Annotated in this window: 62 protein-coding genes and 2 riboswitches (1 of these 64 running past the window's edge); of the genes, 29 read left to right on the plus strand and 33 right to left on the minus strand. The window is 40.5% G+C overall.

The window, feature by feature from the left end; all coding sequences use genetic code 11:
- Positions 1-40: the end of an FtsX-like permease family protein gene (locus ACIQXN_RS01505; RefSeq protein WP_402961032.1), read on the plus strand. The gene continues 1,907 nt to the left of window position 1, outside the view; 40 of the gene's 1,947 nt are visible here — the last part of the coding sequence; its start codon lies beyond the left edge, outside the window; it ends in the stop codon at positions 38-40.
- A 52-nt stretch (positions 41-92) separates the two neighbouring features.
- Here ACIQXN_RS01505 and ACIQXN_RS01510 read toward each other — a convergent pair whose 3' ends face one another.
- A complete protein-coding gene (locus ACIQXN_RS01510) occupies positions 93-1,145 on the minus strand; it encodes an NAD(P)/FAD-dependent oxidoreductase (RefSeq protein ID WP_402961034.1) in 1,053 nt (350 codons plus the stop codon).
- Between the two features lie 320 nt (positions 1,146-1,465).
- Between ACIQXN_RS01510 and guaC the strand changes: the two genes are divergently transcribed.
- Positions 1,466-2,449 (plus strand): GMP reductase, encoded by a 984-nt coding sequence (guaC, locus tag ACIQXN_RS01515; protein ID WP_402961036.1) that lies wholly within the window; start codon positions 1,466-1,468, stop codon positions 2,447-2,449.
- 62 nt (positions 2,450-2,511) lie between these two features.
- On the opposite strand, the gene ACIQXN_RS01520 is transcribed toward guaC, so the two are convergent.
- Complete coding sequence (locus tag ACIQXN_RS01520) at positions 2,512-4,170, minus strand: FAD-dependent oxidoreductase (protein ID WP_402961038.1); 1,659 nt, start codon at positions 4,168-4,170, stop codon at positions 2,512-2,514.
- A 435-nt stretch (positions 4,171-4,605) separates the two neighbouring features.
- Positions 4,606-4,956 (minus strand): hypothetical protein, encoded by a 351-nt coding sequence (locus tag ACIQXN_RS01525; RefSeq protein ID WP_402961040.1) that lies wholly within the window; start codon positions 4,954-4,956, stop codon positions 4,606-4,608.
- Positions 4,957-5,518: 562 nt separating this feature from the next.
- Here ACIQXN_RS01525 and ACIQXN_RS01530 point away from each other — a divergent pair.
- Positions 5,519-5,740, plus strand: coding sequence for a DeoR family transcriptional regulator (locus ACIQXN_RS01530; protein ID WP_402874705.1), 222 nt, complete (start codon positions 5,519-5,521; stop codon positions 5,738-5,740).
- A gap of 84 nt (positions 5,741-5,824) precedes the next feature.
- Here the strand turns inward: ACIQXN_RS01530 and ACIQXN_RS01535 are convergent, their stop codons facing one another.
- Together ACIQXN_RS01535 and ACIQXN_RS01540 are read right to left on the minus strand one after the other, a co-directional pair.
- Entirely contained in the window at positions 5,825-6,547 is a 723-nt protein-coding gene (locus ACIQXN_RS01535) for a pseudouridine synthase (RefSeq protein WP_402961042.1), read from the minus strand.
- 122 nt (positions 6,548-6,669) lie between these two features.
- The gene (locus ACIQXN_RS01540) at positions 6,670-8,271 is read right to left on the minus strand and encodes a putative polysaccharide biosynthesis protein (protein ID WP_402961044.1); all 1,602 of its coding nucleotides are present in this window, start codon (positions 8,269-8,271) and stop codon (positions 6,670-6,672) included.
- 205 nt (positions 8,272-8,476) lie between these two features.
- Here ACIQXN_RS01540 and ACIQXN_RS01545 point away from each other — a divergent pair, with 205 nt between their 5' ends.
- Positions 8,477-9,742, plus strand: a complete 1,266-nt coding sequence (locus ACIQXN_RS01545; RefSeq protein WP_402961046.1) for a BaiN/RdsA family NAD(P)/FAD-dependent oxidoreductase — start codon at positions 8,477-8,479, stop codon at positions 9,740-9,742.
- 66 nt (positions 9,743-9,808) lie between these two features.
- Here the strand turns inward: ACIQXN_RS01545 and ACIQXN_RS01550 are convergent, their stop codons facing one another.
- The 7 genes from ACIQXN_RS01550 to ACIQXN_RS01580 form a co-directional block, all read right to left on the minus strand.
- Complete coding sequence (locus ACIQXN_RS01550) at positions 9,809-10,057, minus strand: MGMT family protein (protein WP_402961714.1); 249 nt, start codon at positions 10,055-10,057, stop codon at positions 9,809-9,811.
- Between the two features lie 80 nt (positions 10,058-10,137).
- A complete protein-coding gene (locus tag ACIQXN_RS01555) occupies positions 10,138-10,698 on the minus strand; it encodes an MEDS domain-containing protein (protein ID WP_402961048.1) in 561 nt (186 codons plus the stop codon).
- 141 nt (positions 10,699-10,839) lie between these two features.
- Entirely contained in the window at positions 10,840-11,025 is a 186-nt protein-coding gene (locus ACIQXN_RS01560) for a sporulation protein Cse60 (RefSeq protein WP_402874688.1), read from the minus strand.
- Positions 11,026-11,087: 62 nt separating this feature from the next.
- The gene (locus tag ACIQXN_RS01565; RefSeq protein WP_402961050.1) at positions 11,088-12,167 is read right to left on the minus strand and encodes a tartrate dehydrogenase; all 1,080 of its coding nucleotides are present in this window, start codon (positions 12,165-12,167) and stop codon (positions 11,088-11,090) included.
- A gap of 239 nt (positions 12,168-12,406) precedes the next feature.
- The gene (locus ACIQXN_RS01570) at positions 12,407-12,718 is read right to left on the minus strand and encodes a rhodanese-like domain-containing protein (RefSeq protein ID WP_402961052.1); all 312 of its coding nucleotides are present in this window, start codon (positions 12,716-12,718) and stop codon (positions 12,407-12,409) included.
- 141 nt (positions 12,719-12,859) lie between these two features.
- Positions 12,860-13,546, minus strand: coding sequence for a CPBP family intramembrane glutamic endopeptidase (locus ACIQXN_RS01575; protein ID WP_402961716.1), 687 nt, complete (start codon positions 13,544-13,546; stop codon positions 12,860-12,862).
- A gap of 139 nt (positions 13,547-13,685) precedes the next feature.
- Positions 13,686-14,714 carry an NADH:flavin oxidoreductase/NADH oxidase gene (locus tag ACIQXN_RS01580; RefSeq protein WP_402961054.1) on the minus strand — a complete coding sequence of 343 codons (1,029 nt, stop codon included), beginning with the start codon at positions 14,712-14,714 and terminating at the stop codon, positions 13,686-13,688.
- A gap of 182 nt (positions 14,715-14,896) precedes the next feature.
- Here ACIQXN_RS01580 and ACIQXN_RS01585 point away from each other — a divergent pair, with 182 nt between their 5' ends.
- Positions 14,897-15,337 (plus strand): MarR family winged helix-turn-helix transcriptional regulator, encoded by a 441-nt coding sequence (locus ACIQXN_RS01585; RefSeq protein WP_402961056.1) that lies wholly within the window; start codon positions 14,897-14,899, stop codon positions 15,335-15,337.
- A gap of 43 nt (positions 15,338-15,380) precedes the next feature.
- On the opposite strand, the gene ACIQXN_RS01590 is transcribed toward ACIQXN_RS01585, so the two are convergent.
- Positions 15,381-16,223: an aldo/keto reductase gene (locus tag ACIQXN_RS01590; protein ID WP_402961058.1), complete on the minus strand. Its 843-nt coding sequence runs from the start codon at positions 16,221-16,223 to the stop codon at positions 15,381-15,383.
- Between the two features lie 166 nt (positions 16,224-16,389).
- Here ACIQXN_RS01590 and ACIQXN_RS01595 point away from each other — a divergent pair, with 166 nt between their 5' ends.
- The 5 genes from ACIQXN_RS01595 (at position 16,390) to ACIQXN_RS01615 (ending at position 19,629) form a co-directional block, all read left to right on the plus strand.
- Positions 16,390-16,761 carry a winged helix-turn-helix transcriptional regulator gene (locus ACIQXN_RS01595; protein ID WP_402961718.1) on the plus strand — a complete coding sequence of 124 codons (372 nt, stop codon included), beginning with the start codon at positions 16,390-16,392 and terminating at the stop codon, positions 16,759-16,761.
- An 82-nt stretch (positions 16,762-16,843) separates the two neighbouring features.
- The gene (locus ACIQXN_RS01600) at positions 16,844-17,140 is read left to right on the plus strand and encodes a hypothetical protein (RefSeq protein WP_402961060.1); all 297 of its coding nucleotides are present in this window, start codon (positions 16,844-16,846) and stop codon (positions 17,138-17,140) included.
- A gap of 41 nt (positions 17,141-17,181) precedes the next feature.
- Positions 17,182-18,321, plus strand: coding sequence for a CAP domain-containing protein (locus ACIQXN_RS01605; RefSeq protein WP_402961062.1), 1,140 nt, complete (start codon positions 17,182-17,184; stop codon positions 18,319-18,321).
- Between the two features lie 347 nt (positions 18,322-18,668).
- The gene (locus ACIQXN_RS01610) at positions 18,669-18,821 is read left to right on the plus strand and encodes an anti-repressor SinI family protein (RefSeq protein ID WP_402961064.1); all 153 of its coding nucleotides are present in this window, start codon (positions 18,669-18,671) and stop codon (positions 18,819-18,821) included.
- A 106-nt stretch (positions 18,822-18,927) separates the two neighbouring features.
- The gene (locus ACIQXN_RS01615; protein ID WP_402961066.1) at positions 18,928-19,629 is read left to right on the plus strand and encodes a DUF421 domain-containing protein; all 702 of its coding nucleotides are present in this window, start codon (positions 18,928-18,930) and stop codon (positions 19,627-19,629) included.
- 75 nt (positions 19,630-19,704) lie between these two features.
- On the opposite strand, the gene ACIQXN_RS01620 is transcribed toward ACIQXN_RS01615, so the two are convergent.
- Complete coding sequence (locus tag ACIQXN_RS01620; RefSeq protein ID WP_402961068.1) at positions 19,705-20,445, minus strand: alpha/beta hydrolase; 741 nt, start codon at positions 20,443-20,445, stop codon at positions 19,705-19,707.
- A 253-nt stretch (positions 20,446-20,698) separates the two neighbouring features.
- On the opposite strand from ACIQXN_RS01620, the gene ACIQXN_RS01625 reads away from it, so the two are divergent.
- Genes ACIQXN_RS01625 through ACIQXN_RS01635 form a run of 3 tightly spaced genes read left to right on the plus strand, consistent with a single transcriptional unit; the run spans position 20,699 to position 22,929 of the window.
- Positions 20,699-21,019: a PadR family transcriptional regulator gene (locus tag ACIQXN_RS01625; protein ID WP_402961071.1), complete on the plus strand. Its 321-nt coding sequence runs from the start codon at positions 20,699-20,701 to the stop codon at positions 21,017-21,019.
- Positions 21,019-21,882: a permease prefix domain 1-containing protein gene (locus ACIQXN_RS01630; RefSeq protein WP_402961073.1), complete on the plus strand. Its 864-nt coding sequence runs from the start codon at positions 21,019-21,021 to the stop codon at positions 21,880-21,882. Before ACIQXN_RS01625 ends, ACIQXN_RS01630 begins: the two co-directional genes overlap by 1 nt.
- Positions 21,883-21,894: 12 nt before the next feature.
- Entirely contained in the window at positions 21,895-22,929 is a 1,035-nt protein-coding gene (locus ACIQXN_RS01635) for a TolB family protein (RefSeq protein ID WP_402961075.1), read from the plus strand.
- Between the two features lie 368 nt (positions 22,930-23,297).
- Here the strand turns inward: ACIQXN_RS01635 and ACIQXN_RS01640 are convergent, their stop codons facing one another.
- Together ACIQXN_RS01640 and ACIQXN_RS01645 are read right to left on the minus strand one after the other, a co-directional pair.
- Positions 23,298-23,441 carry a hypothetical protein gene (locus tag ACIQXN_RS01640; protein WP_402961077.1) on the minus strand — a complete coding sequence of 48 codons (144 nt, stop codon included), beginning with the start codon at positions 23,439-23,441 and terminating at the stop codon, positions 23,298-23,300.
- Positions 23,434-23,991, minus strand: a complete 558-nt coding sequence (locus ACIQXN_RS01645; protein WP_402961720.1) for a VUT family protein — start codon at positions 23,989-23,991, stop codon at positions 23,434-23,436. Before ACIQXN_RS01645 ends, ACIQXN_RS01640 begins: the two co-directional genes overlap by 8 nt.
- A gap of 54 nt (positions 23,992-24,045) precedes the next feature.
- Positions 24,046-24,088, minus strand: a riboswitch (PreQ1 riboswitch).
- Between the two features lie 157 nt (positions 24,089-24,245).
- On the opposite strand from ACIQXN_RS01645, the gene ACIQXN_RS01650 reads away from it, so the two are divergent.
- A complete protein-coding gene (locus tag ACIQXN_RS01650) occupies positions 24,246-24,926 on the plus strand; it encodes a class I SAM-dependent methyltransferase (RefSeq protein WP_402961079.1) in 681 nt (226 codons plus the stop codon).
- Between the two features lie 159 nt (positions 24,927-25,085).
- Here the strand turns inward: ACIQXN_RS01650 and ACIQXN_RS01655 are convergent, their stop codons facing one another.
- From ACIQXN_RS01655 to queC, 4 genes are all read right to left on the minus strand, one after another.
- The gene (locus ACIQXN_RS01655; RefSeq protein WP_402961081.1) at positions 25,086-25,835 is read right to left on the minus strand and encodes a creatininase family protein; all 750 of its coding nucleotides are present in this window, start codon (positions 25,833-25,835) and stop codon (positions 25,086-25,088) included.
- Between the two features lie 179 nt (positions 25,836-26,014).
- Positions 26,015-26,743, minus strand: a complete 729-nt coding sequence (queE, locus tag ACIQXN_RS01660) for a 7-carboxy-7-deazaguanine synthase QueE (protein ID WP_402961084.1) — start codon at positions 26,741-26,743, stop codon at positions 26,015-26,017.
- Entirely contained in the window at positions 26,736-27,206 is a 471-nt protein-coding gene (gene queD, locus ACIQXN_RS01665; RefSeq protein WP_402961087.1) for a 6-carboxytetrahydropterin synthase QueD, read from the minus strand. Before queD ends, queE begins: the two co-directional genes overlap by 8 nt.
- The gene (gene queC, locus ACIQXN_RS01670; protein WP_402961722.1) at positions 27,206-27,868 is read right to left on the minus strand and encodes a 7-cyano-7-deazaguanine synthase QueC; all 663 of its coding nucleotides are present in this window, start codon (positions 27,866-27,868) and stop codon (positions 27,206-27,208) included. Before queC ends, queD begins: the two co-directional genes overlap by 1 nt.
- Positions 27,869-27,925: 57 nt before the next feature.
- A riboswitch (PreQ1 riboswitch) is annotated at positions 27,926-27,968 on the minus strand.
- 184 nt (positions 27,969-28,152) lie between these two features.
- On the opposite strand from queC, the gene ACIQXN_RS01675 reads away from it, so the two are divergent.
- The 8 genes from ACIQXN_RS01675 (at position 28,153) to ACIQXN_RS01710 (ending at position 36,901) form a co-directional block, all read left to right on the plus strand.
- The gene (locus tag ACIQXN_RS01675; protein WP_402961089.1) at positions 28,153-29,832 is read left to right on the plus strand and encodes a methyl-accepting chemotaxis protein; all 1,680 of its coding nucleotides are present in this window, start codon (positions 28,153-28,155) and stop codon (positions 29,830-29,832) included.
- A gap of 546 nt (positions 29,833-30,378) precedes the next feature.
- Entirely contained in the window at positions 30,379-30,579 is a 201-nt protein-coding gene (locus ACIQXN_RS01680) for a hypothetical protein (protein WP_402961091.1), read from the plus strand.
- A 733-nt stretch (positions 30,580-31,312) separates the two neighbouring features.
- Positions 31,313-32,494, plus strand: coding sequence for a poly-gamma-glutamate synthase PgsB (gene pgsB / locus ACIQXN_RS01685; protein ID WP_402961093.1), 1,182 nt, complete (start codon positions 31,313-31,315; stop codon positions 32,492-32,494).
- 15 nt (positions 32,495-32,509) lie between these two features.
- On the plus strand, positions 32,510-32,959 hold the full coding sequence (pgsC, locus tag ACIQXN_RS01690; RefSeq protein ID WP_402961095.1) for a poly-gamma-glutamate biosynthesis protein PgsC: 450 nt from the start codon (positions 32,510-32,512) through the stop codon (positions 32,957-32,959).
- Positions 32,960-32,969: 10 nt separating this feature from the next.
- Complete coding sequence (locus ACIQXN_RS01695; protein ID WP_402961097.1) at positions 32,970-34,232, plus strand: CapA family protein; 1,263 nt, start codon at positions 32,970-32,972, stop codon at positions 34,230-34,232.
- A gap of 113 nt (positions 34,233-34,345) precedes the next feature.
- Positions 34,346-35,926, plus strand: a complete 1,581-nt coding sequence (locus ACIQXN_RS01700) for a gamma-glutamyltransferase family protein (RefSeq protein WP_402961099.1) — start codon at positions 34,346-34,348, stop codon at positions 35,924-35,926.
- 62 nt (positions 35,927-35,988) lie between these two features.
- Positions 35,989-36,138 carry a CapE family protein gene (locus ACIQXN_RS01705; RefSeq protein ID WP_402961101.1) on the plus strand — a complete coding sequence of 50 codons (150 nt, stop codon included), beginning with the start codon at positions 35,989-35,991 and terminating at the stop codon, positions 36,136-36,138.
- A 133-nt stretch (positions 36,139-36,271) separates the two neighbouring features.
- The gene (locus ACIQXN_RS01710; RefSeq protein ID WP_402961103.1) at positions 36,272-36,901 is read left to right on the plus strand and encodes a poly-gamma-glutamate hydrolase family protein; all 630 of its coding nucleotides are present in this window, start codon (positions 36,272-36,274) and stop codon (positions 36,899-36,901) included.
- A gap of 345 nt (positions 36,902-37,246) precedes the next feature.
- On the opposite strand, the gene ACIQXN_RS01715 is transcribed toward ACIQXN_RS01710, so the two are convergent.
- The 3 genes from ACIQXN_RS01715 to ACIQXN_RS01725 all read right to left on the minus strand — a co-directional run bounded on the left by ACIQXN_RS01715 (position 37,247) and on the right by ACIQXN_RS01725 (position 40,896).
- On the minus strand, positions 37,247-38,449 hold the full coding sequence (locus ACIQXN_RS01715) for a C40 family peptidase (protein WP_402961105.1): 1,203 nt from the start codon (positions 38,447-38,449) through the stop codon (positions 37,247-37,249).
- A 384-nt stretch (positions 38,450-38,833) separates the two neighbouring features.
- Positions 38,834-39,499, minus strand: coding sequence for a DUF2642 domain-containing protein (locus ACIQXN_RS01720; protein ID WP_402961107.1), 666 nt, complete (start codon positions 39,497-39,499; stop codon positions 38,834-38,836).
- A gap of 41 nt (positions 39,500-39,540) precedes the next feature.
- A complete protein-coding gene (locus ACIQXN_RS01725) occupies positions 39,541-40,896 on the minus strand; it encodes an arsenic transporter (protein ID WP_402961109.1) in 1,356 nt (451 codons plus the stop codon).
- A gap of 270 nt (positions 40,897-41,166) precedes the next feature.
- Here ACIQXN_RS01725 and ACIQXN_RS01730 point away from each other — a divergent pair, with 270 nt between their 5' ends.
- Both ACIQXN_RS01730 and ACIQXN_RS01735 read left to right on the plus strand, forming a co-directional pair.
- Complete coding sequence (locus ACIQXN_RS01730; RefSeq protein ID WP_402961724.1) at positions 41,167-41,682, plus strand: GNAT family N-acetyltransferase; 516 nt, start codon at positions 41,167-41,169, stop codon at positions 41,680-41,682.
- 130 nt (positions 41,683-41,812) lie between these two features.
- Positions 41,813-42,103 carry a HesB/IscA family protein gene (locus ACIQXN_RS01735; RefSeq protein WP_402961111.1) on the plus strand — a complete coding sequence of 97 codons (291 nt, stop codon included), beginning with the start codon at positions 41,813-41,815 and terminating at the stop codon, positions 42,101-42,103.
- A gap of 75 nt (positions 42,104-42,178) precedes the next feature.
- Here the strand turns inward: ACIQXN_RS01735 and ltrA are convergent, their stop codons facing one another.
- Together ltrA and ACIQXN_RS01745 are read right to left on the minus strand one after the other, a co-directional pair.
- A complete protein-coding gene (ltrA, locus tag ACIQXN_RS01740; RefSeq protein ID WP_402961113.1) occupies positions 42,179-43,441 on the minus strand; it encodes a group II intron reverse transcriptase/maturase in 1,263 nt (420 codons plus the stop codon).
- Positions 43,442-44,032: 591 nt separating this feature from the next.
- Entirely contained in the window at positions 44,033-46,105 is a 2,073-nt protein-coding gene (locus tag ACIQXN_RS01745) for a methyl-accepting chemotaxis protein (RefSeq protein ID WP_402961115.1), read from the minus strand.
- 619 nt (positions 46,106-46,724) lie between these two features.
- Here ACIQXN_RS01745 and ACIQXN_RS01750 point away from each other — a divergent pair.
- Positions 46,725-47,480, plus strand: coding sequence for an SDR family NAD(P)-dependent oxidoreductase (locus ACIQXN_RS01750; protein ID WP_402961117.1), 756 nt, complete (start codon positions 46,725-46,727; stop codon positions 47,478-47,480).
- 65 nt (positions 47,481-47,545) lie between these two features.
- On the opposite strand, the gene ACIQXN_RS01755 is transcribed toward ACIQXN_RS01750, so the two are convergent.
- The 3 genes from ACIQXN_RS01755 to ACIQXN_RS01765 form a co-directional block, all read right to left on the minus strand.
- Entirely contained in the window at positions 47,546-48,637 is a 1,092-nt protein-coding gene (locus ACIQXN_RS01755; RefSeq protein WP_402961119.1) for a DUF4030 domain-containing protein, read from the minus strand.
- On the minus strand, positions 48,627-49,208 hold the full coding sequence (locus ACIQXN_RS01760; protein WP_402961121.1) for an RNA polymerase sigma factor: 582 nt from the start codon (positions 49,206-49,208) through the stop codon (positions 48,627-48,629). The genes ACIQXN_RS01755 and ACIQXN_RS01760 overlap by 11 nt, the downstream gene beginning before the upstream one ends.
- Positions 49,209-49,371: 163 nt before the next feature.
- Positions 49,372-49,872, minus strand: a complete 501-nt coding sequence (locus tag ACIQXN_RS01765) for a hypothetical protein (protein WP_402961123.1) — start codon at positions 49,870-49,872, stop codon at positions 49,372-49,374.
- A 218-nt stretch (positions 49,873-50,090) separates the two neighbouring features.
- Here ACIQXN_RS01765 and ACIQXN_RS01770 point away from each other — a divergent pair, with 218 nt between their 5' ends.
- Together ACIQXN_RS01770 and ACIQXN_RS01775 are read left to right on the plus strand one after the other, a co-directional pair.
- On the plus strand, positions 50,091-51,209 hold the full coding sequence (locus ACIQXN_RS01770; RefSeq protein WP_402961125.1) for a serine hydrolase: 1,119 nt from the start codon (positions 50,091-50,093) through the stop codon (positions 51,207-51,209).
- A gap of 115 nt (positions 51,210-51,324) precedes the next feature.
- Entirely contained in the window at positions 51,325-51,762 is a 438-nt protein-coding gene (locus ACIQXN_RS01775) for a GNAT family N-acetyltransferase (RefSeq protein ID WP_402961127.1), read from the plus strand.
- Positions 51,763-51,841: 79 nt separating this feature from the next.
- Here the strand turns inward: ACIQXN_RS01775 and ACIQXN_RS01780 are convergent, their stop codons facing one another.
- The 4 genes from ACIQXN_RS01780 to ACIQXN_RS01795 all read right to left on the minus strand — a co-directional run bounded on the left by ACIQXN_RS01780 (position 51,842) and on the right by ACIQXN_RS01795 (position 55,148).
- Positions 51,842-52,840 carry a formamidase gene (locus tag ACIQXN_RS01780; RefSeq protein ID WP_402961726.1) on the minus strand — a complete coding sequence of 333 codons (999 nt, stop codon included), beginning with the start codon at positions 52,838-52,840 and terminating at the stop codon, positions 51,842-51,844.
- 119 nt (positions 52,841-52,959) lie between these two features.
- The gene (locus tag ACIQXN_RS01785; protein ID WP_402961129.1) at positions 52,960-53,529 is read right to left on the minus strand and encodes a YdeI/OmpD-associated family protein; all 570 of its coding nucleotides are present in this window, start codon (positions 53,527-53,529) and stop codon (positions 52,960-52,962) included.
- 103 nt (positions 53,530-53,632) lie between these two features.
- Complete coding sequence (locus ACIQXN_RS01790; protein WP_402961131.1) at positions 53,633-54,148, minus strand: DinB family protein; 516 nt, start codon at positions 54,146-54,148, stop codon at positions 53,633-53,635.
- An 82-nt stretch (positions 54,149-54,230) separates the two neighbouring features.
- Positions 54,231-55,148 (minus strand): helix-turn-helix transcriptional regulator, encoded by a 918-nt coding sequence (locus tag ACIQXN_RS01795; RefSeq protein WP_402961133.1) that lies wholly within the window; start codon positions 55,146-55,148, stop codon positions 54,231-54,233.
- A 99-nt stretch (positions 55,149-55,247) separates the two neighbouring features.
- Here ACIQXN_RS01795 and ACIQXN_RS01800 point away from each other — a divergent pair, with 99 nt between their 5' ends.
- Entirely contained in the window at positions 55,248-55,787 is a 540-nt protein-coding gene (locus ACIQXN_RS01800; RefSeq protein ID WP_402961135.1) for a GNAT family N-acetyltransferase, read from the plus strand.
- A 144-nt stretch (positions 55,788-55,931) separates the two neighbouring features.
- Here ACIQXN_RS01800 and ACIQXN_RS01805 read toward each other — a convergent pair whose 3' ends face one another.
- Positions 55,932-56,216, minus strand: a complete 285-nt coding sequence (locus ACIQXN_RS01805; protein WP_402961137.1) for a transition state genes transcriptional regulator AbrB — start codon at positions 56,214-56,216, stop codon at positions 55,932-55,934.
- A 460-nt stretch (positions 56,217-56,676) separates the two neighbouring features.
- Between ACIQXN_RS01805 and ACIQXN_RS01810 the strand changes: the two genes are divergently transcribed.
- Entirely contained in the window at positions 56,677-57,648 is a 972-nt protein-coding gene (locus tag ACIQXN_RS01810; RefSeq protein WP_402961139.1) for a DMT family transporter, read from the plus strand.
- The last annotated feature ends 23 nt before the right edge of the window (positions 57,649-57,671 follow it).

Here is a 57,671-nt window from a genome sequence, read left to right on the forward strand (position 1 = left end):
CGTTTTCCATTACAAAAAGGCGATTAAGGATTCCCTTTAAATACATGAAAAAAGCTCCAGCCCCATTAGGGGACTGGAGCTTTCTTCATGTTTCATCGCGTCATCATCTGTTGAACGATTTCCCTATTACGTCTTTTGAATAGTTCATTATGTGAAGAAACCATTCCCACCTTGTGAGCATTAGGCTGGATGAACTGCTTCGCTTGGTTGACTGCATTTGCGGCATCCTGGAAGGTACCTGCTATTAAGTTCACTTTCCCCTCATACTGAAGAATATCCCCTGCGGCATACATCCCTTCTACTGAGGATTCGCTAATCGCATTGCCTGCAATATAATAATGATCGGCCACATCCACCTTCACTTCACTGTTTTCCAGTAGCGAAGCATCATGCTCATACCCATGGTTGATGATCACTTCATCGATTGATAAATGGGAAACCTCCCCCGTTTCATGACTCGTTAGTTCGACACGTTCAATGACTTCATGATTGGTACAAGCGACCAGTTTTGTAATGGACGTATTGAACATGCATTCCGCAGAACTTTTCATCAATTGGCTTATCTGTGATTCATGACCTGCCAACGCATTTTTTCTATAGGTTACATAGACCTTTTTGGCGATAGGCTCCAATTCATTCGCCCAATCGATAGCAGAATTCCCGCCGCCTGAAATGATTACCGTCTTATCCTTGAATCGTTCTAAGGACTTCACTGTGTAATTCAGATTGGACACTTCATAACGCTCTGCCCCATCAATTTCCAGCTTTTGCGGATTCAAGATCCCCCCACCGACGGCCACGATGATCGTTTTTGAATAATGCAGGCCGCCAGAAGACGTAAGCAAGACAAACATCCCATCTTCATCCCGCTTAATCGACTCCACCTTTTCATTCAATACTACCGTGGGATTAAAGGTCAATCCCTGTTCCACAAGTTGATCAATTAACTTAGCTCCCGTAATAGGTGTCTGTCCCCCGACATCCCAAATCATTTTCTCAGGATATACATGGATCTTCCCACCTAATTGAGGCTGATATTCAATGATCTTTGTCTTCATTTCTCTTAATCCACTATAAAAAGCGGAATACAGGCCAGCTGGCCCTCCCCCAATTACGGTAACATCATAGATATCGTCCTGTTTCACTCATGACCACTCCTCGTAAACTAAATGTAATTGATTCTCATTCTCATAAGTTAAATGTACACTTTTTTCTTCTTTTTTACAATTTTTTCTTCTGAAGTTCTTTTCTCTTTTTTTATGTAGGTCGCTTACACCTGTTGTACCTGGGGCTCAGATTGTACGTGATAAGGAGATTCATAGGATGCAGATCCGCTTCTTTTTATAATTTTTTGATTTATTTAAAAATAAAAGCTTTGACTTAATGATTAAAATGATGTAAATTACCAATGGGCGAACAATTTCATAAAAAAATATTACAACATTCGTATATAGAGGTGTAAACAATGGAAAGTGTGTTTGATTACGAAGACATTCAATTAATTCCCGCAAAATGTATAGTTGATAGTCGATCAGAATGTGATACAACGGTGAAGCTGGGGAAACATGCATTTAAGTTACCTGTGGTACCAGCCAATATGCAAACGATAATAGACGAAAAAATTGCTACATACTTAGCCGAAAACGGCTATTTCTATATCATGCATCGGTTTGAACCAGAAAAACGAAAATCATTCATTAGAGATATGCATGCACGTGAATTGATTGCTTCCATTAGTGTGGGCGTCAAAGAAGAAGAATATGGATTCATCCAGGAGCTTGCAGGAGAACAACTTGTTCCCGATTACATTACGATAGATATTGCCCATGGTCATTCCAATGCTGTAATAAAGATGATCCAGCATATTAAAGAACATTTGCCTGAGAGTTTCGTCATTGCAGGAAATGTAGGGACCCCTGAAGCAGTAAGAGAATTGGAACATGCCGGTGCCGACGCTACAAAGGTTGGAATTGGACCAGGTAAAGTATGCATTACGAAAATCAAAACCGGATTCGGTACAGGCGGTTGGCAATTGGCCGCATTACGCCTATGTGCAAAAGCTGCGAGTAAGCCCATTATTGCGGACGGTGGCATCCGTACACATGGTGATATCGCAAAATCCGTCAGATTCGGTGCGACCATGGTGATGATTGGTTCGTTATTCGCAGGTCACGAGGAATCTCCAGGTGAAACGATCGAGAAAGATGGAAAGGCCTTTAAGGAGTATTTTGGCTCTGCATCAGAATTCCAAAAAGGCGAGAAGAAGAACGTGGAAGGCAAAAAAATGTACGTGGAGCACAAAGGTGCGCTACAGGATACATTGAATGAAATGGAACAGGATCTCCAATCCTCCATTTCATATGCCGGAGGAAACAAGCTTGAAGCCATTCGCACCGTCGATTATGTAATCGTGAAAAACTCAATCTTCAATGGTGACAAGATTTATTGATCCTAAACATTTCAGGTGAGCCGGCCCCCGAGGTCCGCTCACCTGATTTTTTGTTCACGTCTTCATTTCCTCGTAGCCATATGATCCACAGCGATGTAACTGAACGTCATCGCAGGTCCAATCGTCGCCCCAGGGCCTGGATAGGTTTCTCCCATTACGGAGGATGAACAGTTCCCCGCTGCATACAACCCTTCGATCGGACTGCCATTTTCATGTAACACCCGTGCACAATCGTCGATGGTCACTCCCCCCTTGGTCCCGATATCCCCCGGATAAATCGGGACGGCATAAAAAGGGGCTTTTTCAATCGGAGCAAGATTAGGATTGGGTAAAGTGGGATCTCCGTAATAGTGATCATAGGCACTATCACCTCGGTGGAAGTCTTCATCCTTTCCTTTTAGTGCAAAACGATTGAACCGTTGTATGGTCTCCGTTAAGTTGTCGATCGGCAGTCCTGTCTTTTCTGCAATTTCTGAAAGGGTACTCCCGACTTTTATGTACCCACTCTCTAACCATCGTTTCGGAAAGCTTTGTCCAGGCATGAGACCCATGAACATATAACGGCTTTTGGCCGTTTTGTCGAGAATCAACCAGGACGGAATCGTTCCGGCCCCCGTTTTATCATGTTCATACATGTGGTCCACGAACTCATGATAGGGTGCGACTTCATTCAGGTACCGTTTTGCCTCGCTATTCACCACAATCATATTCGGGATCCCACGTTCCGCAACCAAGAAGAAGGGTTTTTCTCCTGGCGGGACCACTGAAGGAGCTCCCCATACTTTATCCATCAAATCGAGCTTGGCACCGGCACGAAGGCTTGCTTCGATAATATCGCCTGTTTGCCCCTCTGCAGCGGAAGTCCATTCTGTCGAGGTCGGTGCAGGCAAATATTTCTCCCTAAGCTCTTGATTGCGGGAAAATCCGCCAGCTCCGAGCACTACACCGCGGCGGGCTTGAATGTTCATCCTCTTTCCTTCACGCTCGATAACCAATCCTGTGACTTTCCCGTCTTCCACCACAAAGTCACAAAATGCAGAAGATAACCATAACTCCCCGCCCGCTTCCTCTAAAGAAAGCCGCAAGCTCCCTACAAGAGCCTCTCCTAATGCAGATGGACGGAACCCCGTCAGGACGCTCCTCATCAAGCGCATGCCGACCCGGAGTGCCATCTTCTTCCCTGCAAAGATCCGTTTGATCATATTCAGCTTATGGAACTCATAAGAATTCATCACCATGCCATATGTCGGCAGGTTAGCTCGTCTCATTTTCTTTCGTTCTTCCCCTAATTGACGGAGGTCGAACAGGACCGGTTCCACTGACCTGCCTTTAGGAAAGCCGCCTGGTTTTTCAGGATAGTAGTCAGAATAGCCTGGCGTATATTCAAACCGCATATGTTTGGTATGCTCATGTAGGTAACGAAGCATTTCCTTGCCTCGATTCAAGTAGGCTTCTTTAAGCTCGCGCGGAACACGATCGCCTACTGTCGCATCCAAATAGGCACGCGCTTCATCAAGGGAATCTGCCACATTCGCTTCTTCTAGATACTGATTCATCGGTATCCAAACGGCACCTCCCGACAAGGCGGTCGACCCGCCGTAAAACTCGGTCTTCTCGAGCACTAAAGAAGACATCCCCTTTAACTGTGCTGTGAGACCCGCTGTCAATCCCGCGGCTCCTGAACCGACCACTAAAACATCATAACTAGCATCCAAATCCATCTTATTCCTCCTCTATAACGGTTTATTAATAATCGGAAACGCGAGTGTGTTTGTATAGCTTGTTATTGCGATTCAGCAATTCCTGCATCTCCATTTTTGATAAGGGCGCAAGTAATTTCACCATTAACTCAATTCTTTGATTTCTCAAGTCTTTTAGTAACTCTCTACTTTGCTCAGTGATTTCAAGGTAAACAATTCTTCGATCGCCTTTATTACGTGTTCTCTAATCTCTTACTACCAAGAGTCTTATAAATAAGATATCTATTGTATGACTATGAAAGGAAAATGATTTTTAGAAGACTTGCTTTCATCCTTTCGAGAACAAACCAAACAAAAGTAGGCCAAGCCCATTTCTGCTATGGGCTTGGCCTACTAACATTACAAAAGAAAAAACGGTGCGCATTTAAATAAGAAGCACCGTTTTCATTCTTCTTCTCAATTTACAAACAAGTATAACTTTTTATGGTCATCCTCAAAAGCCTGCTGGCCTTTTTCCGTGAAATCCATCCACTTCACTTTTTTACATCGTTCTTCTAGTCGTACGCTTAGCTCATCTTCAATTTCATGCATGAAACGAATGATCTCCCCATACGTCATATTAAAGTGACGGGCGGCAAGCCGCGGAGGAGAATGCTTCACCAATAATCTCATAAATTGATCGACCGTATCCGCTTTGGAAGCTAGGTAATCTTCTTCATACACGATAAACTCATACACTTGCCGCTTCATGCCAGTAAGCCTGGACACCTCGTCACGCAATAGAAATTCCATTAATCTTTCGTTCATATGCTTTACCTCGTATATGGTTTTATTTATTTTCCTTGAAAAATCACCTTGATATCAGGGGCATTTACTTACTAGTCATTATGACACCGTAAACAACAGCCATCAAGTGTATCCTTACTCTATAATGGTATATGATGATGTAAATATAGCATTATATGCTTGTTGCCATGGAAAGGTTATTTCCAGAGAAGAAGCGAAGGACAACTATCGATTTACATCCTACTATGAATAATCCTTTGAATAATTGATAAAATAATGGGTATACAGGTCGTCCCATACTGCCATTCTACCCTGAAAATCATTTATTTTGGATATTAAATGAATATTTTCGTCAAATACAAGTATAATAAATGTAATATTTAGTTAATTCTAAAATTTGGTATGGAATTTATATTTGTATAGGGGTAAAATAAAGCAAAAGGCATCTTGTTTTTTTCTTAATGTTTCCGAGGAGTTAAAGGGTGGGTATAGTACGTACATAGTGGCAGCTGAAATGCTGTCCGACATATCGGTTGTTTTCATTTGTTCAGAATAACAATGAAAAGAATAGGAGTGATTTTGTTTGAAACCTTCAACAAATCGCATGTTAACCCGTATTAAATCCGTTTATATGTTCATTAGTAACAACGGTACGGTTTCTACTCAAGAGCTTGTAGAAGAATTTGGCATCACTCCTCGAACAGTGCAACGCGATTTAAATGTCCTAGAGTACAACGACCTTGTTCAAAGCCCAAGCCGTGGCGTTTGGACAACAACAAGCAAAAAAGTGAAGATGTCATCTTAAAAAAAGAATGACCACCCGAACAAAATCGATATGTTAAAGTAGAATGAGGCGGACCAGTAGTCCGCCTCATTTTCTTTTGTTATATTATTCAGCAGGCTGTCCGGCTTTCAGCTGTTCAAGTTCTTCAGCCGTTAACTCCCGGTATTCCCCAAGTTCTAGTTCCTCGTCAAGCTGCAAGCTTCCCATCGAAAGGCGCTTCAGATACATGACTTTTTTCCCGACAGCTTCAAACATCCGCTTCACTTGATGGAATTTCCCTTCCATAATTGTCAGCTCGATGTCCGAAGTCAAACCTGATTTTAAAATATTCAGTTCACCTGGTTTCGTTTCATACCCATCGTCCAGTGTGACACCGTTACGGAATGCTTCAATATCCCGTTCCGTGACTTCGCTGTCAATGACCGCAAAATACGTTTTCGGAACATGTTTCTTCGGGGATAGCAGCTGGTGTGCAAGCTTGCCGTCATTCGTAATCAGCAATAGCCCCTCTGTATCCTTATCCAATCTGCCTACTGGAAATGGTTCGAAGACCGCATCCTCCGGTTCCAAGATATCGATGACCGTCTCTTGGTGTTTGTCTTCAGTTGCCGATAATACGCCCGGTGGCTTATTCATCATTAAATAAATGAATTCTCTATATTCAACCCGCTCGTCATGAACGGTTACGATTTCCACATCAGGATCCACCTGTTCTTTTGCGTCCTTCAATATCCTATCATTGACCTTCACAGCTCCAGACTTCAGGAGCTTTTTCACTTCTTTCCTGCTTCCGTAACCTATATTGGATAGTATTTTATCAATTCTCATTGTTTCCTCCTAAAGCCTTTTCAGTAAAAAGCCTTGCCCATTTTCATGACAGGCAAGGCCAACTATATTTAAATCAGGGGATAATATACTTTACCCTGATTTTTACATATTAAACATGTATTTCATAAACCGAGCTTTTTTCTTAGCCTGTCGATACGGGTCCCAAATAAACGGTGAGCCAGTTTGCTTTTCAAGGAAAGAGCGGCATAGATGAGCGCCCCAAAAATAGCACATACTGCTGTAATCAAGATGGCCTGAAAGCGTCCTTCCGAGGTTAACCATAGAGATAACAAGCTATGTAGACCCCATACGCCAAGTCCCATGATTGCAGAGAACGTCGTCATCAAGATGGTCCTTCTAATCGTTAAGCTGTAACGATAACCCGTGAAATAAGTAATGACGAATAAATTTAATAGAACGGCCGCTAAATAACCCAATGCTGTCGCATAAACGGACCCTTCCGTTTCGAACAGTTTGATCAACGGGATATTCAAGCTAAGCTTGACCAAAAATCCGACAAGCAAACTTAGCACCGTGTATTTCTGCTGATTGATTCCTTGTAAAACAGCGGCAGAAACCGAAAAGAGTGCGAAGAGAACCGAAACCGGTGCATAGGCTTTTAGCACGCTAATCCCTAGCAAATCGTGGCTGTAGAAAGCGCTATAAATGGGATCTGCCAACACCGACATACCGACGACCGCCGGAATCGTAATAAATAATAAGATTTGAAAAGCCTGATCGAGCTGGCGGGTGAATTCAGTTTGATCTTCACTAACATACGCCTTCGTCACCGATGGCAAAAGCGCCATGGAAAATCCAGTAGCAAGCGTCATCGGAATGACGACAAGTTTTTGGGCATAGACGTTAAGGACCCCAAGTGCCTCTTCTGCCACATGCAACAATCCAATTGAGGACATCGCCCGATTAAAAGTCATCGTATCCACAATTTGGAACAATGGCATCGCAATCCCGACAAAGATGAATGGAATCGATGACAAGAAAATTTCTTTATAAATCTGAATGATAGAGATGGACATCGTTCCCCGGTCTCTCTCCATCAAACTGTCCAAATATGGTTTTTGTTTCTTCCAATACCAAAACAAGACGGCCAAACCGCCGAGTGCCCCGACAGTCGCCGCGAAAGTTGCCATTTGAATGGCTCTCACCAATTCACCATCAAGGACATGCAGGACAATATACACACCAGCTAGTAAAAAAACAATCCGGACGATTTGCTCGACCACTTGTGAAATCGCAGTTGGCTCCATCGCTTCATGTCCTTGGAAATAACCACGGATGATACTCATGAACGGTACAAGGATCAAGGCGAAACTGATTGCTCGGATGACTGCAGTAACATCACTAGCACTTTCTTGATCAGCACCAAATATAATTGTTAGCACCGGTGCCAATGAATAAAGAATCACAAAGGCAAGGAAACCAGTGATAGCCATTAATTTCAAACTCGATTTGAACAGCTTTTCCCCAACTGCATATTCTTCGAGCGCATTATACTTCGATATAAATTTAGAAACAGCAAGCGGCATACCTGCCGTGGCGAAACTAATGAATATCGTATAGGGAACATACCCATATTGATAGAGTGTAGCCCCTTTATTTCCAACCATATGTTCGAATGGGATGACGTAAAATAAACCAAGAATCTTGGAAATAATCGCTCCCAGGGTTAATATAAAAGCCCCTTTTAAAAACTTAGACGACATTTTATCCCTTCCTGCCTCTTTCAGTTACGTTTCACATGCTCTTTATCTTAACATAATAAAGGATTATTTCTATATAAAACTACACTCAAGTTTATCGTTTTCGTCGATATTATACAAACAAATCATTCCTTTTTATTGTAGTTCGCATTCTAACGGGGTATTGCTATATAATGAAGAGACTGAAAAAGATAAAGGCGTGATACTTTTGAAATATGATGTAATAGTAATTGGCGGGGGACCCTCCGGTTTAATGGCAGCCATTGCAGCTGGCGAAAAAGGTTCCCACGTATTATTAGTGGATAAAGGCGAAAAGTTAGGCAGAAAACTAGCGATTTCGGGCGGTGGGCGTTGCAATGTGACGAACCGGCTCTCCATCGATGAAATCATTCAGCATATCCCTGGAAACGGGCGATTTTTATATAGTGCTTTCTCGGAATTCAACAATGAAGACATTATACAGTTCTTCGAAAAGTTAGGCGTAGCCCTAAAAGAAGAAGACTATGGCAGGATGTTCCCGGTCAACGATAAAGCACAAAGTGTCGTCGATGCCCTGTTGACGCGATTAGCCGATCTGAAGGTGAAGATTTATAAGAATTCACCGGTTGCCGATGTTCTCTATGATTATGGTAAAACGAGCGGTGTCCGGTTAAAAGATGGACAAATCTTTGAAACAGATGCGGTCGTGATAGCTGTCGGGGGAAAATCTGTCCCACAAACCGGCTCAACAGGTGATGGCTATGCTTGGGCACGCAAGGCCGGACATACGATTACCGATTTGTTCCCGACGGAAGTACCGGTCCTAAGTAATGAGACATTCATTAAGGAAAAAACGCTGCAAGGACTCGCCCTTCGTGATGTTTCATTGAGCGTATTGAACCCTAAAGGAAAGACCTTGATCACGCATAAAATGGACATGCTCTTTACCCACTTCGGTGTTTCAGGTCCAGCCGTTCTTCGGTGCAGCCAGTTCGTCGTCAAGGCAATGAAAAAATGGAATCTTCCCGAAGTAACGATGAAAATCGATGCCCTTCCGGATCGAAACAAAGAAGAAGTCTTCCAGGATATCGTAAAGGAAATCAAGGCTGAACCGAAAAAGGCGATCAAAAACACCTTAAAAGGCCTGGTTCCGGAACGTTTTCTTCACTTCCTGTTAGAACGGAGCGGAATCGACCTTCAAGAACAAGGCGCGACGATTTCCAATGAAAAAATCCGCCGTTTCGCCGAACTATGTAAGGACTTCCAATTCGGTGTCCATGGCACCCAGTCGATCGAAAAAGCTTTCGTCACTGGTGGCGGTGTATCTGTCAAAGAAATCCAGCCTAAGGAAATGGCCTCCAAATTAATGGATGGGTTGTATTTCTGCGGCGAAATCTTGGATATTCACGGATATACGGGTGGCTATAATATCACATCGGCTTTAGTAACCGGCCGACTGGCTGGCATGAATGCTGCACTATATGCCCGTTCATAAAAACTTAAGAAGCTGGTCCCGTTAATGGAGGGATCAGCTTCTTTTTGTTCTTTTTATGTGAATATGTCAATTAGGATGATGCCGATACACGTCAAGGTCAATTTTCCCTTGATCCGTGATTCTGATTCCTTCGCTTTTCAGCAAGAAAATTTGTTCAGAGGCCGGCCCTTCTTGTTTAAGTCCGATTTCTCCTTTGGCGTTGATTACCCGATGCCAAGGAAGATTGTATTTCTTGCTGCTTGTATGAAGAATGCGTACGACTTGTCTTGCACTACGAGGACTTCCCGCCAGTTGCCCGATTTGCCCATACGTCATTACTTTTCCAGGTGGGATATGTTGTATGATTTCAATTACCTCTTCAGTAAAGCGCTCCAAATACGTCACCTCTGCCTGATTTAGTTACCTATAATTGAGCATGCTTCATCCGTCATGAACACTCCGTGGTGCTTCATTAACAAAGACTTTAATGTAGGATTCATCCTACATTCATCATAGGCGCAAACAGATATTATGCCTTTATCTGCAATGATCTGGTTTGCCCTTTTTTCATACTCCGTTATGCTCTCGATTACTGCATGATCACTTCTTCCCCACTCAATATGGCCCCATGTTTGCAAGGACACATCGCTTTTTTCATATCTCTCGATGTTCCTTGAAAAATAATCAACCATTGTTGAAGGGTAAAAGTTGCCTTCAAAGCAATAAAAATCGAAGTTATTAATATGATGTACTTTCTTGAGCTGTTCCTCATTTAATTGCGCTTGCAATTTCTTATATACGAAAGGAAAGATTCGATCATTTTCGGCGACCAAAACATCATTCCCTTGCTCAACACCGGAAATAATGAACATAGTTTGGTTATGTATATATGTGTCTAGTTCATTGAAACAGTAGAACACATGGCCTCCATCGGATTCCTGTAGTTCTTTCATGAGTTGCTTCATATTGTTATCCAAAATGGATCTCCCCTTTTAATACACCATCACACTGTATTACGTCTAACTTTACCTATTCTCTTCGCAGAAGACAAATTCCTTGAACAGTATGGCCTGTTTTTTTATATAAAAAAACCGACACCAAGTCATATGGGTCGGATTTCACCTTTTTTTATAAATGATCATCGCGCTAAAACAGTAAATCTGTTCATGCTCTTCTTCACCGGTCGTGGCGACATTGTACTTGATATCGACGATTTGACTGTCCCGGATATCGACGAGAAAGTCATTCATCTCTTCTTCCAAGTCCTTTTCATGCTCATAATCGAATAATTTCACTTGAATCATCAGCTCTCCCCTGCCCTTCACGATTGATGGTTATTGAGCAGGGTGCCCATTTCTTACGTCAATTATACGTCTATATTACAATTCGATAATAAAGCCAGCACTTCATTGCCAACTTCTTTGGTGGAAGAATTCCCGCCCATGTCAGGAGTGAGCACTTTTTGATTGACCATCACCTGTTCCATCACATTCAACACTCTCTTGCCCCAATCCTCGTAACCGAAGAAATCAAGCATCTGACTAGCGGACCAAATGGCGGCAAGTGGGTTGGCGATTCCTTGCTGCGCAATATCGGGTGCAGAACCATGAATCGGCTCGAACATGGAAGGATACACCCGTTCAGGGTTTAAATTGGCTCCGGCGGCCAACCCCATCCCTCCAGCGATGGCGGCGCCTAAATCGGTGATGATGTCGCCAAACAAGTTGGAGGTGACGACGATTTGAAACCTTTCAGGCTGTTTGACAAAGAACATGCTCGCCGCATCAACCAGGTAAGAATGTGTTTCCACTTCCGGATATTCCTGCCCGATTTCCTCGAACACCTCATCCCAAAAAACCATCGAATAGTTCAAGGCATTCGCCTTACTGATGCTCGTTAGCGTTCTCCCTGAATTTCGGGCCAATTCATAGGCATAACGAATGATCCGTTCCGTACCTTTACGGGAAAAGACGCCTGTCTGTAACACGACTTCCTCTGGCTTTCCTTTAAATAACCAATCCCCTGCACCTGCATATTCTCCCTCACTGTTTTCACGGATGACCACCATGTCGATTTGGTCATGGGTCACATCCTTCAGTGGACAAGGCGCACCCCTCAGCAATTTAATGGGACGGACATTCACGTACTGATCGAATTGCTTCCTTATCTTTAACAACAGATCGCGTAATGAAATGTGATCTGGAACACCTGGGTACCCGACAGCCCCAAGATAGACAGCCTCGAATTCCTTCAATTGTTTCATTCCATCATCCGGAAGCATCTTTCCATGCTCCAGGTAATATTCGCAACCCCATGGAAAATAAGTGAATTCAAATGAAAAGTCGCCGGCTAATTCAGCCGCTTTTTTCAATATTTTTATACCTTCATCAATTACTTCAGGACCAATTCCATCTCCCGCGATGACCGCTACTTTATGTACCTTCACTGACCGATTCCCCTTTATCTATGTATTCTGATTTCACCATCCTTATTTTAACATATCCCCAAAAAAAAGAGCCCTCCGAAAGAAGGGCCCTACTCATTTAGCTCGGAAATATGCACGTCTTTCTGCATACCCCTTACACTGTGCACAAACATGTATCTTTTTTCGATTTTCATTCAGATAGGTCGTGACGTCTTTCGTCTTCCGTTTGCAAAAGTAACAAGGCTTCTTGAAAAATCCCATTACTTAACGATGACTTCCCCGGTCCAATGCATCATTCCGCCATCCATGTTTGTTACCTTATAGCCTTGCTCCTGAAGGTAATGGCACACATTTTCACTGCGGCGTCCTGATCGGCAGATGAAGATATATTCTTTCTCTTTATCGAAGTAGTCAAGGTTGGCAGGAATATCATTCATGCGAATATGCTTCGCGCCTTCGATCATGCCTTCTTGCACTTCTTCGTCTTCACGGACGTCGACAAGCTCGATCGCTTCGCCGGCCTCCACCTTCGCTTCTACTTCTTCTGGTGTAATGATTTTAATTTGCTCCATATTAAGCACCCCAAGTTATCGTTTAATTTGTCTTGTTCATTATAGCAAAATTCTTAAGAAAACATTACTATTATGGATGGCGGATAAGGTATAGTTCACTTTCATTCAATGCTAGTGTACCGAGTTCTTAATTTACTAGCCTCACCCTAACGAGGTTAAAATCATGGCAATGGCGTTGAATGTGCCATGAATGATCATGCCGGGAAGAACGGATTTGGTTTTTTCGTAGGTCCATGCAAAAAGGAGCCCGGATACAAAAGTCACCGGCAAAACATTATAGGTCGGGATATGTACGATCATGAAAATAAATGAACTAAGAAACAATCCGGGCTTCAAACCCCATTTGCTTCTTAACCATCTATAAAGGAAGCCACGATATAGGATTTCCTCATATATAGGGGAAATCATGGCCGCCGATATGAATCCGATCATGAAATTGATGGGAGTCAATTGGGACTGGACGCTTTCCGTTTTGCTATTTTCAGTCCCGACCCCCACGATATCCATCACGATGATCATCAAGATGCTAATCACAATCAATAAGATGGTCCAACCGATAATATTCTTCCAATAGCTTCCTTGAAACCGATTGAACCCCACCTCATTCCATTTAAGGTGCTCCGGCCTTAAAACGATGAAATAGATGGCCAGCATGAACGTGATCGACATGATGAACCCTATCAATGTCCCTGAATATAAATCATTTTGGAATAAGTCCAATAAAAAATTCGCCAATAAAAACTCGATGAAAAATGGTACTAGGACTAAAACAAGTACTAGCATGGATACGAGTTCCCTCCATGACCATGGTATGGTTTTAAAATACATATTCAAAAATAATTCCTCCTCCGATAACGTTATCATCAGTTTAAAAGGTGACGTAACGTCACCTGCAAGCACTATTTTTAAACATGCATAAAAACGCCAAAATGGCCGCAAGCAATGCTTACGGCCACCCTGTATACTATTAATGTTTGAATGCTAGTTCATACTGTTCCGGAAGCTCGATCTTTTTATTCAGAGTTTTAGAAGCTTCTAGTGTCCAGTAAGGCTGACGCAGCATGCCTCTTCCAACTGCAACCAAGTCTGCTTCTTCATTACCAATAATCGAGTTTGCAAGAATCGGATCTTCCAAGCGACCTACAGCAATTACCGGGATGTCCAACGCTTTCTTGATTTCCCTCGCTAATGGAGTTTGATAGCTTGCATGCGTGCCTGGTCTTCCATCGGCACCAATCGGACCTTCTCCACCGGAGCTGACATGGAACATATCCACTCCCGCTTCTTTAAAGACTTTCGAAAACTCGATGCTCTCTTCGATTCCGTATCCACCATCCACATACTCTTTAGCAGAGATGCGCATGATCAAAGGCATGTCTGCAGGCATTTCACTTTTCGCTGCCTTGATGACTTCCACTCCGAACTTGGTAAGGTCTTTTCCGTATTCATCTTCCCTTTTATTGGTAAGTGGAGACGTGAATTGGTGAATGAGATAGCCATGTGCACCGTGCAACTCGATGGCATCGAACCCAGCTTGCACGGCTCTTCTGACCGCCAGGCGGAATTTCTCTACCATTCCCTTCACTTCTTCTGTTTCCAACGCTCTAGGCGTTTTGTAGTTTTCGTCAAAGGCAATTGCAGAAGGGGCAACAGGCGTTTCTGCATCTTCCGCTTTACGTCCTGCATGAGCGATTTGGATGGCAATCTTCGCTCCATGCTGGTGCACTTCATCAACAATCTTGGTGAAAGCGCCAACTTGATCATCGGACCATAGACCAAGGTCACGGTTGGTAATGCGGCCAGCCGGTTCGACATCGGTCATTTCCACGATGATCAATCCTGTGCCGCCAATGGCCCTGCTCACGTAATGATGCTGATGCCAACTCGTCGGTATGCCATCTTCAGCATAGACAGAGTACTGACACATAGGGGGCATGACAACTCTATTTTTAAGCTCTAGATTTTTTATAGTATAAGGTGAAAATAAATGATTCATTTTAAGTCTCCTCCATCAATAAATTAATGCATGCACATGCATTTATATCACGCCAAAAATACAGTGTCAACTAATTCAAATCGGACGGCTGCCTAAAAATCCTATTGTCATTGTCCCCTCCTATTGGTACATTTAATAAATCGAATGGTATCTTAAAAATAAAGCGGAGGAGGCGAAAAGAGATGTCCAATGAACAATCCCTTATGAATACTTGGCTATCCTTTACACATATTCATGCCATGCTCTCCAATGAACTTGATAGGGCCTTGCAGGAAAAGCACCAAATGCCGTTAAATGAGTTTTACGTTTTATTGTACTTATCACAGTCCCCCGAAAAAAAACTGAGGCTCCTGGAATTGCAGCAACTTGTGGGATTAAGCCAAAGTGCCATGTCCAGACTTTCCGTCAGGATGGAAAATAAAAGCTGTGGGGTAATAAAAAGGCTTGGGTATGAAGATGATCGCCGCGGGGTGTGTGCTCTCATAACCGATAAAGGCGAGCAGCGACTCCAAGACATATTGGAAACGGTCAACAAAACGCTTACATCATCACTATCAAACAGCGACATTGCTTCAGCCCTTACTTTTTTCATGAATGTCAAAAAATCGAGTAAAGATGAATGAATAGAAAAGAGATAGACCATAAAGCTTGTCTATCTCTCCATAATTAAAAGTCAAAGTTGTCAGGATCCGGGCCAACCCGATGATTCTGATTCAATTCATTTATTTCTGCCATATCTTCTTCCGTTAATTCAAAATCAAATATGGAAGCATTCTCGACAATGCGGTGCTCTTTTGTTGATTTTGGAATAGTGACGATCCCATTTTGTAAGTCCCAACGTAAAATGACTTGCGCAACACTTTTGCCGTATGTAGACGCAATCTCTTGTAATCGCTCATGATTCAGAAGTTCCCCTTGCATCAGTGGAGACCATGCTTCTAACTGAATTCCTTGATCTTGGCAAAATGCTTGAATATCTTTTTGCGTTAACCGCGGATGGCATTCGACTTGATTGACCATTGGCTTCACTTCGGCGTCTTCCAGTAAATCTTTTAGATGGTGGATTTGGAAATTACTTACCCCGATCGCTTTTACTTTTCCTTCTTTATAAAGGGTTTCCAATGCTCTCCATGCTTCTTTATATTTTCCTTCAACAGGCCAATGAATCAGATAGAGGTCCAAATACTCCAACCCTAGTTTCTTTAAGCTTGTTTCGTATGCAGCGAGTGTCGATTCGTACCCCAATTCGGAATTCCAAACCTTTGAGGTAACAAACAAATCTTCTCTTGCTATTCCCGCTTCCTCTAGCCCTTCGCGAATGCCTTTTCCGACTCCCACTTCATTGGCATAAACGGCTGCTGTATCAATGCTGCGATACCCGTGTTTAATTGCCACTTTGACCGCGTTCACTAATTCCGGGCCCTCTACCACTTTAAATACACCCAAGCCAAACCAAGGCATTTTAATCCCATTATGTAATGTCGTTGTATCTTGTAAACTGTTCACCATGATTGTTTACCTCCAATTTTTTATTCATTGAGATGCAACGCTACCATTTACTATCATACATCCCTACATTTAATTATGATATATTTTAACAATAAAAAGAAGTACGTACTTTGAAGTAATATAGGTACTTATAAGTTCCTATAAAGGTAGGGAGAAAAGAATGAGCATGCAGAAAAAGAAATACAATATTTCAGTCGAAGCAACATTAGAGGTCCTAGGTGGAAAATGGAAGTGTGTGATTCTTTGCCATTTAACACACGGGAAAAAACGGACAAACGAATTGAAACGCCTAATGCCCAACATCACACAAAAGATGTTGACCCAGCAATTGCGGGAATTGGAGAAGGACGGAGTAATCAATCGAATTGTTTATAACCAAATGCCGCCTAAAGTAGAATATGAGCTTAGTGAGTACGGACAGAGTTTAGAAAGCATATTACAAGCATTATGTACTTGGGGTGAAAATCATATTACGAAAGTGTATGGTGATAAATTTTCCGTCCTTGAAGAAAGTGTGTTAAATGATCGACTTAAGTGAATCAAATGAAGGAACCCTTAAGACTGGTGTAGAAAACTAATAGATACAGTAGGGGTCACAAGATGAAATGTAGGAGGAAAACATGAGAATACTATTGGAGTTATTCCGGATTCTTTTAATATTTGGCATTGTCGGCGCTTTTTGTTCAGGCATATTAACAAATGTTTATCAGAATTTCGGCATCGATTATAATCAGTATGGCTATTTGGGTTCTGTGGCCATACTTATATTATTGTTTATTGTATATCGAAACAAGTTGCAATTCAGTGGGTGGTATAAAGGAAAAAAAGAAAAGCTGCCAAAAAGGGTTACACAGGTCCTATTCGTTTTTTCCATCGTATTGTTGATGATTCCTCCCCTCTTACAATTTACAAGCTAATTCTAGGAAACGTGATTATATAGTGAGTTGGGGTGAACGATGTGCAAAAAGTGCTGAATATAATGATTCTCTTTCTCCTTCTCGGCGGTTTTTGGTATGGATATGGAAAAGACATTCAGGAATCGGGAATAAAGGCGGGAATCGAATCTTTCACGACAGATGTTCGCTCCCTCTTAACCAAGCCTGAAGTATCCAATGCCATCGAAAAGTTGAATGCCGAAGTCAACCAGTTAATCGGAAAGTTGACAGATACAATGAATCAATCAAGGAATGAAGAACAGCCCGAAACGAAAAAGGTGGAAAAACCTGACTTGCAAGCCCCTGCTGGATCCTCCTTTTCGGTCCGTAATATCGAGCTTGGCGACACAAAGGATTCCGTTGAAAATCAAGCCGGACCTGCGAAACGTCATTCCGTGAACGAATATGGAGTGGAGTGGTTTGCCTATCATGAAAACTACCAAAACTTCTTCATGGTCGCATACGACAGCAAGGATAAAGTGGTCGGTCTCTATACAAATCAAGATTTAATTTCCTCCAAGCAGGGGATAAAACGGGGCACATCAAAGGAAACGGTGACGGAAAAAATGAGTGAACCGATCACAAAACTGCTTAAAGGCAATGTGTATTACCAGATTCAGAGCAATGGCGAATACGATATATTCAAGATGGATAACAGCTTCGTCACGATTTTTTATGATAAACATGAGAAGAATACCGTCACATCGATCCAAATCATCAGTGCAGGTCTTGAACAGCAGAAGCGCACTTATTTCGCAGCCGCTAGCCCTGAGCTTAAAAAGGGCTTTGAATATCAACTCTTCGATCTGACCAATGCTTCAAGGGTCAATCACGACCTTTCCGTCCTTTCATGGGATAAACAGGTTAAAGTGACCGCTCAAGATCACAGCAAAGACATGGCCGTCAATCAATACTTCAACCACACCAATCTTGAAGGGGAATCCCCCTTCGATCGGATGGAAAGTGATAAGATATCGTTCCGGATGGCTGGAGAAAACCTTGCTGCTGGTCAGAACAGCAGTATCTTTGCACATGAAGGTTTAATGAATTCAATCGGGCATAGGGAAAATAAATTACAAAAAGACTTCTCTTCACTCGGAGTGGGGGTTGCCTTTGAAGAAAATGAAAAACCATATTATACAGAGAATTATGTAACAAGATGAGCCATTTTCAAGCCGTAATCAGGGATGACCTGAACGGTTTTTTTGTTTTTTATCAAATATTCTGTCAATTGCACATTTTAACTTGACTACTACTTTATTCCTGTTAGATAATACACAGGAGTAATATTATGAGAAGTATTTAATCCAATAAAGAATAATGTTCCTCACCATATTGACCCGTCTGATTTTCCCACACTTAAAGCTCCTAACATTAACCATCAGAACAGTCATAGAGACAAAAGAATCGGCTATTATGTAATAGAACTAAACCCAATCAGTCAGTTTACTTTCTAGCTTGCAATGCTCTGGGTTATTTAAAGAACAAGGGTTAGATTGGAGGATAATTCATGGATTGCGAAGAAGAGCTTCAGCAGAAGCCCCTTGATAGTTTATGGCTAGCACTCATTATAGAAGCGAAGCAATGTGGAATAACGCTAGAACAAGTTAGAAAATTCATCGAGAAGGACTCAGGTGGCGTGGCAACGCACCAAATACGATAACAGAGGTGGGCTTCCATTAGAGGTTCACTTCTTTTATTTTTACATCTATATCGGTCAAACGCTCATACTAGTTCTTAGATAACCAAAATCAAGGACGTGAGCTTAGATGGATTTTTTCTACAGCCAAGAAACACTTACCAGCCTTCAGTGGATTTTGCGAGCGATTGTATCTTTCTTTTTTTTACTTTTTGCGGTTAAAATGATGGGGCGCCGAGCCATTTCCCAGTTAAGGTTGATTGATTTTTTAATGGCCTTAATCATTGGAAATATTCTTGCCCATCCATTATCTGATGAACAGTTAGGCTTAAAGGGGCCAATGATCACGTCTGTCGTACTAGTTATTTTATATATCATCAGTGTATTTTGGAGTCTTCATTGGGGCAGACTTCAAGACTTTTTCGGAGGTCCTCCTTTGCCCCTTATAGAAAACGGACAAGTCATCCATAAAAACTTAATCAAATCACGTATTTCAATCGATATTTTATTATCCGAATTAAGAAAAGCAAGAATTAAAGAAATCCAAAAAGTTGCATTGGCATTTTGGGAACCTGATGGGACTATTTCGTTCTTCTTACTTCCCCAATACCAAGCAATTGCCCCAGCTGACATACAGTTAACTACAAAGCCATTTTCTTTTCCCATAATTATAATTAAGGAGGGGAAGATTGATTTTCATGAATTAAACCGATTAGGTAAAGATGAAGGATGGTTAAAAAATAAAATAACCATGTACAATGCGGGTGTAACCGATATTTTATTGGCAACTATAGATCATACCGGTAACCTCAAAGTCTTCTTATACGGCTAGATTGGTCTGCTAAAAGTTTTCATATCATAGGAAAAGGCCGCCAACTTCGAATCGGCGGCCTTCCTTTTTTCCTTCTTACCAGTCCAGGGTATTCAAAAAGCGATAAACATCCTCATACACTTGCTCGCGTTCTTTTCCCAATGTGATGATGTGTCCTGATTGCTCGTACCAAATCAATTGCCTATGTTGCGTATCGACTTCATTGAATATTGTCGGTGCGCTATTCGTATAGTCAGGTGCATCCAGTCGACCTTGTTGAACAAGGGTTGGCGCAGTGATTAAGTCTAAATTTTCACTCGTCTCTTCGATGATATGCAACACATCTTTCAATGAATCCATTGGCTCTTGTTCAAGGAGCTTTATTTCGGCATCGATTTGCTCTGCCTCTTTGCCTTCAAATTTCTTGTAAGCCTTGGCATAACTAATCATACGGTTATGTAGTCGCTCGACATCTCTTCCCTGCATGGGCGCACACATGGAAACAACCCCCTTCACAGGGAATTCAGTTCCCACTTTCAAAGAAAAGACCCCGCCGAGTGAAATCCCGATAACGGCAATTTCCTCATACCCTTCTTCTTTAAGGAAACGATACCCCTCCACTACGTCTTTCCACCAATCCTTAGGACCGGTATGAATAAGTTCCTCAGCTGGCACGCCATGACCTTTATATAGAGGTGCGTGGCAGGTATAATCGCGGTCATTGAGATAACGACCCAACTTCTTCATATCTGCTGTGCTTCCGGTAAATCCGTGAAGTAAGAGAACTGCTCTATCTCCACCTTTATATGTGAATGTCTCAGGTGCAATGACTTTCATACTATCTGCTCCTTTTCCTCTAGTTGTATATGTTGAAATTTCAGATAAAATCATTAAGTTTCTTAAAATGTTATGGTTACCTTGATTATAGTACCTTGGCCTTAATTTGGACAAGTCATCCGGCTCGAAGCACATTTTACTATGACTGATTTTATTTAGCAATCTAAAATTTACTTTTTTTAGAATCTTTTACCTTGTAATACGAGGTGCATCGTCATACAATATAAAAAAAGGAAAAAGATGGTGATTATAATTGGATAAGGAAATGATGAAGGGCAGCATTGACCTCCTCATACTTTCGCTTCTTTCCCAAAAAGAATTATACGGCTATGAAATGACGAAAGTTTTGAGAAAGATGGGCGAAGGACAATATGAAATCAGTGAAGGCACGCTATACCCTGCTCTTAAGCGTTTAGAAAAAAAGGAATACATTGAAGGGTATTGGCAAGAGTCCGAGGCAGGACGAAGGAAATATTACCGGCTTACCGACAGTGGACAAACGGAACTGGAAAGGAAACGCAGCAGTTTTTCCTTCCTGGAAAATTTAGTCCGGAAAAGCGCGGAGGATTTCTGATGAAAACAAAATTCGAACGATATATTCAAAAAATCGTTAATCAAACCGATTGTACCAAGGAAGAAAAAGAAGACATGTATGAAGAAATACTCGTCCATCTAGAGATGAGCCAAGCCGACTTAATCAAACAAGGTCATTCCCCTCAACAAGCGGAGAAGATGGCGATAGACCTTTTTGGAGAGGAATGGGAGATTGGCAGTCAAATTCAGCAAGCGCTCTTTCCCTATCGAAAAGAACTAATGCTGACACTTTCGATCGTGTCCATTCTTTACACGTTCTCCGTATACTCATTACAACTTTTTCAAAATGGCGATGCTTACATCGGCTGGCTTCTTTTTTCGATATTGACTAGCGCTACCTTACTCTCACTTACCCTTAACCTCTTAGTCTCTATCAATCGCAAAATTTGGATCAATACAGCTTTAGTGACACACACCCTTGTCTATCTATATGGCTGGGGAGTCGCTTCCGCCCTCGACTTCACGATGTTTCCCTTATTCAGCCTGATCATTGCGGCGATTCTCTTGCTCTCTCTTTATCTCATTTATAAGACAGCCTTGGTGCTGCCAAGCTATACCGGTAAGTCTTTAAGAAAAGCCAAGCGGCTGCATATATTTAATATAACACTTGGCGTCTTGATTATGGCGGTCACCATCTTTTATCTATATATCTTCCTGATTTTCTCAAGTGAAATCCAACTGTTTATGGTACTATTTTTCATCCCGGCCGTTCTCTGGATATCTCTATACATCTTGCAGATCAAATTATTGAAAAAACATCCAAAGGCATCGACTATTTGCACCCTTTTACAGGTTGTGCTTGTGTTGTCCATTGTCCTAACGCTGTTCACTCTTTACCGATAAGGAGCTCTTGAAATGAAAAAGAAATCGATTTATCTCATTTTGATCTCGCTAGCTCTCGTGACCCTTTTATTTGTCATGGCCGGCTTGGTCTTTAAAAAAGAAGAAAATGAAAAACAACAGGGTCTTACCAATCAATACGATGTTTCCAGCCAAGGAACGTTTGCCTATGTCACGCATGATCAGGGCAAACCACAATTAAACCTTTATAATCCAGACTTATCCTTGGAGGAAAAAGTCATCGAACTCAAAAACGATGAACAAATACTCGATCCTACCTTTTCCTATGAAGGGGATATGCTCGCATTTATCACGACAGATAAAAACCAAGGCGAAGATTCGACGAGTACTGTACACTTGCTTGATCTGAGATCCAAGAAGGTCAACGAATTATTCGATGTAGATTTTCTCCTCACAGAACTCGAATTCGAGAATCAGGGCCGTTCCCTTTTTTATATCGGGGCCGGCACCTATAAAAACTATTCACCCATCGCTGGTCCACGTCCGCATGACCTCGATATCTATGAGTTTGATTTCGAGAAGAATGAGTCTACCCAATTGACCACGTTCAAAAAATACGGTCTCAGTTCTCTAAATGTCGCAGGGGACGGGAAAGCCGCATATTATCAAACGGACGATGATGACGATGCTAAAACGGCTGATGAAATTTTCGAAACGCATCAACGGATCTTTAAAATCGAATTCAAGAATAAGAAAATCGAAACCGTCTCCGACCCTGAGAGAGATGTTGATGTGTTCGATTTCATGATGGGACCCGATGAAAAAACGATGGTTTTCCAATCTATCGCAAACGAGGACTCAGGGGAAAATTATATCTATGAATTATATACGTACGACCTTGAAACCAAAACCGAAAAACAGCTCACACACTTAGATGAGTACACCGAACGCCCAGTCCTTAGCGGCGATTCAAAAACGGTCTACTTCATGGTAGATAAAAAATTCGGGGTAAGCGATCCGGAGTATCACCTATATAAAGTGGATATCGATGGAGGTGCGCCGAAGGAAATTATCTTACCGAATGAATGAATAGTGAGAATAGTAAAGTGGGTGATATTATGAGGAAATATAGTAGGCTATCTATAGCTTTTAGCAGTATTGGATTAATTGGGATTGGATTACGTTTCTTAAGTACCGTTACTCATGACTATTTTTTGTTTGGTTTCATAATAACATAAATCGTGGGAGCCATTTTTAGCTTTATCGCAATAGGAGCAAAAGAAAAAGGCAATGCGAAATTCTTTTCTGTTGCCTCACTCTTTTTCATCTTATTATGGGTAACCTGGTTTGAACCTTTTGAAGTGATTCGTATGCTAACCTGGATAAAAAACTAACCTATATAAGAAAAACCCGTCTTGGTAACGGGTTTTTCTTCTGTTTACCTTTCTCATGTATTCTCACGATTCTCGCTTATCTCGATTATGCTTTCTATAATTGGCACATGAAAATTTCAAACATTCCCCCTGGACTTGCGGACCATATTTCTCGCGAAAGGCTTCCAAGCAATGGCACTTGTCTTCTTCTTTTTTCGTATCATCCATCGAGCGCATTCCCTCCCGTACTTAACCGCTTTTCAAGTCTTACATGGATTTTACCCAATAGGACAGCACCGATAGACTGAATGATAGTTTTAACGATAATCTGGCCAAAAATGGCGGCAGGCACGGCATCCCAAGGCAAAATATTCGCACCCAACGGACTAAGCCCGATCACGACGAATATCGCGGAGTCGAAAAAGCCTCCCACAACCCCAGAGTAAAACACCCTCCAGCCCAACGGTAGCTTTAAGCGGGTGTATATCTCAGTATCTGCCGTTTCCGCCACCACGAACGATAGGGCAGAAGCAAATACGATCAATAATGTGTCCCCTAATAAGAATGATACACTTGCTGATAAAATAAGTGCCATGATAATGCAAAGATAGGTCTTTGCCCTGCCAAATTTATTTTGAACCAGATCACGAAAGATGAAAGTCCCTCCGATGAACAATGTTCCCATCGGAATGATGAACACACCAAGTTGTAATGGTAAAAAAGCTGCTGTGACCACATTTGCGGTGACGATGGATAGTAAATACAATAAAATTCTGATCATTTCTTCCAATCTCCTTATACAGGAAAAACAGCACCCTAAGAAAGAGTGCTGTTCTCCTTAGTTTTTTTGAGAGGGTAGCTAGAACCTCTTCCGCCTTAAGCGGATTTATCATTTTCCTTCTTAATCTTATCTTGAATGTGGGAGTAAATCAATATTTTTCCGAATGAATGTCAGCTGTACGACTCTGCATTATATCCATTTTATGACAAACGCTTTATACTAATAAAAAGAGAAGGAAGGGGTTTTTTTAAATGACAAAGGACTATGTAAGGGAAAGTTTCAATGAGCATGCCTCTCAATATGATGAGCAACGACGTAAGCTTATTCCGTGCTTTGATGATTTCTACTCGATACCCATCACGGTTCTCGAGACGAATAATGACAGACCCGATGTATTGGATATCGGTGCAGGCACCGGACTGTTTTCTTCCTTTCTAAAAGGTAAATTCCCACAAGCAAAACTGACTCTCATCGATATTTCCGAGAAAATGATGAAAGTTGCAAAAGACCGCTTCAAAAGTGAAAGTGATGTCCAGTATATAATCGCCGACTATACGGATTATGTTTTCGAAAACAAGTATGATTTCGTCATTTCCTCCTTATCCATCCATCATTTAACGGATAATGAGAAAAAGAATCTTTATCATTGTCTATACGATGCTTTAAAGCCAGGTGGCATGTTCGTGAATGCCGATCAAGTGCTTGGTCAAACATCCCATATTGAGTCGCTTTATAAAGAAGATTGGGCGACTAAAATCAATAGCAGTGGCTTAACCAAAGAAGAAGTGGAAGCTGCCCAAGAACGGACGAAGCTTGATAAAATGTCCACACTGGAAGATCAAATTAAATGGTTGCACCAAAGCGGGTTTCAGGATGTCGATTGTCTATATAAGTATTTTAATTTCGTTGTGTTATACGGAAGGAAAACGTAAATCAGTCCAGATAGAACACACAGGAATATATAATAAGAAGAAAAGCGGTATTTTCCCTTCACTGGAAACTACCTTTTCATAAAAAAACAAAAGATGTATGGCGTTTTACCCCTATTAAAAAAGAGCAAGAGAAAATCCCCTGCTTTTTTTAATTTGTTTTCATCGTCCCATTTTTAATTGATATGCCTTATCAAGAGTTTCTTTTAAAAGTTCACTTCTCTTCAAAATATAAGAGGTCCAGAATGTTTTTCCAATTGAAGCAAGTTTTTCATCGGAATAACTGTCACTTTCAAATTTACCCCAGCAGCCATCTTTCGTAAGCTTATCCCAAAAAACATAATCAGCGAATTTATTATTTTCGACAGGCACTTCAGAACCCATTGAACCAACCTTTACAAGTTCCGGGCAAAGCCACATTGCCGTACATACTGATAAGAAACCAGCATGTCTTTCTTTAAGTCCTTCAATACCTGCTTCCTTTAAAGCCTCTTCCCAAGCTAAATGCCGATGGGTAGTAATTAAAATAAGTTCAGGATACTTATAGTTTATTTGTTTGACAAAAGCAGATTCCCAGTAAGCCCCTCCATGTCCATTACATAAAACGAATTTTTTAAAACCTTGTCTCGATAAATTAAAAATTATCTCTTCCAACATTGAAGTTAACACATTGGGACTCACTGTAATAGTGCCTTTACAGTTAGCATGCTCTTCTGAAGTGTTAAAAGGAAGTGTTGGTAATACGTAGCCACCTAATAATTCTCCAAAAGCATTTGCATACTGTTCAGCTATTAATGTATCTAAATGCATCGGTAAGTATGGTCCAAACTGTTCCGTAGCTCCAACAGAAATTATTGCGATTTCTGTCCCACTTTCCTGAACAATCTTTGTTGAATCTCTAAAACTTAACATATGAAATCTCCTTTTTCTCCCTAGTCATTTAATTTTATCACTTTTTTATTACCAGGAAAAAGTTTCAAGATCTCCTTCACCTTTTATATTAAATTGCTTTTCTTGTAATTGGTTCGAAGAATTGTATGAGCCATTTGATCGTATTTGGGATTGTAGTTTGAATATAATTCTATCCATCGCTAAACGCCCCGTTTATTTCCCCATATGTACGTATGTAACTGGGGCAGTACCTTCACATCATTCAGTTCATCATCTGCTATTACCTGATCAATTAACCGTTCATATTTTTTCAAAAGTTCACTGATTAACTGCCTGTCATCCTTCGTCGCACTGTCATCATTGCCCACCTGTAAGTAAAAAGGAACGTTTGGATAGCGCTTATGCACGTTCTTTGCATACAGATAATCAACCTGATCGAAGACGACAACCTTCAAAGAGAATTGGTTTTCGTGCCTTGTGTCGGTTAGCTCTTGTATGATTTGGTCGAGCACTTCAAAATCGGTTTTCATCTTTGAACTTGGTGGCTTGGGTGAAATCGTCAGTTCATCAATATCGAGAAACCAATCCTGCCAACGGCTTCCTTGCGTTTCGACGCCGATTTTGATGTTTTTCTCTTTTAAAAGCGCAATCAAGCCATCAAGATTTTTCAGCAGACCAGGATTTCCTCCCGATATCGTCACAAAGGAAAATCCCTTTCCTCCCTTCGCTTTTAGCTCAGTCCAAATTTCTTCAGCGGTCATGGGGACGATATCTTCCTTGCCTGTGCCATCCCAGGTGAATGCGGAGTCACACCACGCACACGAATAATCGCAGCCGGCCGTCCTGACAAACATCGTCTTCTGTCCGATGACCATTCCTTCTCCTTGAATCGTCGGTCCGAAGATTTCCATGACGGGCAATTTACTCATAGTCCATCCACTCCCGTCTTGCTTCGGCATAACTCGTGGGTGTTTCATATAGACGTACAAATTCGACCCGGGCCCCTTTATAGTCCTTGTTCTTCAGGGAATCAGCCATTTTTTCATAAATCCAGACGACGATATTTTCTGCCGTTGTATTCATAAGTGGCAGTGTTTCATTCAAATAGCGGTGATCCAGATGAATCTCGATTTCATTTTTCCAAATCTCTTTCAAATCACCAAAGTCGATCATCAACCCGCGGGAGTCATTATAGCCACTCACACCAAAAATGACCTTATAGGTATGGCCATGAAGATTCTTGCATTTGCCTTCATACTCATGAAGATGATGTGCGGCATCGAAAGTGAATTCCTTGCTCACCAGCACCCGCCTTTGATGATAGTTTAATTGGTTGCGTTCAATGTCCTGATCCATTACTTGGAGCTTATCGACAATCTTGTAACCATACATTATAAGGTCACCTGCCGTCTCTTTACATAGTCTTCCAAACCTTTTTTTCGAAGCTTGCACGCCGGGCACTCCCCACAGCCATCAGCCATGATTCCGTTGTAACAAGTGAGCGTCTTCTCGCGAACGAAATCGAATGCTCCGAGTTTGTCCGCCATTTCCCATGTTTCCTCTTTATTCAGCCACATAAGCGGCGTATCTATCACAAAGTTCTGGTCCATCGAGAGATTCAAAGTAACGTTCAATGATTTGATGAATACATCACGGCAGTCAGGATATCCGCTGAAATCCGTCTCGCAAACCCCGGTTACAATATGCTTCGCCCCAATTTGGCTTGCAAGCACACCTGCAAACGACATGAACAGTAGATTCCTCCCCGGAACAAATGTTGACGGTAACTCTCCGTCTTCTCCATCCACAACGGCAATATCCTTTCTGGTCAACGCATTCGGCGCCAATTGATTCAACAAGGACATGTCCAGCACATGATGGGGAATCCCGAGTTCCTTTGCAATATCCCGTGCACATTCAATTTCCAAGCTGTGCCGCTGATTATAATCAAACGTCACTGCCTCCACTTCTGCAAACCGCTCCATTGCCCAGAATAAACAGGTCGTACTGTCCTGTCCCCCGCTAAACACCACTATTGCCTTTTCCTTCTTCATCATTTCGATAAAACTCCTTTTCACAGAAAAAACAGCACCCTAAGAATAGAGTGCTGCTTCTCCTTAGTTTTTTTGAGAGGGTAGCTAGAACCTCTTCCGCCTTAAGCGGAATATTAATATTCCTAATGTAATCATAACGTAAACCACTAAATCCTATCAAGAAAAATCCATAAAAACAAGAATACTCCTAGTCATGCCATCTTTTTATTCTGAAACTTAATATATGCTCTCCATTTTCCGATATACAAGAGGTACACTACTATACATAAAAAGGGGACATCAACTTGAAACGTATTAAAACAAAGATATTGATTACATTTATGCTAGTCATTTCTTTATCTATCATCTTAGGAGCCTACAGTATTTACAGTAGCAATAAGTCCCTGAAATATTCCAGGGATATTATCGACCATGAATTACCACTTCTTATTAAAGATGAGCAATTACTATATAACGTCTCACAAAGAGTGGCATTTGCTAGAGGGTATATCTTATTCGGGGATAAAAAATATAAAGAGGATTTCCTAGCTTATACCGAAGATAGCAAAAAACTTCAGGACGAACTCTTGGCTTTATCAGATTCTGAAAGAACGAAGGAATTGATTGAAAAAAGCATAGATTGGAGAACCATGCTCGAAGAACGCGTCTTTACACAGTTTGAGCAAGGAGATGCAAAGCAAGCTAAACAAATATTATCAAATGAAGTAGCCCCCATCAGTATTGAAGTAATGGCTGGCTTTAAGGAGCTCGCTTCCGAACGCGAAAAATTGATTGTCGATTCTGGTGAGACCATTATCAGCAGTGGCGAATCTGTTAAAACGACGAGTATCATTTTAACCATCATTACTATCATAGCCGGAATTAGTTTGGCCCTAGTCACTGCCACCCTCATTACAAAACCCATCCTAAAAATCCGGGATAGAATGAAGTTAGTGGAGAATGGCGAATTAAACCACGAACCACTTAAACAGACAACAAAAGATGAACTCGGAGAATTGACACTTTCCGCCAACGAAATGCAGAGGAACCTTCGCGAAATCATTGAAAAAATGTTGAATGTTTCTGAATCCGTTACGAGCAAAAGCGAAGAGCTGACCCAATCGGCAAATGAAGTACAACAAGGAAGCAGTCAGATAGCAACCACCATGTACGAACTATCGGAAGGTTCAGAGTCACAAGCAAACCAGGCAACAGAAATTGTCCGTATGATGGAAAAATTCTCAAGCAAAATTCAAAAGGCTCATCTAGAGGGAGAAGAAATTTCCCAAACTTCCACCGAGATCCTATCCTTGACCAAGGAAGGAATGACATTAATGAACAATTCGGTGCAACAAATGCAAACGATTGACGGAATTGTAAAACAAGCCGTGGAAGAAGTAAAAGGTCTTGATTCTCAATCACAGGAAATTTCAAAGCTGGTTCAAGTCATACAGGATATCTCCAATCAAACTAATTTACTTGCCTTAAATGCAGCTATCGAGGCTGCTCGCGCCGGCGAACATGGAAAAGGATTTGCCGTCGTCGCCGAAGAAGTTCGCAAACTTGCAGAACAAGTTACAGACTCTGTTGGGGATATTACAGGAATCGTTACAGCTATTCAAACTGGTTCAAAAACCGTCGTTCACTCCTTGGAAGAGGGATATACACAAGTAGATGAAGGCACCAAACAAATTACCATCACCGGCCAAACATTTGAAACGATCAATCAGTCAGTCGGAGCCATGAGCACAAAATTACAACTTATAACCAACGACTTACACTATATCTCTACCAATAGCAAAAAAATTAACCAAGCCGTCGAAGACATCGCAGCCGTGTCTGAAGAATCAGCAGCGGGAATTGAACAAGTTTCCGCCTCAGCACAGCAATCCAGCTCTTCCATGGACGAAATCACCAACCATGCCAGTGAACTCTCCATATCGGCTGAACAGCTAACAGATCAAGTTAAAAAGTTCAGATTATGAAATTAGCAGCGACTTCTCACAATTATATGTGGGAAGTTCTTTTTATTTCAGACGGTATACTCACCTTCCCGATAACAATTATTTCCTCTATATTAAAATTGTTTTACTATCGTGAATATGGGGAATAAACTAATAACAGCATATAACAAATAAATAATAGAAAAAATCATCATCAGAATCTTTTACAGAGAGAAATATTCAACTTTCACTATTATTTTCTGAATATTCAACGTATAATAAATATTACTCCAGTAATATTTATATCAGAAAACAGTAGAATTACTACTTCCTCTCTAGAAGTGTTAGCACGCTTTTAAAAAACAGCAATCCAAAACAACTCTAAAATACTCTCATTAAGAAACCCGATTAAACTTTCAAAAGTTCCTGAAAGATCTCACATCATTAACATGATCCTTATCTAGAATATGAAACTAAATAACTACTTATTGTAATTTTTATTACCTTTTTATAATAAATGGTTAAATTTCACCCAAAGTATGTTACTATTAACCTAATACTTTTTAACCAAAACAAGGAGGAATTCATATGAAACGATTTTTCAAATTCATAGCAAAGTTAAACGAAGGGAAAGCCCAAGAAGAATTCTTTCGCAACGAATACGAAAATTATCTGAAGATGAATTCTGCCGATAAAGGGAACAGAAGATTGGCACCTATGCTTTATGTTATAGATGGTGGCAAAAAGGACTCTCGCCCAATGGTTTCTGACAGAAAGAAATCTAGTTGAACACTGGCGTAAAATAATCTCTACTATTATTGAATTAAGTTTCATTTGAACCTTAACCCTTATAATTTTAAAAATAGTATCATCCGAAAGCTCAGAAATTTATTCTGAGCTTTTTTTATCTTACATTAACACTATATTAATAGAAGAAACTAGTCATCCACTCTCAAAAATTAGATTAATCGATTTTTAACTTGTATAGCCCCCAGGTATTTATCGAATTTATAGCCAAAAATAATAAAAAAAATCAGTGTGTGCTTCAGCCCATTTTTATCCAAGTTTAATTAACTTAGACAAAAGGGGTAAATCGAATCAGTTCATAAAAACAAGCCAGCAACCTTCCATTTAATGGATTAAACTCTTGAATCGAATGGGTATATACAATTACATAACTCTAAAATATGTATCTTTCATTACTAAATAACTATCGGAAAATAGCTATTTAGATGCGGGGATGAATACCCACTTGTCAACTATTAACCACTGTTTAAATGGAATATATTAGAATAACTTTTCTTTCTTACCGGACAAATATGATTATCATTGGGTATTTTTAGTTATATTTTTTTAGAAAAATCAAGAATGGCTTAGTGATAATAGCACTGATTTATTGATAATAATGTAAAAGATGAAAAAAAGTTATATTAGAATATAAAATTTACTGTTGCTTATTAGGTTTAAAATCATGTAGTGTGTATTCAGTAAATCAAATATATAAATAAAGAGAGGTTAAAAAATGGCACCGATATTTATATGTGCACTATTTTTGTTTGCCTATGGAATCGTCGAACAAAAACGCCATCAAAAGCGTCTCGACTCCATTCCTGTGCGTGTCAACGTTAATGGTATTCGCGGGAAATCCACTGTAACACGTCTTATTACAGGTGTGATCAAGGAAGCTGAGTACAAGACAATTGGTAAAACAACCGGAACATCAGCAAGAATGATTTACTGGTTTACGGACAAAGAAAAACCGATTAAACGACGTCCAGAAGGACCGAATATCGGGGAACAACGTCGCGTAGTAAAAGAAGTTGCTGACTTAGGAACTGAAGCTCTAGTTTGTGAGTGTATGGCTGTCCAGCCTGACTATCAACTAATCTTCCAAAATAAAATGATCCAAGCAAACATCGGGGTTATCGTAAATGTTCTTGAAGATCACATGGATGTCATGGGACCAACATTAGATCAAGTTGCGGAAGCCTTTACTGCAACTATTCCTTATAATGGTCATTTAATAACAATCGAAGGCGAACATTTGGAATATTACAAAGAAATTGCCAAACAACGCAATACAAAAGTGATTGTAGCTGATAATTCAAGAATTTCAGAAGAATTCCTACGTGAATTCGATTATATGGTATTTCCTGATAATGCCTCTCTTGCTTTGGCTGTGGCAGAAGCTTTGGGCATTGATGAGAAAACTGCATTCCGCGGCATGTTAAATGCACATCCAGATCCAGGAGCCATGCGTATCACTAGATTCGGAGACGCTGTTCAACCCACTTTCTTCGTTAATGGATTTGCCGCTAATGATGCGTCATCTACATTAAACATTTGGGAACGTGTAAGCACATTCGGATACAGTACAGAAGCTCCTATCGTGATCATGAACTGTCGTCCTGACCGTGTAGACCGTACAGAACAATTTGCTAGAGATGTACTGCCTTACATAAAATCAGAAATCGTCATTGCTATCGGTGAAACTACATCACCTATAACGAAAGCATTTGAGCAAGGAAAACTGGATACAGTGGAATATTGGGATTTAGAAGAATGGTCAACGGAAGAAATCGTTGCCAAACTGCGCCCAGTCATGAAAAACCGTATCGTATATGGTGTCGGTAATATTCACGGAGCAGCAGAACCATTAATTGATGCATTTATGAAAACTAAAACGAAGCAAAAAGCGAGTTAAGTAGGAGGAACCTTAATGTTTGGATCGGATTTATACGTGGCCCTAGTACTAGGGGTAACACTGAGCCTTATTTTTTCAGAAAAAACGGGTGTCGTGCCCGCCGGACTTATTGTGCCAGGTTATCTGGCATTAGTATTTGATCAATGGCAAGTCATGCTCGTTATTATTATAGTAAGTATCTTAACTTATTTCATTGTCGCACACGTACTTTCAAGATGGGTAATCTTATACGGAAGAAGAAAGTTTGCTGCGATGATGATAACGGGGATATGTTTAAAACTCGTTTTAGATTTCTTCTACCCCGTCATGCCTTTTGAAATCTATGAATTCCGTGGTATTGGTATAATCGTCCCTGGCTTGATCGCTAATGCCATCCAAAGACAAGGAATGCCACTTACACTCGGCAGCACGCTTTTATTATCCGGTATCACTTTCGGTTTAATGAACGTGTATTACCTATTCTGAGGTGGATAAAATGAAACGTACTTTAAATATAAGAGAAAAAACACTTATCTTTACAAAGCGGACGAAAAGAAAGAATCTCAAATATGCAGCCATTGTCCTTCCAATCTTGATTATAGTTCTAGTCTTTACCTCTTGGTTGGCACGGACGAAAGACGTGGAAGTTGTCGCGTCAAAACCAAACGATACCATTACAATGTCAATGGTCGGAGATATCATGATGGGTCGTTATGTAGCAGAGGTCACAGACAATCATGGTTTCGATTACCTCTTCCGTTATATGAAGCCATATTTTAATGCTTCAGACTATGTTAGCGGAAACTATGAACACCCGGCGCTCGCAAAGGATGTTTCCAAATACGAAGAAGCTGACACGGCCATTCGTTTAAACTCCTATGGGAACGGTATTGAAGCAGTCAAAAATGCAGGTTTCTCCGTCATGACCCTAGCTAATAACCATATGATGGACTTTGAAGAACAGGGATTGGTCGATACGATCAATCAATTCGAGAGTAATGATATGGATTATGTAGGTGTCGGTTCGAATATTACAAAAGCGAAAGAAAACATTAACTATCAAGACATTAAAGGTGTACGCGTCGCCACTCTCGGGTTTACCGATGTATATGGTAAAAATGCGGTGGCCAAGAACAATCAAGCAGGGTTATTAAACTCTAATCCTGATTTATTATTCGAGATGATTGGTAATGCTAAGGATGCGAAGAAAGGTAATGCAGACTTAGTTGTAGTTAACATGCACTGGGGACAAGAATATGCTACATCCGCAACAGGTCGACAAACTGAATTAGCCAAGGCAGTGATCGATGCTGGTGCTGATATCATCATCGGCCATCACCCCCACGTCGTTCAATCGTTTGACGTTTATAAAGATGGCATAATCTTCTATAGTTTAGGAAACTTTGTATTTGACCAAGGTTGGACACGTACGAAAGATTCCGCGATGGTTCAATACCATTTAACTGAAGATGGAAAAGCTACTGTCGATGTACTTCCTTTGCAGATTAAGGAAGCAACACCAAGACCGGCCACTTCTTCTAGTGATGTATCACGCATTTTCCGTTCATTGACGAAGGAAACAAGCGACAACGTGCAATGGGCTAAAAAAGATGATAAAATAGAAATTAAATTGGATCATCAACGTGTTATGGAACATAAGAAGGAACGTGAACAGGCAGAAGCTGCAGCAAAAGAAGCGAAAGTAAAAAAAGCTCAAGTAATGAAAAAAACACAAGAAGAGAACATGATCAAAGAATGACATGCAACATCATACAACTAGATATCGCGTGAATAAGAGTCATACTAGCTAGAGAAACTATTGCTAGAAGATATACATCTTAGAAGCTCACATCGAAAAGAGGCGATCAATCAGTGGTTTATCCTTTCTCACGGAAAGTGCTCCTTTCCCTCTGTTTGCTCATATTTATAGCAGGATGCTCAAATACTGACCCTCTTTCTGACACGAATGATACCAATGAAAAACCAAACGATAAATCTTATGGAGTCAGTTCTTCCAACCCTTACGCTGTTGAAGTAGGGATGAAGATTCTCGATAACGGCGGAACGGCTGCCGATGCGTCCATTGCCATTTCTTATGCATTGGGTGTAGCCGAACCCTTTGGTTCTGGAATCGGTGGTGGTGGCGGAATGCTAATCGTCCCCGAATCTGAAGAGCCTAATTTTATCGATTATCGAGAAACTGCTCCGGAAAGTTCAAAATTAAAACATAATACAGGTGTTCCAGGTTTTGTAGCCGGAATGCAGACTGTCCATGATAAATATGGAACCATTCCGATGGAAGATCTCCTTCAGCCAGCCATCGACCTGGCTGAAGAGGGATTTGAAGTCGATAAAATGTTATCCTCCCGCCTAATGGCAGCCAAAGCAAGAGTTTCTTCAAAAGAAACTCTCTTGTTTTATCCTGATGACGAAACAATGGAGACAGGAGATATCTTAAAACAGGAAAAACTTGCCGACACATTGAAACTGATTCAGCGAAAAGGACCTGATGGCTTTTATAAAGGTGACATCGCAAGGGATATCAAAAGAAGAACAGACATCGACTTAATGGATTTAAAGCATTATGAAGTGAAAGAACGAAAACCGGTTCAAGGAACATTTGCTGGGTATGACGTTTTGACTGCCCCTCCCCCATTCTCTGGGGTGACGGTCCTTGAAATGTTGAAGCTGGCAGAAGAAACGGACTTAAGCAATGTTTCAAATAAAGCCGATTACATGAAATTACTCGGAGCTATTACAAACGCTTCGTATAAAGATCGAATTAGCTATACCGGGGACGGAATTAGTGCTGACAAAGCTGAACAATTACTTTCTCCCCTCCACCTGAAAAATCTGAAAGAAGAGATCAATAAAGGTGAGTGGTCAAATAAAGAGTTCGAGTCAGAAGAGCATGAAAGCACGACTCACTTTGTCGTCATGGATAAATACGGAACGGTCGTTTCGACGACCAACACTCTCAGCAATTTTTTTGGTTCTGGTGACTATACGAACGGCTTTTTCTTAAATGATCAATTGAAGAATTTCCGTTCAGGATTGAATGCCATTGATGAGCATAAACGCCCTAGAACCTTTACAGCCCCGACCGTTCTTAAGAAACAAGGGGAATCAACCATTGGTATCGGTTCTCCTGGTGGAGATAGAATACCTCAAGTCCTTATGCAAGTGCTGTTTGCCTACGTACATGAGGACGAGACGTTTCAAAATATCATCGACCGTTACCGATTCGTCTTTGTTGGGAACACGGTTTATACAGAATACCGTTCCAAAGATGAAATAACCTCCGCATTGGAAGCAGCAGGATATAAAGTTGTCCAAAAGGTTTCCCCTGTTTTTTATGGTGGCGTACAGGTACTTTCTAGAAATGAAAAGAACGGTCGCTTATCGGGAGCAGCCGACCCACGTAGATTTGGCAGCTGGCAAGCACAGCAATAAAGAAAACGCCTTTACATCTTGAAAACATATCAATTTTTATGGATTTATAAGGGGACGAGAAAATGAAAACATTCAAAAAGATAGTAAGCTGGGCCATGCCTGTTATACTAATTGCAGCCCTGCTATTCACAATGAATACGTTCAAACGGTCTGAAACACTGACGCCGGAAGAACAAAAGAAAATCGAACAATATACGAATACCCAAGAGTAATCAAAAAACAGATCGAACCTAATTGAGGTTCGATCTGTTTTTTTAGTTGCTCTCTTATTTTCAGGTTACTATGTTCTTCGGTTATAATACTTAGATAGCCTACTATCATAGTAACTAGGATGAGGAGGAAACCATGGAGGAGAATGGATACGCAAATTTTGCAGAATTACAACAATACGAACAAGAAAACACCGATTATAGCATCCTATCGTATCATCGAAAACCGGAGATAGCGATTTTTGCTATCCATGGCGGAAACATTGAACCGGGCACTAGTGAAGTTGCCAAGACTTTGGGAGATAGGCTGAATGCGAGTACCTATCTATTCGAAGGTCTAAAACGCAGGGATAATGGTAAGCTACATATTACCTCCACTGCCTTCGATGAACCCACTGCCCTACTTATGGCCAATACAGCAAATACGATTCTGTCACTCCATGGCTATAGTGCCACACAAGAAGAGTTAATCTATATCGGTGGCAGGAATCAGGCCTTTATAACTTTCATAGAAATGGCTTTAAAGGATGCTGGGTTTCAAACAGCGGAAGCTCCACCACATCTATTGGGGATGAATGAATCCAACATTACAAACCGTTGCAAAACCGGAGCCGGCGTGCAATTGGAAATATCGAGGAAGTTACGAAATCGATTTTTCCTAAACGATGACCCATCGAGTAAAAACAGGCAAAATCAAACAGAAACTCTCAATCAATTTGTCAGCGCGTTAGAAAAAGCCACCATTGAGTACGAAAAGCAATTCTAGTTTGTTCTCTAGAATTGCTTGGCTCAATACACGCTCATTTTAGCACAGGAGACCTCAAGTAATATATTTTATAGAGATAACCCTTCAAACCCCTTAGGAGAGCTTTTTTCTGGCTTTTACGCCTCCCCATTCCACTCTCTTAACCTATATCATCATTGATTTTTCTCCAATGGAAGTTACAAGCCCCCTCTTCTTTCCTAGATAGATATTGGCTCCAAATGATTCATCCTTAGTAGCTTTTACTTTACCTGTTATCGGTGCAGCGCATTTCGGACGATATAGAGTAAAAAAAGCTACCTGGTCCAACACAACCGGGTAGTTTTTAAGAGTCTATGTTTCTAGCCTTTAATTCATGATGAGCTGCACACGTCCGTAGCTTTCGAACTTCTGGGCGAAATACCCTGAAGAAAGGTCAGATATATGAACACCGGCTTTCTCGGTTGTATGGATAAAACGGCCATCCCCAAGATAGATTCCTACGTGAGTTACACCTTCCCTTGTACCAGTATCCCTAAAGAACACGAGGTCCCCCGCCTTTGGTTCTGAGATAGCTGGCAACCACTCAAAGTAGTTAGCAGCCGAACTGCGTTTAACTGAAATCCCCTGCTCTTTCATGGCCCAATATATCAAGCCACTGCAATCCATTCCATTTATCGGATCGTCCCCACTGAAAACATATGGGAATCCGCGTAACGTATAAGCGTATCGGATTACATCATATGCTTTATCATAGGCTGCCTCTTCCCCTTCATAAAATGGAAATAAAAGATCGCTGTATATTTGAAGGTATTGTCCCTCCATGACCTCATAGGTCGGTAGAGCATTACGTACTTTGATGGAATTGATGTGGATGTTGTAATTTTCTGATATGCTATTCAGCGTTTCACCCGGTTGTACAATATGTTCCCCTTTAGGTGTATACGTCTTAAAAGCAACCTCATATTTTGAAAAATATTTTTCCGTGCTGTTTCTTATTTGAACGGTTTCTGATCCATAACCAGAATTGACGAATTGGTCTTTTCCGAGATAGATTCCTGCTGTCACGACTTTTGACGTGTCTTTTTCTAGGAAAAAGATGATATCCCCCGCTTTAGGAGCTGATGTGTCCATACCAAGCTTATAATATCCATCTACGGTTAAGCGGTCAGAGGCTACGTTCTGTTGAGAAAGGATCCAATAAACCAGCCCACTCGAATCGAAACCTTTAGAAGGGGATTCTTCCCCCGCCGTTTTATTGAATCCAACGAATGTTTCTGCATAGTGGGCAATTCGATTTCCTCTCTCCGCCCATTGGTATATGGAAGGATTGTATGCTGTTTGTATGATTTTAAGCTGTTGCCCTACATATAACTGGCTATCCGGTAAGCCATTGGTTTTCATTAATTGGTCTGCCGTAATACCATAAATTGAAGCGATGGATTCTACCGTTTCTTGTGAGGAAACTGTATGAATGCGATCGGCTGCTTGAACTTTTATACCAGGTGAAAATGTTAATCCAACCATGACTAGTAAAAATAGCATCGTACTGACTAATAAATTTCTTCTCACTTTAACCCTTCCTTTATGACTGGAAATACATTTCAACACGCCCAAAGGCATTTCCAGATTAATGTAAATCTTATATATGGACTTTACGCTTAAGTCTTTTTACTTACTTCCCTCATAATATCGGTAACACTCTTGCAACCTTTAGCCTATGTACGACAAAAATGTCACAAAAAGTTTGCCCGTTTTAACAAAAATGTCACATTTAAACAGGACATTATACTCATATATTTTCCATGGAAGCTAAAATAGTCTTAACACCCAGTCAATTAGACCTTATAACACGTATTGTTTATTCTAAAAAACCATGAAAAAAGTCTTACCGTTAAAAAGACTGTACAAAAAGCGAGGATTCCTAAAATGGATTTTCCTTTTCTGTACAGTCATCTATGGCAAATATACTGTTTTGATATGTGGAAGGCTTAAAAACACACGATCTCCTTTGGCTGTCGCTACTTCAACAAAGTTATTGTCCACTTTTTTAAGTAACCCAATTCTCGTTGGATCCTCTCCACCATCAAAGACAACGAGTTTTCCTTCACTTTTTTTCAACTGTTCTGCTAATGTACGATAAAATGGTGACATTTTTGAGGGTATGTGGAATTGTTCGTGGCTAAGTGTGTAAGGCGTCTCGCCCTGGATATATGGGGTAAGCCATTTAAGGTGATGAAGGGAAATATACATGAACTTATACACAGGAGAATAAAAGGTAAAATAATCGTTAAAAACATTATTAATATAACCATGTAGCGAAATATGCCCTGTAACATAGATTTCAGAAAAGACTCCTTTGGCATTCATCAATGCTTTACGATAGGAGATCGTTATATTGTCTTCCGCTATATAGAACCCTAAAGGGGGCAATATGTCCGAATCGATATCTATACTCAGATTGAATCTATGCACATGAAGCATCGGAAAATAGAGAAACTGCTTTCCATTAAATAACACCAGAATATCAGAACTAAAATCTGTCAGAATCCCTTTAAACCATTTATCACCTGTAAGCTGAAGATCAATCTGTTTGCCCAGCAATGCAATCGCATCATTCATAATTAACTCCCCCAAGAGTTAGATTAGTTAGATTAGTTAGATTAGTTAAAAACCAACTGAACCCAATAGTATAAGAAAAGCAGCGTAACCATTGTAGCCAGCGGAATGACTAGCAAGGTTACGTATAAATACTCTTTCCATCTAATTTTGATTTTGTTTTGTTTTAAGATATGCATCCAGATTAGGGAGGCAAGTGTACCTATAGGCAATAACAACGCCCCCATATCACTCCCAACTATACTGGCCAGATAAATGGTTTTTAGCGTAATGGGATCTAGGCCAAGTTCTGTTAAGGTGAGGGTCCCGATCATTAAGGCAGGGTGGTTATTGAATATGTTTGATAGAACAGAAACTAATCCCCCCATAACAATACTCGCACTTAGTAATCCTTTGTTTACGATCGGTTCACATATTTGAACAAGGAATGCAGTGAGACCCACATTCTGAAGACCGTAAATAATGATATACATAGAGAATGCAAATAAAAGAATGTGCCATGGAGTCTTTTTCAATATATCAAATGGACTTGTCCGAAGATGATACCACCTCCACACCAGTAAAGATAATGATCCCATTACGGCGACCCATTCTATCGGGATTGATAGGTAAGAAGCTACAAAAATTAAACAGCGTACTATGAAGACATAGATCAATATCTTGAACATGAATTTTGTACGTTGGCGTTTTGTTTCAACGGTCATCTTTCCTTTTAACGGATGAAAATTCTTGGTGAAGAATTTTTCCTCAATATCATAGGAAAGGGTAGGCAATTTTTCAGGTAATTTTTTCTTCAGTACCATGAACATCAACCATGACATGAATAGCAGCCCTGACGTTGCTGGAACAAACATCATGGCTGTGTGCATGTAAAGCGTCATATCAACAATTTTCAAGGCAATTAAATTTACGATGTTACTGACTCCGATAGGCGCACTAGATGCGGTTGCAATTAGGGCACCACTCAAAAGATATGGGATGGCTTCATGTTTTTTCAGTCGAAAGTTTTTTAAAAGTAAGATTAAAATAGGAGTCGTGATCATGATACTTCCATCATTATTAAATAATAAGGTCATCAAAAAACATAATAGCTGAATGTACCAATATAGGCGATATCCGGATCCTTTAGCAAGGGTGGCAAGTCTTGCGGCTGCCCAATGAAAGAAACCGAAGCTCTCCAATATGACAGCCATGACAATCGTTGCCATGATGGTGATGGATGCGCCACCGATTTTACCGATAATATCCGTTAAATCTTCCGTTGATACTATGCCAGTAAGTAAGATGATTCCCGCACCAAATGAAGCTGGCCAAGCTTCATTTAGCCCTCGTGGCCTCCATAATATGACTATCATCGTCATGACGAACACAAAAATAGTCATTCCAATTTCGAATTGCATGATGTTCTCCCCTTTTTGGGCCTTGAGCCATTGGACCCTACTTGTCCGATTCTTATATATATATATTCACCATTAGGTATAAGGAGCGGGATACTTACCTACGCATACGGAATTGTGCCATTGTCCTTCTAGTAATAATGTCCATTGAAGAAAGAAGTCTATTTAAAGATTCTTGGTTACATACCTAATAAATTGAATTTCCTACTGTTTAGAAAAAGAAAGACTGATATAATTTTTAGAAATAACTGTAAATAGGAAGGAATGAGAAAAATGGAGTTCACCATTCGCAACATGGAAGTAGACGACATACCACACGTACAGTCCGTCGCAAGGACAAGTTGGCATAGTACATATGAAGGCATTATCCCCATTGATATTCAAGAGAGATTCTTACAGTACGCCTATAGTGACGACATGATGAGAAAAAGGATCGAACAATCTTTCTTTTATGTTTCCGAGGTGGCCGGACAGGTTGTGGGCTTTGCTGCTTTTTCGCCTGTTAAGGAAGGTGGAAAAGCGGAACTGGCGGCGATTTACTTTTATCCGGAATATCAAGGCAAAGGAATGGGGACTGCCCTTTTACAAGCCGGCATCAAACATTCAATTGGAATGAAAGAACTTTTTATAAACGTGGAAAAGGAAAATGAAGTGGGTACAGCTTTTTACAGAGCTAAAGGATTTGAAGTCGTTTCCGAGTTTGACGATGACTTTGATGGACATGTCCTAAAAACGGTAAGGATGGTCCTGTATGTACCTGTTTGGACTTCGCTTCCAAATGGTCTATAAGCTGGATAATCCCATGGAATCTTTGTCCATTCAAGAGGTAATGTTATTACTTTCGCTTTCTAACATGATAGAGTGAAGGTATGACTGCTATTACTTTTAAAGCAGTGTCTAAAGCATGGGAGTGAACGACTTGATAACCATCACAAAAAAGGCCCAGGAAGTCATTAGGGATATGCAGCGGGATATGGAAGAGGAAACATATTTGCAGTACGGGGTAACCAGTTCCTGTTGCAACCAGATGAACTATTCTTTGAACCTGGCGCTTTATAAAACAGAACTAGAAAAAGTATATGTCGTAGATGGCATAAAGATTTTAATGAATCCATCTGATGCCCGTTATACGGATGATACGGAAATCGATTATCAGGATAATGGATTTTTGATCAATCATCCCAATCCGTTAGTGTCACCATTACAGTAAATCGAGTAGGAGGAGGCGCCTAGCCTCCGACCTCTCACACCACCGTACGTACCGTTCGGTATACGGCGGTTCAGTTTAAGTCTGACGTAGTTTTATATATCGTTCATATAAACTTTCTAACCCTTGATTATGCCAATAAGCATTGTCGAGGGTTTTGTGTAGAACAGGACTATTTGCGATACGCCAATAGCCCTTTCTACTATTACCCCATTCAAATGCTTTTCCAAAAGGTACACCAAGTCCTTTGAGTTTTCTTACTCTCGTCCTTGGTAACTTCCATTGTTTCCAGAGGCACATTCTGAGCCTTCTTCGAATCCATGAATCTAATTTTCTTAATATACTCGGGGTATCCACGAGAGCGAAATATCCTATCCATCCTCTAAGATATTGTTTTAACTTACCTATTCGGACTTCCATGGGTATCGGTGATTTTCTCGAGGTCATTTCTCTGATTCTTTTCTTCACTTTCTTCATGGTTTGTTGCGCCAATCGAACCTTCGGGTTCTCCTTGGACCTTGTGTAACTAAAACCGAGAAATGTTCTATTCCATGGCCGATCGACCTTTGATTTCTCATAATTAACCTTTAGTTTTAGTTTACGTTCTATGAAGAATGACAGGTTACTCATGGCTCGATTCGCGGCTTTTCTTGTCTTTACGAAGACATTACAGTCATCCGCATACCTCACAAATCGAAGATTTCGTTTCTCCAGTTCTTTATCTAACTCATCCAACATGATATTAGATAATAGAGGGCTTAAGGGTCCTCCTTGCGGAGTTCCCTCAATACTTTTATGGAATAGTCCGCCAATCATAATCCCTGCTTGTAGGAATCTACGAATCAGTTTTAGCACTCGTTTGTCTTGAATTTTCTGTTCAAGCTTTCCCATGAGTTTATCGTGATTTACTTTATCGAAGAATTTCTCTAAGTCCATATCTACTACCCATGTGTACCCTTCGGCTATATAGGATTTTGCCTTTCGAACAGCCTGGTGTCCCTGTTTGTTAGGGCGAAATCCGTAGCTATTCTCTGAAAAGGTTGAATCATATATCTTGGTCAATATCTGGGCAATCGCTTGTTGAATGAAACGGTCTAGGACGGTCGGGATACCCAATAACCGAACTCCGCCGTTTGGTTTCGGGATTTCGATACGACGGACGGGTTGCGGTTGATAAGTACCCTGTAGTAGGGATGTTTTCATGCTATTCCACGCTGTTACGAGGTGCGGTCTCAGGTTTTGAACCGGCATTCCATCTACACCGTGGCTTCCCTTATTTCTCTCTACACGCTTCAATGCCTGTATTAAGTTGTCCCTCTCTAGTATCTGTTCCATTAACATTGTTGATATCCTTTCTACGTGGATAAATGGTCTATTTGTGCCTTTATCTGCTCCACCCTTTTGAAGTTCCCCGTGTATTCACCACTTCTTCCTTCAAATAAGTTCCGTTTGGAATTGTTTGCTTCTTCGCAAGATAACGAACGCCTAGTATTTATCCTCCTTAATCTGTTCGGTCCTTCCTTATCTTCTCGAGTAGACAAGTACTATGACCTCTGCTGACTTCTGATGATTCAGCTGACCATCGCTGGACAGGTTGCCAAGTTTACTTGGGCTGTCATCAGATCTCCCTGGGTAAGAGTGCAATCTTTCCCTCCACCTATCTGCTTCATTTACTCTGTACCACCTTCGGCAGAATGGACTTTGTTTTGTTCAGCAAACTCATCCAATGATACCTAGCCTTATATGAAGTTCGTGTTCCTCAGACCGGAGGTTTGCCGCTTGCTTCCTTCAGATTCCACGTCACCGTGGACACCCTTGCATTAAGCTAACCATTACTACTGCCTTCATGGCTCGGGACTTACACCCTATAGATTGCACCCATGCCAGGCGCACTAACAAAAAGGGAAACTATAAAAATAGTTTCCCTTTTTGTCATTTATTAATTTGAAATTCCCTCAACGTATGTTCTAAATCACTGATCAATTGTGTGAAATGCTCTGTATAGTTTGCAAGTTCCTTGGATGAAGCGGCTTGCTCCTCCATCGACGATGCAATTTCTTGAGAAGAGGCAGACGTTTGCTGAGAGACAGCTGTTATTTCTTCGATTATTTTAACCACTATTTCTTTTTGTTGATTGATAGTGGCAATGGAATGGGTTTCTTCAACAACTGAATGAGATATTTTACTGACAGAATCCTCTAGTTCTTTCATAGCACTGCTTACTGTCATCACTGCGCTTTTTTGGTTCGCACTTATTTGATTCGTTTCGTTAGTCGTTAGTAAGAGCTTCTCCGTATCCGAGAGAATGCTGTGTATGATTTCCTGAATGTCTTTTGTCGCTTCCTTGGAGTCCTCCGCTAAGCTGCGGACTTCATTTGCCACGACCGCAAAACCTTTTCCTGATTCCCCTGCTCTTGCCGCCTCTATGGATGCATTCAAGGACAATAAATTGGTTTGCTCAGAAATCTGTGAAATGGTATTCGTCACATTTGAGATGGTTTTTGACTTTTCCACGAGACTTAAACTCATGCTTGTAACCGCTGAAAAAGCAGATTCCAATTTTTGATAAGACGTTTCTAAATCGCTGACTTGTTCCTTCCCCGATTCTATCTTTTCTGATGCCGTGTCTAAAACGGATTGTGTCCTATCGGATATCCTGGATAGTTCATCTATTTCTTCACTGAGTAACTGGATGGTATGGGCGCCGTCTTCCACATATTCGGATTGGTTCGCTGCCCCCACTGCAATCTCCTCTATAGCACGTGTAACCTCCGTTATGGATGTACTATTTTCAATAGCTATCTGGCTTAGCCCACTAGTTGCTTCGTTCACAGAAATCGCATTTCCTTTCACATCGCTAATCAATTCTCTTAATTTACTTAGCATGATGTTGTAACTCTTGGATAGGTCCCCCATTTCATCATTCGCATGATAATGAAATTCTGTTACTAAATCGCCACTCGCTGTCTTTTTCATGACATTTCGAAGATCCGATATTAACTTTTTCAATTTCCCTGACAAATAAAAGGCACATATCATACCGATCAATGTACCTAAGATCAGAGAAATGATTACGGTACGATTAATGCCATTCAACTCTGCTTGCAATACATCATCTGATGTCAAGGCTGCCACTTTCCAGTTCACGTTCGGAACTGAAGTCGTTTCACCCGTATACTGTTGGTCTTTCCATTCTAGGGTCTGAGCTGTTTGCTTCGAACCTTTATACATGTCCGAAACCCATTTGAACTCGGAATTGAATTGGGATGAGTCCGTTATTATATCCCCCACGCCTTCAACCTTACCACTTTGGTCAGGGTTCATATTCTTTCCATCCATTTCTTTCATGAAAGAACTTACGATAATCCCTTGCGAATCTAGTATCACAAGGTTAGCATTGGAATGCTTCTCGATCTCCGTTCTCATCTTTCCAATTACCGATAAGTCAATATCATATCCTAATACCCCTACCATTTTCCCATTTGCCATGACTGGAGTGACCACAGAAGTCATGATGTCTCCATTAACGACATCTTGATACACATCCATCCATTTTGTTTGAGGTTTTTCAGATAGCTGCGTATATGTAACGGTTTCTCGTGCATCTCCCTTGAATTCAATTTTAGGGGATGCGTACAATGAACCATCCGTGCCATCCATATAATAAGCAGATAGCAACTGATCATTGTTCTTTTGAAAAGACTCAATGGCTCTCTGAATATCTTTCAATGAATCTCCATTTTCTATATGAATGGAAACCAATTGCGACAATTGGTCAATTGAATCTTCATATCTTTTCATATCTGTGCTGATTAGTGACACCGCATTTTGGGCGGAGCTCTTGTTTATCGTCACGCTATTTTCCTGAAATATTTTGGTAATCTGAAAGTCCATTATGGAAACAGAAACACCCATCGCCAGAAAAATGGAAGCGCAAATCAATAGCATCCACTTGACCCTGATTGAGATTCTTCTCTTCTTTTTTCCCCTCTGTGATTTCCCCATTTTATTTTCCCCTTTTTTTCCTGCACCCCATCCATCTAGTTGGCATTCATCGCTTCGTATTTCATATGCCAAAGCCTGAACCATCTGTCAGGGTACGCCTTGGTATAATTATCTTCGATGATTCCTTACAGCATAATACATCTCCAAGGTATCACCTGGATATTCCAATCCTTATTTTTCCACATAACAATACTATAGACCTAAATAAATATTGTCAAATACAATCTTACCTATAGTATATAGTAGTAAAGTATTGAACAATTCCCTATTATTAAGCTGTTGAAGTTGAATTCCATACTGAAATCCTCCCTTTTGTATGTACGAACGGATGGACACTTACCCATTGGGAGTAATATGTAAAGTGAACTCTTATTCCTTCACCATTTTTCTTGTTGATTTTATTTTGTTTTTGTTACATACTGCTCAATGGGTTTTGTCTGGCAAGCTGTCAGCCTAGTCAAAATAAAATCAGCTTGTTTATTTTGATTATAGGAATCAGGAAATCCATCTTGAAGAATTTCAAGGAGGGGTGTTTGCTCTTACTTCCATCTACAACGGGATAATTTCACGCTTTCTTCGAATACTAGCAACATATACCATTAAAAAGGAGATCTTACTCATGACACAAAAAACAGCAGTAATAACAGGTGCAGCGGGAGGAATCGGCCTCTCTGTCAGCCTTAAATTAGCGACAAAGGGCTATGCAGTAGTCCTTGTGGATTTTGATGAGAAAAAGGGAAATGAAGCCCTAGATAAAGTGAAACAATCCGGCGGTGAAGGGATTTTCGTAAAAGCGAATGTTACCTTAGAAAGCGATATGCAAAATGTAATCGATACAACCATCAATCAGTTTGGCCGTATTGATGTTTTCCATAATAATGCCGGTATCCTCGAGAAGCCTGCGCCGCTTGCTGAACAAACGCTCGAAACATTCGACCGTGTGATAAGCATTAATGTACGCGGGGTCTTCCTCGGTATGAAACTCGTCATTCCAATCATGCTCGAGCAGAAATCCGGTTGCATCATCAACTCAGCATCAAATGCAGGCCTCTATAGTGAATACGGCAATAGCATTTATTCAGCGAGTAAACACGCAGTCATAGGGCTGACTAAAACAGCAGCGAACGAATACGGACGCTACGGCATTAGAATCAATGCTATCGCACCAGGAGCTGTTTCCACCACTATGACGGCTAATCATGCTAAGGAAATGGATATTGATTACAGTAACTACGATCGCTTTGCTTCGCTTGGTCCGCTCGGACGTCCCGCTGAAGCGGATGAAATCGCCAACGTCGTATCCTTCCTTACATCTGATGAAGCATCTTATATGAATGGCTCCATCGTTCAAATCAACGGTGGTCTACGCGTATAACAATTCATGCCGGTCCACTCAACTGTGGCCGGCATTTTTTTACGACTGCTATGGGATCGTCGTTTCTAATTAATCTGTTTCTTATCTTTGCTTCTTATGATAATCTTATATTCTTCTCCTTCGATCTTGTTTGCAATCTCTTTTGAATTCAGGAATTCTTCAATCGTTTTTTCTAATCCAATTGCCCGTTTTGCTGCGTCTTTATCCGAACTATTTATGGATGTTTTTATAATGATTTGGAGAGGGGCAGGATGAAATGAGTAAGCAAAGCCAGTGACCTTATATTCTTTTTTTGACGCTAATCCTTCATATATTGCAGGAAATACATCACCCCACCTGGACTCTTTTTCCCTTTGTTCCATATTCACTATGTCGATTTTCAATGAATAGGAACCAATATCATTGTCCTGTATGATCTCATTGGAAATGTTTTTGATTTCTTCTATTCTTTTTTCTTTGTTTGGTACATCGATATTGATTACTACTTCTTTAGAGTTTGAAGGAGGATAGGTTGTTCCATAGGAGAGTACCGAGAACTGTAACTCTGTTAGCTTTGCGTCCACCTCCGTCATCGCTTTATCAATTGCCTTTTCTCTCTTTGTTTCTGGCGGAAATTCATACTGTTTTTCTTTCGTTATTTTTATTTTATACGCATTATACCCTCTTGATTCCAAAACACTCTCAGCCAACTCTTTCACTTCGCCACGAACATCTTGAATATATTGTTCGGTTCCTTCAAGGGTTATGTATATAGAACTTGCGTTGCCACCTACTCCGATTACTGCATATCCGTTCTCCTCTAACTTGTTCCATATGACTCGGTTCACCGGTTCTAAATGATAGATTTTATTCAGATAAGGAATTTTCGACGCTACAGTAGCAACTGCGGGAGAGACAAAGCCTAAGCCGACAAAAAGAGCGAACGCCGCTACAAGGGAAACCGCAGTTGTCAATACCCTTTTTCCTATTTTCCTTTGCTTTTGTTTCTTCATGTCCTTTTGAAATGTGTTCCAATCCCTTTCAATTTGTTCTTCCACTTCTTGACTCATATCTCCTTCAATATATCGTTCTGGAAATTCTTCGATAAACTTTTCTATAGATTTCGGAATCTTCAATTGGTCTAAGGAAGAGAAGCCTTCTTCTTTTTTATAATCCATTAGCTTTAGCCTCCTCTGAAAATTCCTTTTTCTCGTTTAGCAATTGAGCTAATTTTTTTCTCCCTCTTGTTAACCTCGTTTTCACTGTATTGATATTTTCATGAAGAACGAGGGAAATTTCCTTTACTGTCAATTCTTCATAATAGTGTAGAAATATTGGTACACTCTGTTCTTTTTTAAGTGTCATGATTAAAGCGATCATTTCACTTTTATTTTCATTTCGAATGACAACATTTTGAACGGATTCCGTCTTCATCATCCTGTTCACCTCGGTATTATCCACTATATCCATTTCTACATGGCGGTTGTTCTTTCGATAAACATCTATAGATCGTGAATAAACGAGCCGAAAAAACCATGCCTTGAAATTGGTCATTTCCTTATTCTTCATGATGCTAAGGTATGCACCTTCTAAAACATTTTGAAGCGCATCCTCTGCATGTTCTTTTGACCTAAGAATTAAATAAGCCGTTTTATAAGCAGATGGCAGTAAGTCTACTACTAGTAAACCGAACGCATCCTTATCTCCGTTCCTAATTCGCTTCATTAGGTCATGCTGTTCCTTCTTCAAATGAGGAACCTCCTTTTTTCAGATTGTACATATATATAACGTTGGCTGATTACTAGTTGGTTTCAGATTTACAAAATAAATATATAAAGGAATAATCCTACTGATAAAATGAATGCGAAAATAGGCAAAGACCAGTAGGTGAATTTACTGGTCTTTTTAAGGCTTATTCACGTATCGGTTTCACATCGACAGAAGGAAACGGCGCCTTAAGGATAGAGAAAAACAATCCGCTTTCCGATACTGTTAGCTCCCTTTCCTCTCCATCACCAGTTAGTTGTATTTTCCGAATCGAAGGATCGAAGGCCTTCCCTCCAAGTACCGAAATTTCCTTCCCGTTTTTTGTTTCGAAATGAAAACCCGCGACCGAATAGGAAGGCACTTCTTCAAACCCTAAGTGGGCAGAACTCCTATACCAGCTATAAGTATTGTCTTTTTCTGCTATACTCGCGACACCTAGTACTCCATCATATTCGAAGAAAAAAATCGTCTCGTTTTCGAACTCTTCAACGGACAATATACTGGTTTTATCCGCTCCTTCTTCTTTGATTCCCTCTTCAATCGCTTCTTCCTTGGAAGAATACCATTGGAGATCCCGTTCTTCTTTATTACATCCAGTTAGTAACGATAAGCTCAAAATTATAAAGAAATATATTAATCTTCTCACCATAACCCTCCAGCTAACCAGTCTTACTCAATACATTACCATTAATAGTAAAAACCCAACATTATATTTGGTGAGGCACATTCTCTCAGCTTATGCCTATACTCCCTTTACCGTTACCTTGTATTTTCAACTCTACTTTCCTCTCTATCAATAAAAATGAAACCTTCCCAATCATCACCCGTATATATAAAAAAGGAAATAATTGGAGGTTTTCTTCTGTGAAAAAAAATGCTTTATATAATCAGAGAAAGTTATTAATTCCAAGTCTGGTTGCAGGAATTGGCTTCTGGAAGTTTATGAAGGGTAGAAATGAGGCAACACCTGAATATATCGTTCAGTTCATAAAAAACAATATCTCCAGCAATGACGTCTCTTTATTCATCAAACATAATGATGAAACGTTAGTTGATGTGAACTCCAACGTAAAGCTCCCGTTAGCAAGCACCGGAAAAGTCATTATCGCGATTGAATATGCTCAGCAAGCTGCGGAAGGGATCATTGACCCCAACCGAGAAGTGAAATTAGCGGACCTAGCGAAACTCTACATACCGAAAACAGATGGCGGTGCACATGAGGCCTGGCTTTCTCAATTGGGAAAAGAATGTGTTACCACTCCTTTACATGAAGTCGTGAAAGGAATGATCACTTACAGCTCGAATGCAAATACAGATTACCTAATGAATCTGCTCGGGCTTGATCGTATCAATTCCGTTCCAAAAAGTTTGGGCATCATCAATCATGATCCATTGTATCCAATCTACAGTTCTCTGTTCATACCCAGCACGCTGATGAAAGAAACGAATTTGACGAAAAAAGAAACGTTACAGGCCATGATTAATATGGACGCCAGAGAGTACCGGAGTAGGGCTCTCGCCATTAACGAGGAATGGAAAAACAAAGCGCCTACCGAACAAGAAAAGAAAGAAGCCATGAGAATCATGAATCTTGATTTTCAAAAAGTCTGGTCCGACCGGTTGTCCCGGTCCACAACAAAAGACTATGTGTCTATCATGAAGATACTGAATAACAAGATAGATCTTGATCAAAACGTTCATAAACACCTCGATCCAGTCATGGAGCAATTAATGAAGAATCCAAACAATCGCAAATGGCTTTTGCATGCTGGTCAAAAGGGAGGATCTACCGCTTTTGTCCTGACTAAGGCCATGTATGCAACAGATAAAGATGGTAACAGGACAGAGCTTGCCATTTTCACGGATAATTTATCCCCATCGAATCAAGAAAAGCTCACCCGATGTTTAAATGATTTCCAGCTTCAAGTTCTAACCAATCCTAAATTCCGGCAATTCATTAAAGAGGAAGTGGCTATTTCATAGGGCTTAATCCAGAGCATCAATGATACCATTCACTATTTTTCTAAAATGATTAAACAATTCTCTTTCACACATGATAAAATCAGATTATTCAGAACAAAAAACGGAGGTTTCTACTATGTTCATACAAAAAGCCACAATAAATGAACTTCATTCACTGAGCGAGTTATTTGACTTATACAGGGTATTTTATGAACAACCCTCAAATTTTAAAGGTGCAAAGGAGTTTTTAAGAGAAAGACTGGTGAACGAGGAATCGGTCGTTTTTATTGCTTTAGATGAAGATGATTCGTTGGGGTTTGTCCAATTATATCCTTCTTTTTCATCGATAAGCATGCAACGGTCATGGATCTTGAACGATTTATTCGTGAAGGAAAGCGCACGCAAAAAAGGTGTGGGTGAGAAGTTGTTACAGGCCGCCATCACTTTCGCTGAGGAAACGGGTGCAAATGGGGTATCGCTTGAGACGGGGAAGGAAAATGCCAATGCACAAAGGCTTTACGAAAGGTTTGGTTTTGTAAAGGAATCGAATTACTTTTATCATTATTCCATCTAAAATTTCCATAGGATATAAGGGGCCATTTTCGGCCCCTTAAGTATGTCACTATCTTTCATATGGTCGAAATAAGAATTTTTTATTTATTCACGGATTCTTTGACCGGATAGCCATAAATGGAACCATCTTTGATCTTGATTTGATCTTCCCATGGCAATTTATACTTTCCTTCCGCAAGGTCCTTGATGTAGGTATATGGATTTTCTTTCACTCCGCCTGGGGTGGACACATAGCCCCTGGCTCCGAGGTTATAAATATTGTTTTCCAGCCCCCAGCCCATTCTTGCCTGATCGGCTAACTCTGGATAGACTTCAGCTGTGACAATTTCATATGGGTTTCTGTGACCCTGCACTAGGGTTGTACCATCGAAATTACAGACTTGCCCTTCTCCAAAGTAATAGAACACACCATCATATCCAGCTAGATTCACGGATAATGTATACATTAAATTTTGCCAAGCATTGGAGCGGTTCGTCAAAATCCACTGATCGTTCACTTGGGTACTGTAACCGGAGATTCTAATTAAGACGTTTGCGCCTTTGTATGCAGCTTCCCTCGCAATTTCAGGAAACATCCCGTCATGGCAAATGCAAACCGCAAGTTTACTGCCACCAGGACCATCACAAACCGGCATGCCTAGATCCCCTGCTTTCCATGGTTCAACGGGAACCCAGGGATTCAATTTACGGTATTTCAGGATGATTTCACCTTCGGGGTCGATAATGATTGCGGTATTGTAGGGGTCCCCACCATCGGGGTCTCTTTCCATCAAGGAGAATACGCCGTATACTTCCGCTTCCTTACAAGCTGAAGCAAACAAGTCCGTTTCCGCCCCAGGAACATTACAGAGAAATTCTTCCGTGGTCCATTTTTTCGTATTCAGGCCTTGTGTACTGTACTCAGGGAATACGATCAATTCCACGCCAGGGTATCCTGCTTTAGTCGAATGTAACGTCTTAATGATTTGCTCGATCTGTGCATCAATGTCTGCTCTTGAATGGACTACAGGGACCGGGTACTGAATTAATGCCGTTAGAAACCCACTCATTGGCTTAACCATACTTCCTATACTACCTATAATAAACGCCTCCTCTAATCATTATTATGTAGAAAAATCTGTATGTGAGTTATTATCACATAATTCTGTTAATTTAAACATCGATCATAATAACCATTTTTTAGCCAATTTAGCAAATATTAATAATCCAGAAGGCGCCCATTATCATGCCATTGACCGTACATTTTATTATCTCTAGTGTTTGATAAAAATTTGTCTAATCTACGCTTAAATAATTCCGGCTGATTTTTATTACTTTGTATCGTGTCGATCCGGACTCTTTTATAAAGAGGTGAAAATGCTTTGAAATTCTCATATACTTGTTCTTCCTCTTTTAGCTTTTGCTCTATTACCTTATCTATCTTAAATGAATCTTGATCCATATCAGGAAGTACCTTTCTTCCTTCATCTCTCATTAACCCCAACTTTTCGAGACGGCGGACACGTTCTTTATTCAATTCAGTCCATGAACTTCCTTTGCTTCTAGGAGACAGTCTCTGAGCAAGTTCGGTTTCAGATATTTTCTTTTTGACTCCATCTATCCATCCAAAGCACAACGATTCTTCAACCGCGTCCAAATATAGCAACATATCTGACTTTGGCGTCATACTAACTACAACCCAACAAGATTTTTCTGTCTTACCATTTTCCTGTAGCCAAATCCGCAAATCTTCTCTCGATTTTACGGTAATTAGATTTTCAATTTCCATTGATAAAAATATCTTCTCCTTTCTAGTATGAAGAGGCATTATATTCCTTACAAGTAGTAAAAAGGTCGACTTCTCTGTTCTCAGAAATGTCGACCTTATTTAATTAAATGGATTTCACAGGTTCCTGATACCAAAAAAACGAATAATCATTCATGGTGGAGGCATGGCCCAACTGGCGCAACATGGTCGAAATATTACCCCGGTGGTAGGTGCCGTGATTGACAATATGGAACGCAATTTCAGATAATCGTGTACTACGCGTTCCGACGTACGGATTCTCAAGCACAATGGCTTGTTCCAAGTCGTCCTGGCTTCGGAACCATGCTTTGTATTGTTCCGCTAACTCACTGAAGGCCACCATGAATTCTTCGACAGAATATCTTAAGGTTTCTTGTTGAAGTGGGAGGCAAGCTTCGATCGCCTTTGACATACTGGTACCTCTCAGAATCTGAAGCCAACACTTCTCAATCGCATAGACATGAGCGAATGCTTCGCCGATGGTGGAAAATGATGTGTTTACTTCTTGTTGCATTACCGAGGATGGGAGTTCCTTGATCCGTCCCAAGAGTGTTTGAGTAGCCCACGCATTGTAGTTGAACATTTGTACTGGATGATTCATTTAGATCGTCTCCTTTTCACTTTTCATGAATTTGTTTTTGAATCTGTTTTTAGTATATAAAAAGAAGTATGACAACAGTCTGTCATACTTCTCCATAAATTTTCAGTGCATTTTGAAGTTGTTCTTTTAAGATTCCTCGCAGTTCAAGAGGCTCAAGTACTTCAACCCCACTGCCCAAACTCAAGAGAAACGACCAAAGCCATCGCGCTTCCAACGGCTGATATACAGGGATACGCATGATCATACTTCCATCGTCATGTAATTGCTTTTCCGCCTGGTGAAAATGATCCATCGCTTCTGCTAACGCTTTCGGACCTATCCTAAACACTACATCACTTACCTGACCTTGCCATCCACTTTCTACTGTTCTAGCCTCTATTAGCAATTCGTCATGCGGTTGAAAGGTTTCCTCTGTCAGGAAAGAATTCATCATCCGGGATAGTCGGAACTCTCGATAATCCCTCCGTCTTCGGCAATATCCATATATGTACCAATTTCCATATTTAAAATGCAGCTGCAACGGTTCCATCTCACGGGTCGTACATTCATTATTTGCATTGATGTAATCAAAACGGACGACTTTTCGTTCCATAATGCCCGTGCGTAAATGACGAAGTGCAACGGGATCCGTACGGAGGGTTTCAAAATCCATCGCTAGACTCGGCATCTGAGGTTTTGTTCCAACCGTTTGCAGTCGTTCAATCGTCCCCTGAACACGCTCATCTTCAAATACGGTGGATAGACTTCTGAGCACGGTGATCAGGGAATCCACATCATAGGAACCGAGCAAGCTTTTATCCATTTTGTATCCGTCCATCATGCCAAATCCACCTTTATTTCCTTGAAATGATAGGACCGGAAAGCCCGCTGCACAGATTACATCAATATCCCTATAGATGGTTCTGGTGGAAACTTGAAACTCCTCAGCTAGCATCGAGGCGGATAGAACTTCATTGTTCAACAACTTGTAAATCATAGAAATCAAACGTTCCAATTTCATATAGTATCCCTCCGTTTCACTTCCCTGGTTATCTTTGTCTTTGCTATTATCATGATCGTGTATAATGAAATATATTCCATTATTTGAAGGAGGTCAATCGTGTTATCCAGTAATCATATATATATAAGACCGCTTATACTATCAGATGCTGAAAATTTACTACAATTGCTAGTGGAAAATAAGGAGTTCTTTGAACCTTTCTCGACAAATCGTTCATCTAACTACTATTCTTTAGAAAAACAAAAAGAAATAATAATAACTGGCGAAAAAAAATCAAAAGAAGATAGTAGTTACCATTTTGGAATTTTCCTGAATACAACTCATGAGCTAATAGGAACGATCAGCCTGTTTCATATTATTCGCGGTCCCCTTCAAAGTGCCACCATGGGTTATGACTTAGACCAAAAAAATAATGGAAATGGGTACACTACAGAAGCTGCTAAAATGGTGGTGGATTATGCTTTTGAAACGGTTGGTTTACATAGGATAGAGGCTGGTGTTATGCCACATAACGTAGGTTCCATACGCGTTTTGGAAAAAGCCGGTTTTCATAAAGAAGGAATCGCAAAAAAAAGTGTAAAGATAAATGGTCGCTGGGAAGATCACCAGATATTAGCCATAATCAATCCAAATGATTAACCTGATATTAGAAGGAATTCTACGTTCAAAAAGGCTGCGCCTTCTTATGCTCTTTTCCCTTCTCCCTTGTTAAAGATTTTTATGTTCGTAGAAATAAAAAAAGTGCAGCGGGTAAGTTCCCCGTTGCACTTTTTTAAAAACCGATTATTTAGCTGTTTCAAGACTAGCTTGAATTTCTTTAATTAGAAGTTCAGCGCCTTCTTGGCTAAGAATTAACTTACCATCTGCAAGTTTCATATTGTCATCAGATGTTTCACCTGTTACTTGACACGTCATGTTCGGTTTATATTTTTGAAGAATGATACGCTCTTGTTCTACATAGATTTCCAAAGCGTCTTTCTCTTTAATTCCTAATGTACGGCGTAATTCGATTGGAATTACCACCCGTCCTAATTCATCAACTTTACGTACGATACCTGTAGATTTCATTTGTCATAACCTCACTATTTATTATTATGCATTATTGTTTTCGTCAAAATTCGACATTCTTTTCTCTTTTTAAAGATACCACCCCTTCCCAATTTCGTCAATTACCGTATCTTAATATATTATCTACCTTCCAGATTCAAATTACGAAAAATCGTTTTAAATACTGATATTATACTAAATTATTAGCTTTCAAGAGATTATTTATTGGATATTTCATATATCAGCATAATTTTAAATGAAATTATCTTCAAATATACCAACATTTACACATTGTCGTTTTTTGTCGAATTAAAGGAGTTTTTTATTTTTACATAAAACCTTATTGATTTTATTTTGTAACTGATAGACAATTTAACAAATATAAGTAAATTTTTTCAATCATTCTCTTGCACTTGATAAATAAAGATTTTATAGAGTCTTGGCTGGTTGCTGACTCGAAAAACAGATAGAGGTGAGTCGTTTGCGACCGATTTTAATAGGGGTTTGTTCCGCTCTCTTTTTTGCTTTTACGTTCGTTCTCAATCAGTCGATGGAACTGGCTGGAGGAAGCTGGATCTGGAGTGCTTCACTGCGATATATCTTTATGGTTCCTTTTCTACTATGTATCGTCCTTAGCAGGAAAAACCTTCGTCCCCTCATACACGTGATGAAAGAACAACCCGGCACCTGGCTACTTTGGAGTTTTGTCGGGTTTGGATTATTCTATGCTCCCTTATGCTATGCTTCCGCTTACTCACCTGGCTGGTTGATCGCCGGGACTTGGCAAATCACGATCATATCCGGTGCTTTACTCGCCCCGCTATTTTTTGAAAGCGTCGACACGAAAGACGGACTTTTAAGCCAAAGAGGAAAGATTTCCTTGAAAGGGCTAAGCATGTCCTTGATCATTCTGATTGGAATCATTTTGATGCAAGTGGAGCATACGAAGCATATTCCGTTTAGCAATCTCTTATTAGGCGTCGTGCCCGTCCTTATCGCTTCCTTTGCTTACCCACTTGGAAATCGTAAAATGATGGATGTTTCTCGAGGACGTTTGGATGCCTACCAACGGGTGTTGGGCATGACCTTGGCAAGTCTTCCGTTTTGGTTCTTACTTTCTTTGTATGGCTTTTTAACAGTCGGGGCGCCAACGAAGATGCAGAGTTTCCAATCGCTTTTGGTAGCCCTTTTTTCAGGTGTCATCGCAACGGTCCTTTTTTTCAAGGCCACCGATATGGTACGTGGGGATATGCAGAAATTAGCTTCCGTTGAAGCGACACAATCCATGGAAGTCCTGTTTGCGCTAGCAGGTGAATTATTATTTTTATCACTCCCGATTCCCTCTCCCTTATCCTGGTTAGGAATCTTCATCGTGATCCTAGGGATGGTTTTTCATAGTTCCGCGTCACATCGTAATGAAAGGAAATCCGGTACAGTCACTACAAGTGCCTAAAGGAATGGGTTACAAACTGCCTG

It is taken from the genome of Peribacillus sp. NPDC097295, from assembly GCF_044761665.1.
GTDB lineage: Bacteria > Bacillota > Bacilli > Bacillales > DSM-1321 > Peribacillus.

Coding starts and splice junctions, on each gene's coding strand:
- guaC (WP_402961036.1), top strand. CDS start 1,466: ATGGAAAGTGTGTTTGATTACGAAGACATTCAATTAATTCCCGCAAAA.
- ACIQXN_RS01520 (WP_402961038.1), bottom strand. CDS start 4,170: ATGGATTTGGATGCTAGTTATGATGTTTTAGTGGTCGGTTCAGGAGCC.
- ACIQXN_RS01525 (WP_402961040.1), bottom strand. CDS start 4,956: ATGAACGAAAGATTAATGGAATTTCTATTGCGTGACGAGGTGTCCAGG.
- ACIQXN_RS01535 (WP_402961042.1), bottom strand. CDS start 6,547: ATGAGAATTGATAAAATACTATCCAATATAGGTTACGGAAGCAGGAAA.
- ACIQXN_RS01540 (WP_402961044.1), bottom strand. CDS start 8,271: ATGTCGTCTAAGTTTTTAAAAGGGGCTTTTATATTAACCCTGGGAGCG.
- ACIQXN_RS01550 (WP_402961714.1), bottom strand. CDS start 10,057: ATGACGTATGGGCAAATCGGGCAACTGGCGGGAAGTCCTCGTAGTGCA.
- ACIQXN_RS01560 (WP_402874688.1), bottom strand. CDS start 11,025: ATGATTCAAGTGAAATTATTCGATTATGAGCATGAAAAGGACTTGGAA.
- ACIQXN_RS01570 (WP_402961052.1), bottom strand. CDS start 12,718: ATGGAGCAAATTAAAATCATTACACCAGAAGAAGTAGAAGCGAAGGTG.
- ACIQXN_RS01575 (WP_402961716.1), bottom strand. CDS start 13,546: ATGTATTTTAAAACCATACCATGGTCATGGAGGGAACTCGTATCCATG.
- ACIQXN_RS01580 (WP_402961054.1), bottom strand. CDS start 14,714: ATGAATCATTTATTTTCACCTTATACTATAAAAAATCTAGAGCTTAAA.
- ACIQXN_RS01585 (WP_402961056.1), top strand. CDS start 14,897: ATGTCCAATGAACAATCCCTTATGAATACTTGGCTATCCTTTACACAT.
- ACIQXN_RS01590 (WP_402961058.1), bottom strand. CDS start 16,223: ATGGTGAACAGTTTACAAGATACAACGACATTACATAATGGGATTAAA.
- ACIQXN_RS01595 (WP_402961718.1), top strand. CDS start 16,390: ATGCAGAAAAAGAAATACAATATTTCAGTCGAAGCAACATTAGAGGTC.
- ACIQXN_RS01600 (WP_402961060.1), top strand. CDS start 16,844: ATGAGAATACTATTGGAGTTATTCCGGATTCTTTTAATATTTGGCATT.
- ACIQXN_RS01610 (WP_402961064.1), top strand. CDS start 18,669: ATGGATTGCGAAGAAGAGCTTCAGCAGAAGCCCCTTGATAGTTTATGG.
- ACIQXN_RS01615 (WP_402961066.1), top strand. CDS start 18,928: ATGGATTTTTTCTACAGCCAAGAAACACTTACCAGCCTTCAGTGGATT.
- ACIQXN_RS01620 (WP_402961068.1), bottom strand. CDS start 20,445: ATGAAAGTCATTGCACCTGAGACATTCACATATAAAGGTGGAGATAGA.
- ACIQXN_RS01630 (WP_402961073.1), top strand. CDS start 21,019: ATGAAAACAAAATTCGAACGATATATTCAAAAAATCGTTAATCAAACC.
- ACIQXN_RS01635 (WP_402961075.1), top strand. CDS start 21,895: ATGAAAAAGAAATCGATTTATCTCATTTTGATCTCGCTAGCTCTCGTG.
- ACIQXN_RS01640 (WP_402961077.1), bottom strand. CDS start 23,441: ATGGATGATACGAAAAAAGAAGAAGACAAGTGCCATTGCTTGGAAGCC.
- ACIQXN_RS01650 (WP_402961079.1), top strand. CDS start 24,246: ATGACAAAGGACTATGTAAGGGAAAGTTTCAATGAGCATGCCTCTCAA.
- ACIQXN_RS01655 (WP_402961081.1), bottom strand. CDS start 25,835: ATGTTAAGTTTTAGAGATTCAACAAAGATTGTTCAGGAAAGTGGGACA.
- queE (WP_402961084.1), bottom strand. CDS start 26,743: ATGAGTAAATTGCCCGTCATGGAAATCTTCGGACCGACGATTCAAGGA.
- queD (WP_402961087.1), bottom strand. CDS start 27,206: ATGTATGGTTACAAGATTGTCGATAAGCTCCAAGTAATGGATCAGGAC.
- queC (WP_402961722.1), bottom strand. CDS start 27,868: ATGAAGAAGGAAAAGGCAATAGTGGTGTTTAGCGGGGGACAGGACAGT.
- ACIQXN_RS01680 (WP_402961091.1), top strand. CDS start 30,379: ATGAAACGATTTTTCAAATTCATAGCAAAGTTAAACGAAGGGAAAGCC.
- pgsB (WP_402961093.1), top strand. CDS start 31,313: ATGGCACCGATATTTATATGTGCACTATTTTTGTTTGCCTATGGAATC.
- pgsC (WP_402961095.1), top strand. CDS start 32,510: ATGTTTGGATCGGATTTATACGTGGCCCTAGTACTAGGGGTAACACTG.
- ACIQXN_RS01695 (WP_402961097.1), top strand. CDS start 32,970: ATGAAACGTACTTTAAATATAAGAGAAAAAACACTTATCTTTACAAAG.
- ACIQXN_RS01705 (WP_402961101.1), top strand. CDS start 35,989: ATGAAAACATTCAAAAAGATAGTAAGCTGGGCCATGCCTGTTATACTA.
- ACIQXN_RS01710 (WP_402961103.1), top strand. CDS start 36,272: ATGGAGGAGAATGGATACGCAAATTTTGCAGAATTACAACAATACGAA.
- ACIQXN_RS01720 (WP_402961107.1), bottom strand. CDS start 39,499: ATGAATGATGCGATTGCATTGCTGGGCAAACAGATTGATCTTCAGCTT.
- ACIQXN_RS01725 (WP_402961109.1), bottom strand. CDS start 40,896: ATGCAATTCGAAATTGGAATGACTATTTTTGTGTTCGTCATGACGATG.
- ACIQXN_RS01730 (WP_402961724.1), top strand. CDS start 41,167: ATGGAGTTCACCATTCGCAACATGGAAGTAGACGACATACCACACGTA.
- ltrA (WP_402961113.1), bottom strand. CDS start 43,441: ATGTTAATGGAACAGATACTAGAGAGGGACAACTTAATACAGGCATTG.
- ACIQXN_RS01745 (WP_402961115.1), bottom strand. CDS start 46,105: ATGGGGAAATCACAGAGGGGAAAAAAGAAGAGAAGAATCTCAATCAGG.
- ACIQXN_RS01750 (WP_402961117.1), top strand. CDS start 46,725: ATGACACAAAAAACAGCAGTAATAACAGGTGCAGCGGGAGGAATCGGC.
- ACIQXN_RS01755 (WP_402961119.1), bottom strand. CDS start 48,637: ATGGATTATAAAAAAGAAGAAGGCTTCTCTTCCTTAGACCAATTGAAG.
- ACIQXN_RS01775 (WP_402961127.1), top strand. CDS start 51,325: ATGTTCATACAAAAAGCCACAATAAATGAACTTCATTCACTGAGCGAG.
- ACIQXN_RS01785 (WP_402961129.1), bottom strand. CDS start 53,529: ATGGAAATTGAAAATCTAATTACCGTAAAATCGAGAGAAGATTTGCGG.
- ACIQXN_RS01790 (WP_402961131.1), bottom strand. CDS start 54,148: ATGAATCATCCAGTACAAATGTTCAACTACAATGCGTGGGCTACTCAA.
- ACIQXN_RS01795 (WP_402961133.1), bottom strand. CDS start 55,148: ATGAAATTGGAACGTTTGATTTCTATGATTTACAAGTTGTTGAACAAT.
- ACIQXN_RS01805 (WP_402961137.1), bottom strand. CDS start 56,216: ATGAAATCTACAGGTATCGTACGTAAAGTTGATGAATTAGGACGGGTG.